General features: G+C 60.1%; 48 protein-coding genes, 4 pseudogenes and 2 riboswitches (1 of these 54 running past the window's edge). Of the genes and pseudogenes, 24 read left to right on the top strand and 28 right to left on the bottom strand.

Translation table 11 applies throughout. The annotated features are described in order from the left end of the window. Nucleotides 1-340, top strand: partial view of a DUF6282 family protein gene (locus V476_RS00255; protein ID WP_024959877.1) — the final stretch only. Its footprint begins 518 nt before the window's first position; 340 of the gene's 858 nt are visible here — the last part of the coding sequence; its start codon lies off the left edge, out of view; its stop codon occupies nt 338-340. A 50-nt stretch (nt 341-390) separates the two neighbouring features. Here the strand turns inward: V476_RS00255 and V476_RS00250 are convergent, their stop codons facing one another. The 3 genes from V476_RS00250 to V476_RS00240 form a co-directional block, all read right to left on the bottom strand. After that, entirely contained in the window at nt 391-1,569 is a 1,179-nt protein-coding gene (locus V476_RS00250) for an LLM class flavin-dependent oxidoreductase (protein ID WP_017279613.1), read from the bottom strand. A gap of 82 nt (nt 1,570-1,651) precedes the next feature. Then, entirely contained in the window at nt 1,652-2,629 is a 978-nt protein-coding gene (locus V476_RS00245; RefSeq protein WP_016568376.1) for an LLM class oxidoreductase, read from the bottom strand. Beyond that, complete coding sequence (locus V476_RS00240; RefSeq protein WP_024959878.1) at nt 2,626-4,191, bottom strand: MFS transporter; 1,566 nt, start codon at nt 4,189-4,191, stop codon at nt 2,626-2,628. Before V476_RS00240 ends, V476_RS00245 begins: the two co-directional genes overlap by 4 nt. A gap of 158 nt (nt 4,192-4,349) precedes the next feature. Between V476_RS00240 and V476_RS00235 the strand changes: the two genes are divergently transcribed. Further along, nucleotides 4,350-5,246, top strand: coding sequence for a LysR family transcriptional regulator (locus tag V476_RS00235; RefSeq protein WP_024959879.1), 897 nt, complete (start codon nt 4,350-4,352; stop codon nt 5,244-5,246). Between the two features lie 271 nt (nt 5,247-5,517). On the opposite strand, the gene V476_RS00230 is transcribed toward V476_RS00235, so the two are convergent. Then, a complete protein-coding gene (locus V476_RS00230; protein ID WP_024959880.1) occupies nt 5,518-6,846 on the bottom strand; it encodes a sensor histidine kinase in 1,329 nt (442 codons plus the stop codon). Nucleotides 6,847-7,310: 464 nt separating this feature from the next. Here V476_RS00230 and V476_RS00225 point away from each other — a divergent pair, with 464 nt between their 5' ends. From V476_RS00225 to V476_RS00190, 8 genes are all read left to right on the top strand, one after another. After that, the gene (locus tag V476_RS00225; RefSeq protein WP_024959881.1) at nt 7,311-8,918 is read left to right on the top strand and encodes a M10 family metallopeptidase; all 1,608 of its coding nucleotides are present in this window, start codon (nt 7,311-7,313) and stop codon (nt 8,916-8,918) included. Between the two features lie 311 nt (nt 8,919-9,229). Further along, nucleotides 9,230-10,633 carry an amidase gene (locus tag V476_RS00220; protein WP_024959882.1) on the top strand — a complete coding sequence of 468 codons (1,404 nt, stop codon included), beginning with the start codon at nt 9,230-9,232 and terminating at the stop codon, nt 10,631-10,633. Nucleotides 10,634-10,713: 80 nt separating this feature from the next. Further along, nucleotides 10,714-11,472, top strand: a complete 759-nt coding sequence (locus tag V476_RS00215; protein ID WP_003341982.1) for a DeoR/GlpR family DNA-binding transcription regulator — start codon at nt 10,714-10,716, stop codon at nt 11,470-11,472. After that, complete coding sequence (locus V476_RS00210; protein ID WP_024959883.1) at nt 11,450-12,730, top strand: M20 family metallo-hydrolase; 1,281 nt, start codon at nt 11,450-11,452, stop codon at nt 12,728-12,730. Before V476_RS00215 ends, V476_RS00210 begins: the two co-directional genes overlap by 23 nt. 10 nt (nt 12,731-12,740) lie before the next feature. After that, nucleotides 12,741-13,694: a phosphotransferase family protein gene (locus V476_RS00205; RefSeq protein WP_024959884.1), complete on the top strand. Its 954-nt coding sequence runs from the start codon at nt 12,741-12,743 to the stop codon at nt 13,692-13,694. Next, on the top strand, nt 13,691-14,626 hold the full coding sequence (locus V476_RS00200; RefSeq protein ID WP_003315393.1) for a choline/ethanolamine kinase--aminoglycoside phosphotransferase: 936 nt from the start codon (nt 13,691-13,693) through the stop codon (nt 14,624-14,626). Before V476_RS00205 ends, V476_RS00200 begins: the two co-directional genes overlap by 4 nt. Nucleotides 14,627-14,772: 146 nt before the next feature. After that, nucleotides 14,773-15,033, top strand: coding sequence for a hypothetical protein (locus V476_RS00195; RefSeq protein ID WP_003315392.1), 261 nt, complete (start codon nt 14,773-14,775; stop codon nt 15,031-15,033). Continuing rightward, a complete protein-coding gene (locus V476_RS00190) occupies nt 15,030-16,559 on the top strand; it encodes a sodium:solute symporter family protein (protein ID WP_024959885.1) in 1,530 nt (509 codons plus the stop codon). Before V476_RS00195 ends, V476_RS00190 begins: the two co-directional genes overlap by 4 nt. 13 nt (nt 16,560-16,572) lie before the next feature. Here the strand turns inward: V476_RS00190 and V476_RS00185 are convergent, their stop codons facing one another. Next, complete coding sequence (locus V476_RS00185; protein ID WP_024662342.1) at nt 16,573-17,469, bottom strand: LysR family transcriptional regulator; 897 nt, start codon at nt 17,467-17,469, stop codon at nt 16,573-16,575. A 125-nt stretch (nt 17,470-17,594) separates the two neighbouring features. Between V476_RS00185 and V476_RS00180 the strand changes: the two genes are divergently transcribed. Further along, nucleotides 17,595-18,458, top strand: coding sequence for an aldo/keto reductase family oxidoreductase (locus V476_RS00180; RefSeq protein ID WP_003422982.1), 864 nt, complete (start codon nt 17,595-17,597; stop codon nt 18,456-18,458). Between the two features lie 67 nt (nt 18,459-18,525). Here the strand turns inward: V476_RS00180 and V476_RS00175 are convergent, their stop codons facing one another. Further along, nucleotides 18,526-19,362 carry a pirin family protein gene (locus V476_RS00175; protein ID WP_024665008.1) on the bottom strand — a complete coding sequence of 279 codons (837 nt, stop codon included), beginning with the start codon at nt 19,360-19,362 and terminating at the stop codon, nt 18,526-18,528. A gap of 112 nt (nt 19,363-19,474) precedes the next feature. Between V476_RS00175 and V476_RS00170 the strand changes: the two genes are divergently transcribed. After that, nucleotides 19,475-20,386, top strand: a complete 912-nt coding sequence (locus V476_RS00170) for a LysR family transcriptional regulator (RefSeq protein WP_024959886.1) — start codon at nt 19,475-19,477, stop codon at nt 20,384-20,386. 30 nt (nt 20,387-20,416) lie between these two features. Here V476_RS00170 and V476_RS00165 read toward each other — a convergent pair whose 3' ends face one another. The 7 genes from V476_RS00165 to V476_RS00135 form a co-directional block, all read right to left on the bottom strand. Beyond that, a complete protein-coding gene (locus V476_RS00165) occupies nt 20,417-20,866 on the bottom strand; it encodes a helix-turn-helix domain-containing protein (RefSeq protein WP_003341996.1) in 450 nt (149 codons plus the stop codon). 283 nt (nt 20,867-21,149) lie between these two features. After that, nucleotides 21,150-21,773: a PqiC family protein gene (locus tag V476_RS00160; RefSeq protein ID WP_024959887.1), complete on the bottom strand. Its 624-nt coding sequence runs from the start codon at nt 21,771-21,773 to the stop codon at nt 21,150-21,152. Next, nucleotides 21,770-23,449, bottom strand: coding sequence for a PqiB family protein (locus V476_RS00155; RefSeq protein ID WP_003394706.1), 1,680 nt, complete (start codon nt 23,447-23,449; stop codon nt 21,770-21,772). The genes V476_RS00160 and V476_RS00155 overlap by 4 nt, the downstream gene beginning before the upstream one ends. Next, nucleotides 23,442-24,056 (bottom strand): paraquat-inducible protein A, encoded by a 615-nt coding sequence (locus tag V476_RS00150; RefSeq protein ID WP_024959888.1) that lies wholly within the window; start codon nt 24,054-24,056, stop codon nt 23,442-23,444. The genes V476_RS00155 and V476_RS00150 overlap by 8 nt, the downstream gene beginning before the upstream one ends. Further along, the gene (locus V476_RS00145; RefSeq protein WP_024959889.1) at nt 24,053-24,682 is read right to left on the bottom strand and encodes a paraquat-inducible protein A; all 630 of its coding nucleotides are present in this window, start codon (nt 24,680-24,682) and stop codon (nt 24,053-24,055) included. The genes V476_RS00150 and V476_RS00145 overlap by 4 nt, the downstream gene beginning before the upstream one ends. Nucleotides 24,683-24,950: 268 nt before the next feature. Beyond that, nucleotides 24,951-25,250 carry a protealysin inhibitor emfourin gene (locus tag V476_RS00140; RefSeq protein ID WP_003342005.1) on the bottom strand — a complete coding sequence of 100 codons (300 nt, stop codon included), beginning with the start codon at nt 25,248-25,250 and terminating at the stop codon, nt 24,951-24,953. A 30-nt stretch (nt 25,251-25,280) separates the two neighbouring features. Beyond that, nucleotides 25,281-26,351 carry a M4 family metallopeptidase gene (locus tag V476_RS00135; protein ID WP_003394709.1) on the bottom strand — a complete coding sequence of 357 codons (1,071 nt, stop codon included), beginning with the start codon at nt 26,349-26,351 and terminating at the stop codon, nt 25,281-25,283. A gap of 267 nt (nt 26,352-26,618) precedes the next feature. Between V476_RS00135 and V476_RS00130 the strand changes: the two genes are divergently transcribed. Further along, nucleotides 26,619-26,960, top strand: coding sequence for a hypothetical protein (locus tag V476_RS00130; protein WP_003319121.1), 342 nt, complete (start codon nt 26,619-26,621; stop codon nt 26,958-26,960). Between the two features lie 92 nt (nt 26,961-27,052). Here the strand turns inward: V476_RS00130 and V476_RS00125 are convergent, their stop codons facing one another. After that, nucleotides 27,053-27,370, bottom strand: coding sequence for an ElaB/YgaM/YqjD family protein (locus V476_RS00125; protein WP_003384070.1), 318 nt, complete (start codon nt 27,368-27,370; stop codon nt 27,053-27,055). 153 nt (nt 27,371-27,523) lie between these two features. Between V476_RS00125 and V476_RS00120 the strand changes: the two genes are divergently transcribed. The 3 genes from V476_RS00120 (at nt 27,524) to V476_RS00110 (ending at nt 29,917) form a co-directional block, all read left to right on the top strand. Continuing rightward, a complete protein-coding gene (locus tag V476_RS00120; protein ID WP_003315380.1) occupies nt 27,524-27,778 on the top strand; it encodes a hypothetical protein in 255 nt (84 codons plus the stop codon). A gap of 104 nt (nt 27,779-27,882) precedes the next feature. Then, nucleotides 27,883-29,244 carry an MATE family efflux transporter gene (locus tag V476_RS00115; protein ID WP_024959890.1) on the top strand — a complete coding sequence of 454 codons (1,362 nt, stop codon included), beginning with the start codon at nt 27,883-27,885 and terminating at the stop codon, nt 29,242-29,244. Nucleotides 29,245-29,266: 22 nt separating this feature from the next. Next, nucleotides 29,267-29,917 (top strand): TetR/AcrR family transcriptional regulator, encoded by a 651-nt coding sequence (locus tag V476_RS00110; RefSeq protein ID WP_003394712.1) that lies wholly within the window; start codon nt 29,267-29,269, stop codon nt 29,915-29,917. Between the two features lie 16 nt (nt 29,918-29,933). Here the strand turns inward: V476_RS00110 and V476_RS00105 are convergent, their stop codons facing one another. After that, nucleotides 29,934-32,675, bottom strand: coding sequence for a glycoside hydrolase family 3 protein (locus V476_RS00105; RefSeq protein WP_024959891.1), 2,742 nt, complete (start codon nt 32,673-32,675; stop codon nt 29,934-29,936). After that, nucleotides 32,672-32,914: a hypothetical protein gene (locus V476_RS00100; protein ID WP_010409284.1), complete on the bottom strand. Its 243-nt coding sequence runs from the start codon at nt 32,912-32,914 to the stop codon at nt 32,672-32,674. Before V476_RS00100 ends, V476_RS00105 begins: the two co-directional genes overlap by 4 nt. A 555-nt stretch (nt 32,915-33,469) precedes the next feature. On the opposite strand from V476_RS00100, the pseudogene V476_RS29130 reads away from it, so the two are divergent. Continuing rightward, nucleotides 33,470-33,793: pseudogene (locus V476_RS29130) on the top strand (hypothetical protein); the annotation flags it as partial. Between the two features lie 37 nt (nt 33,794-33,830). Here the strand turns inward: V476_RS29130 and V476_RS00095 are convergent. Together V476_RS00095 and V476_RS00090 are read right to left on the bottom strand one after the other, a co-directional pair. Then, complete coding sequence (locus tag V476_RS00095; protein ID WP_373365882.1) at nt 33,831-34,649, bottom strand: glycoside hydrolase family protein; 819 nt, start codon at nt 34,647-34,649, stop codon at nt 33,831-33,833. 189 nt (nt 34,650-34,838) lie between these two features. Next, nucleotides 34,839-35,318 carry an LEA/WHy family protein gene (locus tag V476_RS00090; protein WP_003411342.1) on the bottom strand — a complete coding sequence of 160 codons (480 nt, stop codon included), beginning with the start codon at nt 35,316-35,318 and terminating at the stop codon, nt 34,839-34,841. A 174-nt stretch (nt 35,319-35,492) separates the two neighbouring features. Between V476_RS00090 and V476_RS00085 the strand changes: the two genes are divergently transcribed. Together V476_RS00085 and V476_RS00080 are read left to right on the top strand one after the other, a co-directional pair. Continuing rightward, complete coding sequence (locus V476_RS00085) at nt 35,493-36,701, top strand: acetyl-CoA C-acyltransferase (RefSeq protein ID WP_024959893.1); 1,209 nt, start codon at nt 35,493-35,495, stop codon at nt 36,699-36,701. A gap of 91 nt (nt 36,702-36,792) precedes the next feature. Then, complete coding sequence (locus V476_RS00080; RefSeq protein ID WP_024959894.1) at nt 36,793-37,566, top strand: enoyl-CoA hydratase; 774 nt, start codon at nt 36,793-36,795, stop codon at nt 37,564-37,566. Here the strand turns inward: V476_RS00080 and V476_RS00075 are convergent. Next, the gene (locus V476_RS00075; protein WP_024959895.1) at nt 37,506-39,113 is read right to left on the bottom strand and encodes a type VI secretion system Vgr family protein; all 1,608 of its coding nucleotides are present in this window, start codon (nt 39,111-39,113) and stop codon (nt 37,506-37,508) included. The two genes, V476_RS00080 and V476_RS00075, sit on opposite strands and share 61 nt — an antisense overlap. A gap of 326 nt (nt 39,114-39,439) precedes the next feature. Here V476_RS00075 and V476_RS00070 point away from each other — a divergent pair, with 326 nt between their 5' ends. Next, on the top strand, nt 39,440-40,144 hold the full coding sequence (locus V476_RS00070; RefSeq protein WP_003364547.1) for a YebC/PmpR family DNA-binding transcriptional regulator: 705 nt from the start codon (nt 39,440-39,442) through the stop codon (nt 40,142-40,144). Nucleotides 40,145-40,164: 20 nt separating this feature from the next. Here the strand turns inward: V476_RS00070 and V476_RS00065 are convergent, their stop codons facing one another. Both V476_RS00065 and V476_RS00060 read right to left on the bottom strand, forming a co-directional pair. Further along, on the bottom strand, nt 40,165-41,469 hold the full coding sequence (locus V476_RS00065; protein ID WP_024959896.1) for a leucine-rich repeat-containing protein kinase family protein: 1,305 nt from the start codon (nt 41,467-41,469) through the stop codon (nt 40,165-40,167). Nucleotides 41,470-41,547: 78 nt separating this feature from the next. Continuing rightward, on the bottom strand, nt 41,548-42,093 hold the full coding sequence (locus tag V476_RS00060) for a TetR/AcrR family transcriptional regulator (RefSeq protein WP_024959897.1): 546 nt from the start codon (nt 42,091-42,093) through the stop codon (nt 41,548-41,550). Nucleotides 42,094-42,199: 106 nt separating this feature from the next. Between V476_RS00060 and V476_RS00055 the strand changes: the two genes are divergently transcribed. Continuing rightward, nucleotides 42,200-43,429, top strand: coding sequence for an MFS transporter (locus V476_RS00055; RefSeq protein ID WP_024959898.1), 1,230 nt, complete (start codon nt 42,200-42,202; stop codon nt 43,427-43,429). Between the two features lie 36 nt (nt 43,430-43,465). On the opposite strand, the gene V476_RS00050 is transcribed toward V476_RS00055, so the two are convergent. From V476_RS00050 to V476_RS00040, 3 genes are all read right to left on the bottom strand, one after another. Continuing rightward, nucleotides 43,466-44,602 carry a M14 family metallopeptidase gene (locus tag V476_RS00050; protein WP_024959899.1) on the bottom strand — a complete coding sequence of 379 codons (1,137 nt, stop codon included), beginning with the start codon at nt 44,600-44,602 and terminating at the stop codon, nt 43,466-43,468. Between the two features lie 100 nt (nt 44,603-44,702). Further along, on the bottom strand, nt 44,703-45,254 hold the full coding sequence (locus tag V476_RS00045; protein WP_024959900.1) for a sigma factor-like helix-turn-helix DNA-binding protein: 552 nt from the start codon (nt 45,252-45,254) through the stop codon (nt 44,703-44,705). Nucleotides 45,255-45,749: 495 nt separating this feature from the next. After that, on the bottom strand, nt 45,750-46,217 hold the full coding sequence (locus V476_RS00040; protein ID WP_002553253.1) for an Lrp/AsnC family transcriptional regulator: 468 nt from the start codon (nt 46,215-46,217) through the stop codon (nt 45,750-45,752). Between the two features lie 173 nt (nt 46,218-46,390). On the opposite strand from V476_RS00040, the pseudogene V476_RS00035 reads away from it, so the two are divergent. Then, a pseudogene (locus V476_RS00035) lies at nt 46,391-49,869 on the top strand (indolepyruvate ferredoxin oxidoreductase family protein). A 159-nt stretch (nt 49,870-50,028) separates the two neighbouring features. On the opposite strand, the pseudogene V476_RS00030 reads toward V476_RS00035, so the two are convergent. The 4 genes and pseudogenes from V476_RS00030 to V476_RS00015 form a co-directional block, all read right to left on the bottom strand. Then, nucleotides 50,029-50,718 (bottom strand): annotated as a pseudogene (locus V476_RS00030) (cobalt-precorrin-4/precorrin-4 C(11)-methyltransferase). Nucleotides 50,719-50,750: 32 nt separating this feature from the next. Continuing rightward, the gene (locus V476_RS00025) at nt 50,751-51,200 is read right to left on the bottom strand and encodes a cobalamin biosynthesis protein (protein ID WP_024959902.1); all 450 of its coding nucleotides are present in this window, start codon (nt 51,198-51,200) and stop codon (nt 50,751-50,753) included. Beyond that, nucleotides 51,178-51,900 carry a CbtA family protein gene (locus V476_RS00020; protein ID WP_024959903.1) on the bottom strand — a complete coding sequence of 241 codons (723 nt, stop codon included), beginning with the start codon at nt 51,898-51,900 and terminating at the stop codon, nt 51,178-51,180. The genes V476_RS00025 and V476_RS00020 overlap by 23 nt, the downstream gene beginning before the upstream one ends. A gap of 10 nt (nt 51,901-51,910) precedes the next feature. Then, nucleotides 51,911-52,093: a CbtB domain-containing protein gene (locus V476_RS00015; RefSeq protein ID WP_003342053.1), complete on the bottom strand. Its 183-nt coding sequence runs from the start codon at nt 52,091-52,093 to the stop codon at nt 51,911-51,913. A 99-nt stretch (nt 52,094-52,192) separates the two neighbouring features. Continuing rightward, a riboswitch (cobalamin riboswitch) is annotated at nt 52,193-52,407 on the bottom strand. Between the two features lie 215 nt (nt 52,408-52,622). Then, nucleotides 52,623-52,846, top strand: a riboswitch (cobalamin riboswitch). A 119-nt stretch (nt 52,847-52,965) separates the two neighbouring features. On the opposite strand from V476_RS00015, the gene cobW reads away from it, so the two are divergent. Together cobW and cobN are read left to right on the top strand one after the other, a co-directional pair. Then, entirely contained in the window at nt 52,966-54,030 is a 1,065-nt protein-coding gene (cobW, locus tag V476_RS00010; RefSeq protein WP_004417420.1) for a cobalamin biosynthesis protein CobW, read from the top strand. A 3-nt stretch (nt 54,031-54,033) separates the two neighbouring features. Beyond that, nucleotides 54,034-57,383, top strand: a pseudogene (gene cobN / locus V476_RS00005) (cobaltochelatase subunit CobN); the annotation flags it as partial.

Here is a 57,383-nt window from a genome sequence, read left to right as displayed (position 1 = left end):
GCTACGGATCGGTGTGCCAAGGTTGATGCTCAATCAGCCTGCCAATCCGTTGACCGGTCTAGACGCGGCCGAGCTTGCGCTGATCGGCACAGAGCCATCGGTCTACATCGAGCAGACCGCACTGACGTACTTGCTGGGCTATCAGGACCGGCAGGATTTCAGCGATGTGTTGAGCCATGTCGGCAATGTGGTCTACAGCTCGGACCTGGGGCAGACCAGCCAGATCGATGTCCACGAGTGGCTGTCGCTGAGCGGGCAGTGGTTCGACGCGTTCGGCTTGAGCGGCGAGCGCCGCATCGAGGTGACTCTGTTGAATCCGCAACGCATGTTGGCCCTTTAAGCTGTTCGGATAAGGCCGCCCTGGCCAGCACTGCCAGGGCGGCCTGGCCATCAGGCTACTTCTGCGGACACCTTCGAAGTAATCGCCTCCACCACTCTGGATTCACGCAGGCCCGCGTCTTCCATCAGTGGCAGTGTTTCTCTCACGAAGTCCTTTATACCCTCGTGGTAATCGAGCCACGTCAGGGCAATGCCGTCGATCCCCCAGTCAGAATACTTCCTGAACAGCTCCACGATCTTCTCGGGTGTGCCTACCAGTGGCACCCCGGCGAATCCGGCCTTGAAGTGGAAACGGAAACGCACGGCGTCTTCGGGGGTGAAAATGCCGGTCTGGATACCCAGCTCGCCGGTAATGATGTCGCAGCCCTCATCGTCACCCACCTGGTTGGCGTAATAGTCCAGGTAAGCGTCTGCTTCCTCTTGCGTGTCCTTCTGCACCACGTAGCCATAACACCATATCTTTATGTCACGGCCGAACTTCTGTTTCGCCAGGTCCTTGTAGGATGCAATCTGCTCACGCACCGCTTGTTCGCCGTCCAGATGTTTGACGATCAGGAACGCGGCGTCGCAATGTTCTGCACAGAATAGTTTGCCGCGCGGCGACCCTCCGGCATTGATCAGGTAGGGTTTATTCAAGGGTTGTGGCTGCGAGATTGCGCCGCAGATGTTGAAATACTCGCCTTTGAAGTCGAACGGGGTCTGCTGCTCCCAGGCATTTTTTGCAATGTGCAACCACTCTTCCGCGTAGTCGTAGCGTTTGTCGTGCTCCATCATGTGGCCGCTGAACATGCGCATTTCCGCGCCATACCAGCCGCAGAGGATATTCAGCCCGAAGCGCCCGCCGCTGATGTGGTCGATGGTTACCGCTTGTTTGGCCGCGAACAGCGGGTGCACGGTGGGCAGGTGCGAGGTGGTGAAGACCGCGATCTGACTGGTCAGCGCTGCAATCCCGGCAGCCCAGGTATAGGTTTCGAAACAGACACCGCCAGTATTGTTGGTACCGCCGAAACCTTTCCAGCGGCCTACCGGTATGAAGGCCTCAAACCCCGCATCGTCGGCAATCCGCGCGATTTCCAGGTTGCCAGCCCAATCGTCTCCGCGCAGGCGTTCAGGCGCATTGGTGACGGTGCAGCCACCCTCGGTATTGGTGGAGAAAACACCCAGCTGTATCTTGTTCGGGCTGCTGCGCATCGGGTTGGTTTTTATCGGATAGGATTTTTCAGCGCGCATCGTGACCTCCCAGGTCGGTAGTTGGATCGTTCGTCCTTGCTAAATCCTGAACCTGCGGTGGCCGAGCCGACCAAGTAGTCGGTCAGGCATGATCACCCCGGCGGGTCGGGAAGTACGGCAGCACATACTCTTCCAGCTCTTGTAACACTTCTGTGGCCGGGCGCCTCAGGGGCTTGAGGTTCAGCGCAACATGCGAAACACCCTGTTCGCGCTGACGCTGCCACAGGGCGATGAGGGCGTTGCGCCCGGTACTGATTCCGCGGCCGACTTTCATCGGCGCGTCCTTGTTCTCGTCCAGATCGAAGAACGTCGCATAGCCGTAGGGCTTGAAGTGCCTTTGCTCATTGGCACTGCGCCAATGATTGATCACTTCAGGCAAGGTGTCGAAGCCGCTCTGATGCCATATCCAGCCATCCATGTGATTGGCCAGCCATTTGATGTCCTGCTGACAGCGGCCGATGGCAAGCATCGGCAGCCGCCCGAAAACCGGTTTCGGCAGTAGATCCAGCGCGCCATTGAGTTGTCCGTAATGGCGCGATCTGAACACTGGAAAAGACTGCTCGGTCACCGCGTGCAGCAGTTCGACGCCGTCTCTGAAGCGTTCTGCACGGGTGTCGAACTGCTCGCCGAACGCGGGATATTCCCCGGGCCTGTCCCCCGTCGACAAACCCAGCAGGAAGCGCCCCTCAAGCAACACGTCCACGCTGCACGCCTGTTTGGCAACCATCAGCGGATTGCGCAACGTCAATATGATACCTGCCGTGCCGATGCAGATTTGCCGGGTGACGGCAGACAGCAGCGCGGCGTAGACAAAAGGGTCGAACACTTGACCGGCGTCGCCAAACCCCGGATCGAGAAGCGGTACGTCGCGCAGCCACAGCGCGGCGAAACCGGCCTTGTCGGCCTGAATGGCGAGTGCCAGATGGTCTTTCATGGTCGGCGCTGCGGAGTCGGGGTAGCCCTCCAGCGGCGCGATCAACCCGAACGTGAGATGACCCGGCGCGAACACTTTTGCAAAGGCTGGATGCCGCTTTGCGCCTGGTATTTCATAGGGACTCACTTGGTTTCGCCCGCCAGTTCAAGCGTATCGGAGGGCTCTATGGGCGGTTCTTCATGAGCGCGTACGCGACCAAGCAGCGCAAAGACCGCCACGGCCGTCAGCACGGTGGCGGCGCTTAGAATGAACAGCAGATTGCGGAAGGCACTGACGTACTGTTGGTGCAGAAACGCTGCCTGACCGGACAGAAGACTTGTCGCATTGTGCAGATCGCCCAGGGCAGCGCGGTTGGCCGCTTCGGTGACCACCTCAGGTGAGACACCCTTGAGTGCGTCGAAAAGCCCCCATTGAATGAACGTTGCAAGCAGGGCGCCGGCGATTGCGATAGCGATCCCGTCTGCCGAAACGCGCACCGCGTTGAAGATGCCGGTGGCCATGCCGGCGCGTTCTTTTTCAACGACACTGATCGCCATGCCGTCCATCAGCCCCCAGGGCAGGCCGATACCGATACCGATCAAGGCCATCGGCAGCAACGCTGTCCTGATCGCGCCACTGTCCAGTGCCAGCGCCAGCCATAACAGGCCGGCCGCCACCAGCAGCAGCCCGACGCCGGACAGCAGTCCTGACGTGAAACGACGTGCCAGCTGCGCGGCAAGCAGCGGCACGATCAGCAGGGGCGCCGCCAGGGCAGTCATCATCTGCCCGGTTTCAAGGGCGCTGAGGCCGTCGATACCAATGAAGCGTGCTGGCAGCATGATGATCAGCACGACGAAGAAAAATGCGGGAGTGGCTGCAAGAATCTGCACGCCGACAAAGCGCGCGCTCTTGAACAACGAGAGGTCCAGCATGGGGCGGGCGACGCGCCGCTCCACCGCAATGAATACCCAGAACAGCAGCAGTGAGCCGATGATGCCACCCATCACCAATGGATCGGTCCAACCCTCTTCAGGGGCGAGCAGAATGGCATAAGTGAACAGGGTCAATGCTGCGGTAAAACTGATTGCGCCCGGCCAGTCCATACCTGTTGCGTCGGGATCCTTTGACTCGGTGGCGCTGAACAGCACCAGCAGGAACCCCGCGACGCCGATGAGTGCAGTCGCATGGAATGACCATTTCCAGCCTGCCGAATCCACCAGCGAGCCGGCTGCGAGAGGGCCGAAGGCCAGACCTATACCGAAGGTGGTGCCCAGCAGGCTGAAGACTCGGGTGCGCTCGGCGCCATGAAAGGTCTGGGCAAGCGACGACATCGCCCCGGCGAACGCTGCCGCGCCACCCAAGCCTTGCACCAGTCTGAGCAGGTCGATCTGGACGACGGAGGAGGCTGCCGGAATGGCGAAAGTGGAGAGCACGAATATCGCCAGACCGATCAACCAGACGCGTTTTCTGCCGTAGATATCCGTCAGGCTCCCGGCGGCCATCATCGCGCTGCCGTAGGTCAGGATGTAGGCGTTGATGACCCATGTCAGCTCGACGGCTGATCCGCCCAGTGCCTGGTTTATCGACGGCAGAACCACGGCAGGGCCCGTGAAGCATAACGGGATCAGAATGCCGGTCAGGCAAGCGGCGAGCAGTTGCCCCCATCGTCCCGCAGTGGGCTGTGTTTGAACCCTGTGTGGTGTGGTCATGTGCAATGTCCCTGTGAAGCGTGCTCGGGTTTTGCCGTGGTGCACGCGTTTATCCAAGAGCGATCGCCCTGCCGCGAGATTAGGGGTTGCGCCCGCAAACAAAAACAGGCTTATGTTCCGAACGTATAGGACAGGGTTGTCCTGAATAGGAGTGGGTATTGGAATCGCTCGGAAGCATCGCCGTGTTCGTTCTGGTTACTGAAACGCGGAGTTTTACCCAGGCCGGAAAACGCCTGGGCATCTCTTCGTCGGGGATCGGCAAGAGTATTGGCCGTCTGGAGGAGAGCCTCGGCGTCCGCCTTTTTCATCGCAGTACGCGCAGTATCGCCCTGACGCTGGAAGGCTCGATATTTCTGGAGCGTTGCCGGCGGATTCTGTCGGAGCTGGAAGCGGCGGAAATGGAGTTGAGCAATGCCAGAGACTTGCCCAAGGGCAGGTTGCGGATCAGTTTGCCATTGGTCAGCGGACTGGTGATGCCGGTGATCATCGACTTCATGCGTACCTATCCCGATATCGAACTGGACATCGATTTCTCCGACCGCATGGTCGATATCATCGAGGAGGGCTTCGATATCGTGTTACGCACCGGCGATCCCGGTGACTCGGGGCTGATGTCGAAGCGGATGGGCAGTTTCCAATTGCGCGTTGTCGGCGCTCCGGACTATTTTGCCCGGCACGGTATACCCCGGCATCCTGGGGACCTGAGTCAGCACGCCTGCCTGTTGCACAAGTTTCCTTCCACTGGAAGGTTTGAACACTGGCCGCTGCGCCGTGAGGCAGGCGTCGACGATCTCGAGTTACCCCAGGCCATGGTGTGTAATACCACCGAGATTCTGGTGGACGTCGCGCGGGCCGGGTTGGGAATTGCCTGTCTGCCGGACTTCATGATTTTATCGGCCATTCGCAACGGCGAGCTGATACCTGTCCTGGATGACTACACGGTGCATACCGGAACGTTCAGATTGCTCTGGCCGTCCAGCAAGCATCTTTCGCTGCGCCTGCGAGTCTTCATTGATTTCATGCACGCCCATTTGTTCGCTCCTCCGTCAGTATGACTGCGCGGAGTGAGCCTGCAGCACCTGGCAAGGAGCACTGCTATGTATACGCTTTTATGCACGCAAGGTTCGGGTTCGGCTGCGATCGAGATAGCGCTACAGGTTGACGCGGAGCCAGTAGTCAACGCGGTCATACGACGCCATTGGCCTTGAAACCCCCGGCGACAGGATGAAGCGGGTTAGAAAATAAAAAAGCCGAACAGTGAATGTTCGGCCATTTTTATTTAACGGGTATCTGAAGTCACCACGCCTCGCTGGCGATGAGCCGTTGTTATTGTTCGGTTATATGAGCTGGTGCATTCGTTGCACTGATCGGGCCCAGTATTCTCAAGTAGAGATGCACGGTAGTGCCGCTTCCAAGTGCTGTTTCGACGCGTGCGCCTCCGCCGGCATTTACCGCAAACTCCTGCACCTGAACAAGGCCAAGCCCGGCACCCGGGTCCGAACTTCGGGTTGTGAAGAAGGGTTCGAACATCTGCTCCTTGAGCTCGGCGGTCATGCCAGGACCGTTATCTTTCACGCTGAGTACCAGATAATCGCCTTCCGGGAATTGCGGGTCGTCCTTGACGGACTCCAGCCGGGTCGAGATATGGACCTTGCCGGGGCCTGAAATTGCATCACGCGCATTACTCAGGAGATTCAATAAGGTGGTATGCAATTGCGCTTCGGCGCACAACACGCCCCAGCCTCGGGCGGATAGGTCGAATGACAGGTCCAGCGTGTCGCCCGCCGAACGCAACAGAAGATCACGCGCAGCATCGATCCGTTCGCTGACATCGATGCAGATCAGTTCGGGGCCGTCCTGGCGAACGCTGTTGAGCAGGCGAGTTACCAATTGGCGACCGTGATCCACTGCTCGTAGCCCGGTATCGCTGAGCGTCTCTACATCGGTCGGGCGGCGTGAGCGCATGCGGATCAGTTGCAAGCTGGCGCTCAGAGCCTGAAGCAGGTTGTTGAAGTCATGAGCGATGCTCGCTGTGAGCATGCCCAGTGAGGACACCCGTTGCGACTGACGCAAATTGCGCTCCAGCGCCAGGCTTTGGCTCTGGGAGCTTTCGAGCCCCAGCGCCAGCTCGGCGGCGTGCTGGTCACGTTGTTCCGAGACCAGGCGGTATTGCATCAGGGCTGCGGTTTGCCGCGCCAGTGCGAGCAGGGCACGACGTTGCTGTTCGCTCAGTACACGCGGCCAGATATCGATCACGCAGACGGTGCCCATTGCATGACCGGCCTCGGTACGAATCGGCGCACCTGCATAAAAGCGGATGTAAGGAGGCCCGAGCACCAGCGGGCTCTCTCTGAAGCGAGGATCGGTGGTCGCGTCTTCAACCACCAGCACATCGGAAGGCTGCAGGATGGCGTGGGCGCAGAATGCCAGGTCGCGGTGCGTCTCCTGCACGTCCAGGCCGATGCAGGCCTTGAACCACTGGCGCTCTCGGTCAACCAGCGAGACCAGCGCAATGGGCGCGTCGCACAGTGTTGTGGCGAGCAGCACAATGTCGTCGAAGTCTTGCTCGGGAGCACTGTCCAGTATCTTGAGATGCTCAAGGGACAGGACACGTTCTTCCTCGCTGGCGGGAAGTGGCGCAGGGTGGTGGGTCATGGGGCGCACCGCGATCGGATGAAATTGGGTCTTATGATGCCTATGATCCATAGAGCGCAGCAAGGTATACGCCGCATAAATCAGCTCGGCGTGCACAGGTTTGCACGATGTCCCCTTTATTCAGCCTGCTCGCTCGACTCACAGTGAAGAAATCCTGCGCAGTGGAAGGGCGTCACTGCCGTGTTTGAACACCCTCGGAACAGTCACTTCTTACTGCCGTCGCCGGTTCGAACAATCTATATAACGGCACGCCATTAAATGACGCCTGTAATAAACGTTAAAGTTCGCTCGACATAAGAAGTTGGCAGGTGCCGAGAGTAACGAACTGGCCCTTTTTAGTGCTGTATCTGTAACTTATTGTGTCCATATTATGCGTGCTGTGTAATAAACTGTCGTCCGGTTTTTGCCTTGGCAAAGATCGTGAGCCCATTAATAACGTCCCGTATTCTTCTGGAGCAACGCCAATGCCCGGCCCAAATGAATCAAGCCCTGCCGAACTTCTGCCCGACGGAGCTACTGACGACCGAGTCACCAGCCTGTTATGGGGGCCATTCTGGCTCGGGGACTCGTCCGGTACCCATCTGACTTACAGTTTTCATCGGGCCGACTCCGTCTACGCCACTGACTACAGTCGCTCGCAGGAGCCTGGTGATGCCTATTCGCTGACCGATGCCCAGGCGGCAGCCGCAAAAAGCGCACTGGATGCCTGGAGTGCGGTGGCTGATATCAAGTTCACCGAGGTTCAGGACACACCCGATAATGTCGGAGACATCCGTTTCGGCGGCTTCAAGGGCCTGCAAGGCACCGAGTTTGGCCAGGCTTATGCGCCGGGTACACTGGGCCGCTCCGGCGATGTCTGGATCGGGCCGAACGTCAACGCGGCCGATCCTGCCAAGGGCACGGATGATTACCTCACGTTCATGCATGAAACCGGTCATGCACTGGGCTTGAAGCATTCGTTCGAAGCCTCGCAGTACAACGACGTTCTGCTCGATGCCAAATTCGAAGATGCGCGTTACACCATCATGAGCTACACCAACAATTACAGCTTCAAGCCCACCACACCGATGTTGCTCGATGTCGCGGCCATGCAGTTTATATACGGTGCCAACACCCACTATCACACTGGCGACGACATCTACAAATGGGCACCTGGGCAGTCGGTATTCGAGACCATCTGGGACGCTGGCGGCAAAGACACCATTGATGCCAGCAATCAGGAAGCATCGGTGAAAATCAACCTCAACGAGGGTGAGTTCAGCACCATCGGCAAGGCGTTTCTCGATTACAACGCGAACCCTGATGCACCGACGTCGATGAATTCCGGTCTGGCGATCGCCTACGGGGCGCACATTGAAAACGCCATAGGTTCCGCTTTCAATGACACGCTGATCGGCAACGAACTGGATAACGTGCTCAATGGCCGCGGCGGTCTGGATACCATGATCGGCGGGCTGGGCAACGATACCTACGTCATCGATCAGGCAGGCGAACTGGACCTGGTTCAGGAAAAGGCCGATCAGGGCGTCGATACGCTGAAGATCACCTACGACAATACCTCCGCTATCGCACAGGTCATCAACCTCAATGCCGGGACGTTGGCGAACTTCGAGAATGTTCACCTCAAAGGCGAGGGCGCGTTCACCGTATTGGGCAATGATCGCGACAACACCCTGACCGGCAATGATGCGGACAACGTTCTGTTCGGCGGCGCGGGCAATGACAAACTGGTGGGCGGTCAGGGCGCCGATATCATGACTGGCGGTAGCGGCGCTGACCGTTTCGTGTTCAATAACCTGTCGGAAATGGGCAAAGGCCACAACAGCGACGTGATCACCGACTTCAATAGCCAGCAAGGTGACAAACTGAGCTTCCTGAAGATGGATGCCAACGTGGACACCAAAGCGCTTGATGCTTTCAGCTTCATCGGCAGCGGCGAGTTCACCGGCGCTGGCCAGCTGCGTTTTGCTGATCATGTGCTGTCCGGCAACGTCAACGCTGACCTGCATGCGGACTTTGAAATCCAGCTGGTTGGCGTCACCGAGTTCCATGCTCACGATCTGGCGGTCTGATCGCTGACCTGAAAGACCGATCGCAATGACAGGACTGCGCCGCTGACAGGCGCAGTCTTTTCTGGCCGACTTCCCCCTTTCTTTTCTGGTTTTAATCGCGCACCGCAATTGTGCGATGCGGCGTTTTGCGCGTTTTTTGGCACCGCGACGGTGCTGTTACAAAATTTAAAACCACAAATTCAATATATCCAACAAAACCCACTTGACTCCTCAGAGCCTGCTGAATGTAATGCGCCGACAGTCGTTGGTGCCGTGCGTTGCGCATAAGTGTCTGAGAGGTATCTGCTTTGATTGAGTCCAAGCCATCTTCCATGCCTACCGTGATCGAGGCTGCCACGCGTGTCCGCGAAGGGGGCCTGACGCCGATACACTTGACCGAGTTATGCCTTGCAGCGATTGAAACCCACAATTCCACACTGAATGCATTCGGTGATGTATATGCCGAGGCGGCGCTTGAACAGGCCGCAGGCATGACAGCCGAACTGCAGCGCGGTGAGATACGCGGGCCGCTGCACGGCATACCCTTTGGCATCAAGGATCTCTTTTCCACTGCCGGGTTGCGCACCACGCGGGGGTCGTTGACTGCGCTGGAGTCGGTGCCGGTTCAGGACGCACCCATCATCCGTCGCCTCAAAAACGCTGGCGCGATTATTCTCGGCAAGACCGCGACCACCGAGTTCGGCTGGACGGGCGCCAGTACGTCGCGGGTGTTCGGCAACGGACGCAACCCGTGGGCCCCGAGCCTCACCAGCGGCGGCTCCAGCTCCGGTTCGGCCATTGCCGTGTCGGCGCGCATGGTTCCTGCGGCCCTGGGCTCGGACGGCGGCGGCTCGGTACGCATACCGGGCTCGTTCTGTGGCGCATTTGCCCTCAAGGGCACATTGGGGCGTATTCCCACCTGGCCCTGGTCGGCCACCGAAATGCTCAGTCATGCCGGGCCGATCACCCGAAGCGTGCGCGACAGCGCGTTGTTGTTCGACATTCTGTCGGGCCCCGATCCACTCGATCATCAGGCGCTGCCAGCCCCCGACGAGTCCTTTCTGGCCCGTTGCGACCAGCCGCTGCAACCCTTACGCATCGGCTTCTGCCCGACGCTGTTCGACACCCAGGTCGATGCGCAAGTCGCCGCAGCGGTTGACGCCGCCGTGGGTAATATCGCCAGGTCGCTACCCGTTATGGTCAGCACGCTCAAGCCGGATTGGCAGGACCCGCTGGCGACCTTCGAAACCTTGTGGGTCGCCGGGCGCGGTATCGCCTATGGCAAGGCGCTTGCGCAGAAGCTGGACCAGCTCGATCCGGGCTTTGCCGATCTGATCAGGCGATCTGCCCAGTACAGCCTGAGTGATTATCTGCAGGCCCTGCAACAGCGTGCGGCGTTCGCCAATCAGGTGCATGCATTGTTTGACGATTACGATCTGCTGCTCATGCCCACCCTGCCGATTCTGCCGTTTGCCGCAGACGATGTAGCCCCTGTGGGCTATGCCGGGCAGGACGGCGCTGTGCCGTGGGCGCGCTGGACGCCGTTCACTTACCCTTTCAACATCACTGGCAACCCGGCCGCCAATTTGCCTTGTGGGCGGAGCGACGCAGGACTGCCGATCGGTTTGCAGGTCGTCGGCCCACGCTTTGCCGATGCCCAGGTGCTGCAGTTCTGTGCCGCGGTAGAGGCCATTGCGCCCTGGGATCAGCACCTGCCACCGGTTTCGGGGCAATAGACATGTCGCTCTCACACACGGATCAGCGGCCCAAGGGGCCGAACACTGGAGTCATCACTTTGCAACGGAATGTCACCCCCATGCTCAATCAGCCGCGTCTGGACGAAATCATGCGCCTGCTCGTTCAACAGCAGCGGGTCAAGGCGTCGGACCTTGCACAATTGCTGTTCGTCTCCGAAGAGACCATCCGCCGCGACTTCAAGCATCTGGAGGAAGAGGGCAGGTTAAGGCGCATCCACGGCGGCGCCATTCTGCCCAGGTCCAGCGAAGAATTGCCGTTGCAGGAGCGCAGCAGACTCAAGCCTCGCGCCAAGGCAGGCATCGCCGTGTGTGCTGCGCAGCTGGTCAGCGAAGGCATGGCCATCTTCCTCGACACCGGTACCTCGACGCTGGCGCTGGCCCAGCAGCTGACCCGGTTCAGTCAGTTGAAGATCATCACCAACTCGCTGGACATCGCTCAGCTGATATCGCACCAGAGCGACAATCAGGTTCTGGTTGCGCCCGGCGATGTGCGGCGCACCGACAACGCCTTGATCGGCCCCCATACACTGGAGTTCGCCCGGCAGTTTCACTACGACATTGCCTTCATGGGCATCGGCGGCATTGATCTGGACTTCGGCCTGATGGATTACCAGGAGCCGGAAGCCATGTTGCGCAGGACGCTGGTCAGGCATTGCACGCGCAGTGTGGTGCTGGCCGACGATGGCAAGTTCGGTCATCGCACCTTTATCAATACCCTGCCATTTGCCGCGATCACGACGTTGGTCACCAATCGCGCGCTTTCCGACGAGTTTGCGACACGCCTGGAGAAAGATCATGTCGACACCCTCTATTCCTGAGCTGATCGAGCCGAGCGCAACTGATCTGGCAGCGTTCGAAGCAGTGTTTCGGCAAAGCTCGGCCATCGGTGCGACTCCAGCCGGAGGCCTGCATCGGCTGGCGGCCTCGGCTGAAGACGGTCAGGTACGTGACCTGTTTCGGGACTGGCTCGAAGCGCACGGCTTCGAAGTACGCATCGACGCGGTGGGCAACCTGTTCGGCCTCATGATCTTTGATCCCGACGCGCCTTATCTGCTCTGCGGTTCACACCTGGACAGCCAGCCGAGTGCCGGGCGTTTCGATGGCGTGTACGGCGTGCTTGCCGGTGCCGTGGCGGTGTCCAGCCTGGTGCGACAATTGCTTGAGCGTGGCGAAGTCCCGCGCTGCAATCTGGCAGTGGTCAATTGGACCAACGAAGAGGGCGCGCGCTTTCAGCCGAGCCTGATCGGCAGTAGTGTGTTCACCGGTGCCTTGACGCTGGACGACGCCTGGGAAAGCCGCGATGGCGACGGCATCCGTCTCAAGGACGCCCTGCAGGCCATCGGTTATCTTGGCAACGACCGGGTTGATTTGAACATTGCCGGGTATGTCGAAATTCATGTCGAGCAGGGCGCAGGCCTGGAAAGCAGCCAGACCGCCATCGGCGTGGTGCGCGAGACCTGGGCCGCCCTGAAGCGGCGAGTGCGTTTCGACGGCGAGCAGAATCACACGGGCCCTACACCCATGCCTGCCCGTCGGGATGCGTTGCTGGCCGCCGCACACACCATCACTGCGGTGCATGACGAGGCCTTGCAGCACGGCGTGCAGATGCACAGCTCGGTAGGGCGGATCGAGGTCTACCCCAATTCGCCCAACGTGGTGCCTTCGCGCGTTTCGCTGCTGATCGAGTACCGCTCCCGCGATGTCGATCTGCTGAGTGCTGCCTCGGAACGCCTGGATGCAACGCTGCGTGCGATCGCCGACAAGACCATGACATCGTATGAAGTGGAAAGCAGCGTGCTGCGCTCACCTGCCAGGCTGCATGACGGGTTCGCTGCATTGGCGTACGGCGTAGGCGCCGAGCTGGGTTTGTCGACCACCGACAGCATGACCGTGGCCGGTCACGACGCGATCAGTCTGAACAGGCGCTATCCCGTGTGCCTGCTGTTCATCCCCAGCAGCAATGGCGTTTCCCATAACGAGGCCGAATACACCAGCGATCAGGACATGCACAACGGTTTACGCATGCTGACCGGTCTGCTGCATCGGGCTTGCACCTCATCCGCGTCATTTGGTTGAGGGGCTGACCATGTCATATGCCGACGACTTGACCACACGCCTGCGCAGCGCATTGGCATCTTGCGGGTTCGCGGCAGACGCCGAGATCGAGAACGTGACGCAGGGCGTGGCCTCGCCTTCGAGATTGTCGACCGAGTGGGCCGGCTTTCGGGTCAGCAGCGCGCAGGGCGGTTGCTACGCCAAGGTTCTGCATGCCGACATGGCGCCACTGATCGATTTCGATAACGTAGCCCAGGCCAGCGAATCTGCCGGCCGTAGCGCGGCGGCACCGCGCCTGCTTGGCGCAGACCAGGCCAATGGCGTGCTGATCTTCGAGGACCTGGGTGTCGACTGGCGAGCTGCGCGGCTCGACGATCTGCTCGCACCCGGCCGGCTTCAAGCGCTGTGGGCACTCAAACGGCAGGTGCATGCCGGACCTGTGCCTGATGTGGTGCGCTCGCCGATGGCGGATATCCAGCGCCTGCGCACACTGTGCGAGCACGATAACGTTGCGCTACCTGCCGAGCATCAATGGATCGACCGTTGCGTCGACATGGCCTGGCAGGCGCTGCAGAGCCGATCCGTGCAAGCGGCTCCGCTGCACGGCGACGGTGTGTCCAGCAACGTCATGGTGTCCAGCGAAGGCCAGTTGCGTCTGGTGGATTTTGACTACGGTGGCTGCATGGATCCGTGGTACGACGTGGCGATTACCCTCAATGAGCTTTATTCGTTCGAGCGTCAGTGGCGCGAGGGGATCAGCACGTGGGCCGGGCAATGCCTGGAAATCGACTACGCGGTGTGCCGTCTGTATGCGCTGATCAACGACTGGTACTGGACCCTGTGGGGGCTTTGGGCCGGTACCACGTCCTCGCGGCCACTGGAGTTTTCCAAGGTCGGGCAATGGACGCTGTTGCGTTGCCGACAATGCGTTCAGGACCCGCGGCTGGAAGGCTGGATGCGTCAGGTTCAGGAGGGTAGAGCATGAAAACGTTAGGGCAGTCGGTCAGTACCCAGGAGCGACAACTGGAAGCCGCCGTGCGCAGCATCGACAGCTGGCAGGGCCGCCGCGTTGGCTACGAGCCTGTCAGTGGCGGCATCTCCAACACTAATTGGCGGGTCGAGGTCGAGGGCGCCGACACGGCGTACTTCTTCAAGGTGCCAGGCGTCGGCACAGAGATGTTCATCGACCGTCACACCGCCCACGAGGCCAGTGTGAAGGCTGCGCAAACCGGTTATGGCGCACCGGTTTTCGCCTTCCTCGAAGCCTTTGGTGTCGAGGTGTTCGAGTTCATGGAGGGCTGGCGGGCGTCGTCCAACCATGACTTTCTGCAGCGCGACATACGCCACAGTGCCCTGCACGGGCTCAAGGCATTCAACGATCAACCGTTGCTGCAACAGACCAAGACCGTATTCGACATGATCGCCGAGCATCAGAGCCAGGTGGCTGAACTGAAGGGCATCAAGCCTCAGGATGACGATTGGTTGTGCCTGCAATACCAGCGCGCGAAAGCGGCGCTGCAAGCTTCCGGGATCGATCTTGCGCCGTGCATGAACGACACGCTGGCAGGCAACTTCATGCTCAACGCGGATCGCCAGATTCGTCTGGTGGATTTCGAGTATGCCTCCAACAACGACCGCCATTACGAATTGGCGCTGTGGTTTGGCGAGATGTTTTTCAGCGACGACATGGAGCTGGCGCTGATCGAGGATTACTTCGGCCAGGTCAGCGCGCAAACCGTAGCGCGGATCAAGCTCAACAAAGCCTTGGCCGACATCAAATGGTCGACCTGGGCGATGGTGCAGCACGCGGTGTCGCAACTGGACTTCGACTTCTACAAGTACGGCACCTGGAAGCACATGCGCGCGCGCAGCATCATCAATGATTCGCAATGGGAAACCTGGCTGCGGCAGGTCTGAGTCGATCTCGTCCGGCGCGCCTTCGAACACGTAAGACACGTATTTCAATAATAAAAAAGTAGCGGGTAACCGCGTGTTTCTTTCACTGCTTGAGTTTTATCCGATCACTTATCCATAGCCAGATCCTGAAATTCAAGGAGCACTCCATGAGTAACGTTCCGTCCCTTTCTACCCCCGGCCGCCTGAAGAATCTGGTGTTTGGCCTGTACTTCTTCGCGCTGTTGATGATGGCGCTGTTTCCGCCGTTTTACCTCAAGGTCAGCGGCAGCGCCGTGCTGGTGTTGGGCATTCCGCTGCCGATCTTCTACTGGATTCTGATCGCGGTGCTCATGGGGCTGGGCCTGTGGATGCTCTACGTGGTCGAGTCGCTGCTGGGTGAAATTCCACAAGAGGGGGACGGGCAATGATCAGTACCACTATGGTTTCGGATCTTTACATCACCTTCGGCCTGATCGGCGTATTTCTGGCGGGCATGATTGCAGTGCTTTACGCGACGAACCGCAAGAGCGAGAGCTTTTCCGATTACGCGGTGGGCGGTCGCTCTTACGGGCCGTGGTTCATCGCCATGTGCTACACCAACTCCTGGTGGCCGGGCGCAACGTTCACGGCGTTCTTCGCCTTGTCGGTCGGTGGCGCGCTGGGCTTTTACGGCATGGTTTACGCCACGCTGGGCGTGACCGCGATGTACCTGATGGCCAATCGCGCCTGGACCTGGGGCAAGCGCTTCAACCTGACCACCCAACCGGATTTGCTGGGCATGCGCTTCAACAGTCCCGTGGTCAAACGCATTGCTTCGATCATCGGCATCATCTCGGTATTCCCGTGGGTGGTGATGGGGATTCAGGCCCTCGCGACGCTTTTCCAGTTCGCCAGCTTCGGTCGTTGGGGGGTGATCACCTGCCTGTTGGTCGGCGTGGCGGTGATCCTGATTCGTCAGTACTGGACGGTGAGCATGGGCATGCGCGGCCTGATCATGACTGACATGTATCAGGGACTGATTGCCTACGTGCTTTGCGCTGCGCTGTGCATCTTCCTGCTGTTCGGCGCGCAGGCCTCGTTCAGCAACCTGTCGCAGCTGCCCGCCAGCATGCTGGTAATCCCCGGCGGAGCAGGCAGTACCTATGGCCCGATGTACATGTTCAGCCTGATCTTTACCGGCGTGATCGGCTCGATGTGCTGGCCGATGAGCTTTCAGCGCATCTATACCGCCAGCGGCGTGCGCTCGGTAAAGAAGGGCACGCTGCTGACCATTCTGCTGGTCGGCGGCTTCTACGGCATTCTGATGCTCTTCGCCGCAGCAATCAGCCAGGACCCCAATGTCGCGGCTCATCCGCAACACGGCTGGTTCCTGTCGTTGTTCGATATCGGCGGGCCATGGCTGCTTGGCGTAGCAATCATGATCGTACTGGCGGCCAGTATCGGCCATGTCGACGGCTGCGTGCAGGTGTGCGGTACGCAGTTTGCCAATGACCTGGCGACCTGGAGCAAGCCACGCAGTGATCGCGAGAAGACCATTCTCGCCAAGGTCGGCATGGTGGTGTTCATTGCGGCGGCCTCATTGCTGGCCTACCTGACCTTCGACTACGCCCGCCTGCAATTGCTGGCGCAGATTTCCTATCAGGGCATCATCCAGTTGGCCGTGCCGCTGTTTTTCGGCGTCTTCAGTCGTCATGGCAACAAGCAGGGCGCGATTGCCGGCATGCTGGTGGGGATCGTGATCGCCATCGTGCTGACCACGATCTACCCGGATGACATTCCGGCGTTGGGCTCGTTGACCAGTGGCATCGTCGGTCTGATTTTCAATGCGGGCATCTTCGTTGCCTGTGCCGTTGCCATCAAACCGAGTGCGGATGAAGTCAGACGCGTCGATGAGCTGTTCGCCATGGCCGCGCCAGCGCGTCGTGGCGTGGGTCCGGTTGTGGCGATTAGCTGATGCCGCCTGCTGCTCAGGGCGTATTGATAAAGTCGATGAAAGCCCTCAGCGGCGAGGGCAGGTAGCGGCGCCCCGGGTAGTACAGATACGGCCCGGTGAAGCGCTGCCACCAGGGTTCGAGTATCGGTTCCAGTGCGCCGCTGTCCAGGTGAGGGCGTAGCCAGTCCTCGAACAGATGGACAACGCCCAACCCGTCGATGGCGGCCTGTACAGTCAGATCGAACGCTCCGCCTATCCTGACGGTGAGAGGGCCTGCGGGGTCAACCTTGACGATATCGCCGTCCCGCTCGTATTCCCACAGCGGTATGACCCCGCTGGGGAATTTTCCTCGCAGACAGGCATGCGCGAGCAGATCTCGCGGGTGCTCGGGGCGTCCTCTGGCCTGCAGATAGGCCGGTGACGCAGCCGTTGCAAAACGCTGGAACCTCGGGCCTATGGGCACCGCGATCATGTCCTGCTCCAGGCGTTCGTCGTAGCGAATGCCGGCATCGCATCCGGCTGCAAGCATGTCGACGAAGCTTTCTTCGGTGACCACCTCCAGGCGGATGTCGGGGTAGGTCTGCAGGAACGGTGTGATGATCGAAGGCAGCACCAGCCTGGCGGCGCTGACCGGAACGTTCAGCCTCAGAGTGCCTGACGGGCGATCGCGAAAGTCATTGACCACATCCAGGGCCGACTCCACTTCGCCCAGTGCGGGCACAATACGCTCCATAAGCCTGGCGCCAGCCTCTGTCGGAGCCACGCTGCGAGTGGTGCGATTCAGCAGCCGCACCCCAAGCCGCGCTTCCATGCGGCGAATGGCGTCGCTGAGGCCGGAGGCGGATTTGCCGCTGAGCCGCGCTGCCTCGCGAAAGCCTCTGGCATTGACCACGGCGACGAAGGCCAGCAGGTCCTGAATATCGGTAGTCATTGTCGTGGCCCCGTTGCTCTGTTCAGTGTTCGCTCAGGCGTACAGGTTGTGCCGATTACGCATGATTATCAATACAGTGCTCAGTGCCTATAGTGAGGAACACATATCGAATCAAGGGGCACGAAATGAATCATGCAAACAAGGCAGGTACGTTCCTGTTGGGCAGCCATCGCGTCAACCGCATGGGCTATGGCGCGATGCAACTGGCCGGGCCTGGCGTGTTCGGTCCTGCAAAAGATCCGCAGGGCGCCATCGCGGTATTGCGTGAAGCCCTCGCCCTGGGGGTCAACCATATCGATACCGCAGACTTTTACGGCCCGCATGTCACCAATACGCTGATTCGCGAAGCGCTGCATCCTTACGCGGATGACTTGCTGATCGTCACCAAAGTCGGCGCAGTGCGTGGCGCGGATGCTTCATGGAATCCTGCATCCAGCCCGGCGCAATTGACCGCGGCGGTTCACGACAACCTGAAGAACCTCGGGCTGGAGGTGCTCGATGTGGTCAACTTCCGGGCATGGGGCGAGCAGCATTCACCCGCAGAAGCCTCGATCGAGGAACCGTTGACGGTGCTGGCCGAGTTGCAGCGCCAGGGTCTGATCCGTCATCTCGGGGTCAGTAACGTCACTGCCCGGCAAGTCAGGCAGGCGCAGGGGATTGCCGAGATTGTCTGCGTGCAGAATCACTACAACCTTTCGCATCGCCATGACGAGCCGCTGATTGCAGAACTGGGCGAGCAGGGCATTGCGTATGTCCCGTTCTTCCCGATGGGCGGATTTTCACCACTGCAATCGGAAACCCTGAGCCGAGTAGCCGCTGGGCTGAATGCCTCGCCGTTGTGTGTTGCTCTGGCCTGGTTGCTGCGACGTGCGCCCAATATTCTGCTGATTCCGGGCACCTCATCCATCGCTCATTTGCGCGAAAACCTTGCCGCCAGCGAGCTGGTGATTGCGCCGGAATTGCTCGCCGAACTCGATAGTGTTGCTTAGAGGAATAGCTATTGAGCAACCCACCTGAATGCTTTCGGGTGGGGCTGTTTTAAAGGCTGCTGCTCAGTCAGAGCCTGCCTTCCTCGCGCAACAGTGCGCCGATGCGTTCTATCTCCAGCTCGCCCTGAATCAGCGCGGCTTTGCTGGTGTGTACCGAGTAGTAGCCTGTGACCAGGTCGTGCGGGTGCTTGACTGCCGATCCCAGTACGAAGTGGGTATCACCCTTGGCGACGATGTCGATGGGGCGATCCGATTCCTCGAAAATCACCAGTTCACCCGCGCCGACCGGACCGCCTGCGTCGAGCTGTCCGGTGTTGACTGCCAGCCAGCCCACGCTATGGCCTGCGGGTGGTGTGTAGCGCCAGTGCTCGCCATCCTTGAGCTGTACTGCCAGATAATTCATGCCTTCCGGTGCTGGCAGGCTGCTTTTCGCGCTGCCATAGCGTCCCAGCAGCACGTTTGCCGGGCCTTGTTGCGCAACCTGCGCTGCCGACAGGTACACACTTTGTGCCGGGCCATTTTCCTGCGCGGCGGGCAGTGCGACCCATAGCTGAAAGCCCCTCACAGCCGAACCGTTTACTGGCTGGGCGTCATGCCAGACGCCATTGCCGGCGCTCATCCATTCCACACCGCCGCTGAGCAGTACTCCGGATTTTCCGGTGGTGTCTTCATAGGCGAGTTCGCCTTCGATCATGTAGGTCAGCGTAGCGATACCCGAATGCGGGTGCATGCCGAATCCCGTTTTCCCCGGCTCGGACGTGAAGCAGATTCGATCGAGAAACACGAAAGGCTTCAACAATTGACCCAGATCGCCCGGGCTCACCAGTCGGGTGATCGGCCCGCGAGTTCTGCCGGTAGTGCGATGGACGATGGCGCGTGGCTGAATACTGACGATGCTGTTCATGGCGTTCTCCTCTGGGCTTTGATGCCTGAGCGCAAATAATAAGCTTCAATGGATTGCTTGATTAGTCGGTATAGTTGGCTTGGACTGATCCATAAATACGAGGAATCCTGGCGTGGCGTTCGATCTCAACGATGTTGCGCTGTTCGTGCAGGTGGTGCGCAGCGGCAGTTTTGCCCAGGCAGCAAGGCAGTTGGGCATGCCGTCCAACACGATCAGCCGCAGGGTTCAGCAACTGGAAATGCAACTGGACACGCGACTGTTGCAGCGATCGACGCGCAAGCTGGTGCTCACTCAGGCTGGAGAGGAGTTCTACGACCGATGCGTGGGCGCGGTCGACGGGGTGATGGAAGCCGCAGAGCAGCTTGCATCTGGGCGCGATGAGCCAAGTGGCCTGGTGCGTATCGCAGCGATGGCTGATTTCTTCGACTTTTTCTCGATGGACTGGGTGGCCGGTTTTCTTGCCCGTTACCCGCGTGTTCAACTGGAGTTCGTGCTCAGTGATGATCACGCCGACCTGATCGCTGACCGGCTGGACATCGCCTTTCGGGGTGGCCCTTTGCAGGACTCTGGGTACGTCGGGCGGCAACTGATTGATGAAGGCCATGACACGATGGTCGCCAGTCCTGCTTATATTGCCGTTCATGGCATGCCTGATTCCCTGCAGAGCCTGCACAGTCATTACTGTGTCAGTGCAGCGCATCGCGGCGGCGTCACGGCATGGCGGTTGCTCGGTCCGGACACGAAGATGCATGAGGTACACATTGCCAGCCGGTTTAATGCCAACACCGCGCAGGCGCTGCGCAAGGCAACCCTCGCCGGGCTTGGTATCGCGTTGTTGCCTGCGACGCTGATCCGCTCGGATCTGCGGGATGGCCGGCTGGTGCCGGTACTGCCCCGGTACCAGCGCACCAGCCATGGTTTGCATGTGCTTTATCCCAGCCGACAGCATCTGCCGCCAGCGGTGTCGGCATTCATTGCGTTGGTGCTGGACAAACTCAGGGACAAGGCGTTTGCGGCGCAATGAGCAACCTTTGCGGCACGCGATACTTGCGCGTTACTTGATTCGTGACGTCATGTAGATCAGCCGAACGGTGGCGACGGTGATCGCTTCGGCGTCGTTCTTGATGTTTTCCAGCTGATTGCTGTCCACATTGCCAACGCCTGCGTTCGATTCGATCAGGCGGGTGAAGTGGTACAGGTTCTGGGTCACGTCGTGCAGGTTGCCGTGCAAGCGTTCGACGACGCGGTTGAGCGGGCCACAGCTGTGGCTGTCTGACGTTATGACAGCGGGGACATTACGCGTAGCACTGAGGCCGGTGACCACATAGGCAACATCAACGCCGGCATTCGAAATGCTGGACAGATAATCCGCACGGGGAGAGCGGACGCCATTTTCGTAGTTACCCTGGGCATTGGTTTCCACGCCACCTATCGCGCCCAGTGCACTTTGCGAAAGCTTGAGGCGCAAACGTTCCTTTTTAAGCCGCGGTCCGATCCCTGTCATCCGTTTGTCCTCGATAAACTGTGCACCGCTACAGTCAGGGTTAACAAGCGTTTCTGGCGTCGACTGATCAGACATCCCTGCAAGGGCGAGAAGTTGAGTGTTCGGTCTAATCAGGTACTAACGTACCAGACAGGTGGCAGAGTGTACGTAGGAATCCGCCAGGGTGATACATTTTTGTACCGAATTGAACGCTTTGAGCCGCGATGCCCAGGCGTCTGGCCGGAGGGTTCCAGGCTGAGTTCGGCGAAAACAGGAGGTCTTTTGCGCAGACCTCCCGATAGAGTTACAGGCAGCGCGAGGCGCGCTGTGCGGTCCAGCTCGCAGCCGTGGCGGCGATCTTGTCTGCCAGCTGCGCAACCGCTTTCTGGTGGGCAATGATGAGATTTTCCATGCCTTCACCGGCCTCCTCGCGGATCACGCTGCTGCAGGTCAGGCTTTGCCGTTTGCTGCCCGCCGTGGCGCCAGCCTCGCGAAGCCCGAGTGTCCACACCACATCAATCAGGGCGTAGTTGCCGGGCATCGACTCGAAACGCCGCACGTCGGTACGGATCGACAATGTCGGCTGGCCACTGTTTTTCGGCAAGCCGGCCATGTCGCGGCTGCCGAAGCGACGCTCCAGTTGCGGGGTCAGCGCATCGTGAAACTCGTCGCCCAGGGGTGATCCCCAGCGTTCGGTGTCCAGAATGGCCAGGCTGCCGTTACCCTGACGAACCACCAGCGGCGGCTGGTCTACCTGCACCGGCATGATCACCGGCAGCATCTCGAACTGGAACGGCATGGGTTTGCTGGCGGCCGTGCTGGTCGCGCTCATCGGCGCGATCAGCGTGTAGTAGTGGGTCTGTGTCGATGTACAGGCACCCAGGCCTACTGCTGCGGCAAGTACCATCAGTTTCAGGCGCAAGGTCATTGTTTTGGCTCCGGATCAATGGCTCGGGACGAGGACGGGGCGTTGAACGAACGTGGCGCTGCGTCGCCCGTACGGCCGCGAATCAGCGATTCCGGGTGGCGGCTGAGGAAGTCGGTCAGGACCCGCACCGAACGTGCAGTACGTTGCACTTCATCCATGGCCTGGCCCAGTTGCTGACGCGCAGGTGAATCTTCGGCGAACGAGTCGTTGGCAGTCCCCAGGGTTTTCTCGGCCTGCTGCAAGGTGCCACGCATCTGCGGCAATACGCTGCTGTTGACCTGTTTGAGGGTTTTCTGCAATTCGCTGAGGGTGCCGTTGAGGTTGCCCGCCAGCTGGTCGATCGGCAAGTTGCTGAGCTTTTCGACGAATGCCTGCAACTGCTCCTGCAGCTTGTCGAAGCTGCCCGGCACAGTCGGAATCTCCAGCGGTCGGGCCTTTGCGTTGAACGCCACCTTCGGCGCCTTTGGATCGAACTCCATGGCAATGTACAGCTGGCCAGTCAGCAGGTTGCCGTTACGCACCTGCGCGCGCAGACCATTGGCCACAAAGGCACCCAGTACGCGGGCAGATTGTTCTTCTTCATCGCCCGAGCCGCCGAGTTCCTTGAGCTTGGACTCGGCTGCGCCCAGGCGCTTGGGATAGATCACTGCGCCAACGATGCCGGGGAAGGTCTTGGTGGCCGGATCGTAGTCCAGATCCACCGAAACCACCTTGCCGATGTTGACCCCGAGGAAGTCAACCGCCGCGTTGACCGTCAGGCCGCGAAGCGATTGATTGAAGCGCATGCGGATGTAGCGTGGCTCGCCGTCGGGAGGTGCCATCGCCGTGGCCTGGTCATCGAATATCTTGAATTCTGCGTTCTCGTCCGCCGGTTTCGAGTCCGGGCTCCAGTTCGGCTCGCGAAAGGCGATACCGCCGGAAATGATCGAGGTCAGCGACTGCGTATTGACCTTGACGCCTGAGGCTCCGACGGTGATATCGACACCGCTGGCGTTCCAGAAGCGTGTGTCGGTGGTGATGTACTGATCGTTCGGAGCGTTGATGAAAATCTGGATATCGACGCCGCGGCCGTCCTTGGACAGATCGTAAGCCACCACCTGACCGACCTGAATACGCCTGAAGTAGATCGGTGAGCCGATGTCCAGCGAGCCCAGATCGTCGGTGTGCAGGGTGAAGCGCTTGCCTTTTTCACCGAAGGTCACCGGCGGCGGCGTTTCCAGGCCGGTGAAGCTGGCCTTGGTTTCCTCGGCGCTGCCTGCGTCGGCACCGATGAAAGCACCCGAAAGCAGCGTGTCCACGCCCGAAACCCCATGTGCGCCGATGCGCGGGCGCACCACCCAGAACTGGCTGTCGACCCGCGTGAACGGAGTAGCGCTGGTGTTCAGCTCGATGGTGGCCAGCACATGCGTGCGGTCGTCACTGAGGCTGATATCCGTGACCATGCCGATCACCACGTTCTTGTATTTGACCTGGGTCTTGTTGGCTTCCAGACCTTCGGCTGTCAGGAAGCTGACAGTGATTCTGGGACCGATGTTCATCCAGTCATGCAAGGCCATGGATATGCCAATGATCGCGGCAACGATTGGCACCAGCCAGATCAGCGAGACACGCAGGCGACGACGTTTGACTTCAGGGCGTGGCACTGAAGCAGGTGGGGGGAGGGTACTGTCAGACATCTTCAACCTCTGCGTCCCAGATAAGCCGGGGATCGAAACTCATGGCGGCGAACATCGTCATCACCACTACCAAGCCAAAAAACAGAATACCGATTCGCGGCTCGATAGTACTGAGCTCGCGAAACTGAACAAGAGACGCCACAAGGGCTACAACCAGCACATCGAGCATCGACCAGTAGCCGATCAGTTCGATGAAGCGATACAGGCGCGCGCGCTCGCGCATCGCCCAGGTGCTGCGACGCTGGCAGGTGATCAGCAGCATGCCCAGCACCAGAAACTTGATGCATGGCACCAGAACACTGGCGACGAAAATCAGGATGGCGATGTCCCAGGAACCGCTTTCGAAAAACTCGATGACGCCGCTCATGATCGTGCTTTCGCTGCGGTTGCCCAGCAGGTTGGTGTACATCACCGGCAGTACGTTGGCCGGGATATAGAAAATCAGCGCGGCAATCAGATAGGCCCAGGTGCGGCTGATGCTGTTGGGTTTGCGTTTGTGCACAGGTGAATCACAACGCGGACAGCGTGTAGCGTCCTCCTGGCAGGGATAACCGCAGGTGTGGCACAGGCACAGCTTGTGTTCATGGGCGAAAGGGATGCCGTTCATTGCGGCTGCACTCCCAGTTCGTCCCACAACCGGCGGATATCCTTGTTGGCAATCAGCAGGATCAGCACCATCAACATTGCCATGGCCCAGAGCCCGACGCCGGGGTGTACGTCGAGCATCCCGGACAGTTTGATGATCGCCACCAGAATGCCAAGCATGCACACTTCGAGCATGCTCCATGGGCGCAAGTGCTCCAGGGCGCGCATGCAGGTTCTGAAGCCGGGCGCCACGATGCCCTTGTGCGCGTGTACCAGCACCCAGAACAGCAGGACGATCTGCAATAGCGGCGCAAAAATGATCGAAAGACCGGCCACCAAGGCAATGATCGTGATACGTCCTTGAGCAAGGGCTTCAACCGATTGCCACAGCGTCACCTCGTTGGAGAGGCCCTTCATATTGATGCTGATGACCGGGAACAGATTGGCGAATACGAACAGTATCGCTGCAGCGATGGTCAACGCCAGCAACTGTTCTATGGTCACCCGATGGCCGCGACCGAGCAGTGCTTCGCAGCGAAGGCAGAATGCTGCCTCGCCGGGCTGCAGAGGATGGGCTTTGTAGAGCGAGTCGCAGTGCTCGCAGATAATCAGGCCGGAAGAGTGTTCGATAGGATGCACAGTGCTCATCGACGCCATTGGTGCAGAGGTAAGGAGGTAAGAACGCGCAGCACGAAAAGATACCTCGTTAATGGCAGTGTGAAGCGTTTTTTTTTGTACGGTCAACGCTAGCAGATCGGTACAAATCATTGACCGCCAGGGTGTCGGGTGGTTCACATGTCACTGCGCCATTATTCCATGCGCGGAGTCATGGTGGCGAATCCGGTAGCAGCGATGTCCCCCATCTGTCGACGAAAGGGCATCGCTGCGGCCAGAGTCCTTTGGCAAAGGGCCTGTCTCAGAGCTTACCGGGTTTGACGCGTTGCTTGAGAAAGCCGAGCAACTGGCGGGCAGATGCAGGCACGTTGTGTTCGTCGAACGTCAGGCAGATTGCCTTGGCGTCATCCTCGATGGTGATTTCGTACTGATTCAGGTCCCGCGCTTCGTCATTGAAAGCACTGCTGGACTGATTCAGGCCGCTATCGCTCACCAGCCTCTGCAACTGCTCGGCTTCGGGCTGCTCAAGGGTGGCTGTATCGACTTCACAGCGTTTGACTGCACCTGCAAAACCGCCGGATTGCACTAGACAGACCTTCATTTCAAGCACCTTTAGGTGGTTACGCTTTGGCTATACCTTGAGACCGACCTCTTTCCAGGCCGCCTGCACGGCTTTTTTGGCTTTGGGGCCGAAGCGCGGGTCCGAGGCTATTTTTACGCTGGCCTTGGCACAGTCGATGAATTGACTGTCCGAGGCCAGCTCCAGCATCGTTTCATACCAGATTCTGCCCGCCACTTCCCAGGCATTTCCGCCCAGCGCCTTGGCCACCAGCACGAATGCCCGGTTGGGAATGCCCGAGTTGATGTGCACGCCGCCGCGATCCTTGGCACCGGTATACAGGTCGGCCATCGTCGCCGGTTGCGGATCATCACCCAGATCCGGATCGTTGGAATACGCAGTGCCGGGTTTTTCCATATCGCGAATGCCTCGTCGCGTCGGGGCCGGCACCAGCAACTCCTTGCCCACCACCCAGTCCGACTCGGCGGCGCTGGTGCCTTGTTTCCACTGGCGCACCAGCATGCCGAATACATCGGCAAAGTGCTCGTTCAAGGCCCCGGATTGCCCGCGGTAGTCAAGGTTCGAGGTGAAACTCTGCACGCCGTGGGTCAGTTCATGACCGATCACTTCAAGGCTGCCGGTAAAGCGCTTGAAGACCAGGTCATCCCCATCGCCGTAAGCCATCTGGCTGCCATTCCAGTAAGCGTTGCTCAGCGGTACATGCTCGCCGTTGAAATCCACTTCGGCGACGTGCACGGTCGAGACCAGCGACATGCCACTGTCGTCCAGCGAGTTGCGTTCGAACAGCTGCGCATAGAAATCATAGACGTCGCCTGAGCCATCGTAGGCTTCATCGGTCGCCTTGTCGCCCGTCGCTGCCTGGCCTTCCTTGCGCACCACCGCGCCGGGGAGGTCGTCAGTGCCTTTGGCATCATGAATCACACGGTGCTTTCGTCCGTCAGGCGATTTGATCGCGTGCATGGATGGCATGGTTCGCGCAGAGAGGCGGGAAGCGAGGAATGCCGAGCTGCTCGTCAGGTTGGCAATGGCCCGGGCGCTGACCAGGTTCTTGGGGGACTGCGCCATACGCTCGAGCATGTAAGGCGGAATGAAACAATGCAGGGGATTTCGGTCGTCGCACATGATGAACTCCTGTTCTAATGCATCGATGGCGGCAAGCCACCGATCAACATGGTCGCAGTCGTGTGACACTTCCTGTGGCGTTTATATGCAAAGAAATATCTGATTACATGATCGGCGGTTGCCGCCAAACCGGCCCGATGTGGTGATAGCCCCGTATTGCAGGTACTTCACGTCATTCCAGAAGCAGTGCGACACCTCGACACAGGTGATCAACGGGCCGCGCCGCGATGTTAGACTCGCGCCACTTCAGACGAGGAGCAAACCTACGTGCGCAAGACGGTAATGATGATAGCGGTACTGGCTCTGGCCGGATGCGATGGAGGCGGGCCCGCCAGGGATAAAGTCCAGGGGACGGCAGCGACTGCTCCGGTCTCTACGCCGCAGTGGTTCATTCAGATGAACTCGCGGGAGGCGGTCAGCGATTCCAGCGCCTGGTTGCTCGAGCGCAGTTATGCCCCGATCATCGTGGACGTGGACGGGAAACAGCAGGTATTGATAGGGCCTTACGAAAGCCAGGCCAAGGCCGAGGAAGAGCGCGTCGCGTTACAGGCGAAGGTGACCAAATCGCACCGTTTTGCCGAGCCGTCGGTGGTACAGCACACCCGCTAAGGCATTCGCCAGGTTTACATCTGCTTCATCACGCGTTACTGCATCAGCATCGCGGGCCAGCAACCTGGCCCGCGATGCCGTTCATCAGTCGATCAACGACGACCCAGCAGCAGGCCTACTACCAGGCCAAAGCCCGCAGAAATAGCCACGGTCTGCCATGGGTGACCACCGATGTAAGTTTCGGTCGCTTCGACAACCGGCTTGGTGCGGTCGCGAACGCTGGCCATCGAGTCCAGTGCCTGCTTGAGTTTGGCGCTCAACTGTGCGCGCAGTGTCTCTGCTTCTTCGCCCACCAGAGCAGCACTTTCCTTGAGCAGTTTGTCGGATTCTTCGATCAGTGCCTGCAGGTCACTGAATGCCTGATCCTTGATTTGATCGGCAGCTTGTTGAGCAGGGGTCTTACGAGCCATGGGTGTATTCCTTTCAAGTGGTGGCAACAGTGTTCAATGGAGTCTCGCGCATCCTGAAAAGTTGCAATTGCTTGAATGACCCGACGCAAGACTCTGCAAACAATGCCCCTTACGGGTGTAAGATGCAGCCGTTTTTAGCCGTAGGTGACTGTGATGAGTTTCAATCTGGCCAATCGGCCGCTCCCTGAGCGTACCGCTCTCGAAGACGAGAAATCCCGGCTGTTCGAACTGTGGCAGAGCAATCTGGGCAAGGCAAAAGGCGAGGCGGCACGCCTGATGGGCGAGCGCGCCAAGCGCAAGGGCAAATGGTCTGAGTGGGTTCGTTCCGAGCTGGATACCATGAGTCCGCCGGAATACGCCAACATGGTCCGCAGTGAAGTGAATCGTCTGATGGCGGCGAGCAGGTAGCAGCACATCCGACAGCGACCCGACAATCCGGCGCTGATCGTTCTTCACGGTACGGCGTGAGGGTGTCTTGCCTTCCTGATCCGTAAGGCCTTTTGAGAACGTTGATGGCCCAAGCCAGTGCAAGATTTACCCAAGGCAGCGTAGCGCGTCATATCGTCGTCACCGCCAGTGCCAGCGCCTTGAGCCTGTTCGCCGTCTTTCTGGTCGACATTCTCACGCTGGTCTACGTATCGATGCTGCATGACCCCGTGCTTCTGGCAGCGGTCGGCATTGCCAAAGTCCTGATGTTTTTCAATGGCGCGCTGGCAACCGGCCTCATCATCGCCGGGGCGTCGGTGCTTTCCGCGCGTATCGGCCATCGTGCGGCCAGATCGATACCCAGGCTCACTGGCAGCCTGATGCTCATGGTGATCACGGTCAGCGGTCTGGCAGCCGCCGCCCAGTTGACGTTTATCGTGCCGATCATGCGATGGCTGGGTGCCGAGGCGGCCACTTACGAAGCAGCGCGCAGCTTTATCTGGCTGACCCTGCCTTTTACCGCGTTGCAGGCGGTGATGCAGATGTCGGCGCAGATGCTCAGAACCATTGGTGACAACCGCCGGGCGATGGGCGTTGTGCTGTCCGCTGCCGCCACGCTGGCAGTGGCAGACCCGTTTTTCATCTTCGGGCTCGGCCTGGGGCTCGACGGTGCAGGGATCGCGTTTGCCGTATCCGCAGCAGTTTCAGCATCCATCGGGCTGTATTGGGTGCGCAGCCGAATAGGCATGGTGTTTACCCGCCATCTGAAACTGTTGCGTCTGCATGCGCGGCATACTTTCAGGCTGGCGCTCCCGGCGATGGCGGCAAATCTGGCGACGCCGGTCGGTTTGGCTTATCTTGTCGCCTCGCTATCGGCATTTGGCACTTCCGCTCTGGCCGCGATGACGGTGCTGGATCGGGTCATACAGTTTTCGTACTGCGCTTTTTTTGCCCTGCCTGGCGCGCTGGCTCCGGTGCTGGGTCAGAACATTGGTGCGAGCCGCGATGATCGCGTGCGTTCTGCGGTCATTTTTACCCGGCGGCTGGTGGTCTGCTACGGGCTGGCCGTGTGGCTGGTGCTTCTGCTCTGTGGTGGCATGATTGCCGACCTGTACCAATTGGGGGACGAAGCCCGCGCCGTGTTCATGGCCTTTTGTTTGTGGGGCGGCGGTCTCTGGGTTCTGATCGGTCTGGATTTTGTCGCCATCGCGGTATTCCTGACCATGAACAGGTCGTGGTGGGTCGCGGTGTTTGCCTGGCTGAGGGCAACGGCGGGTACAGTGCCGTTCGTCTTCGCCGGGACTCACTGGTTCGGCAGTAGCGGCGCCTTGCCCGGCATGTTTACCGGCAATGCGCTCATCGCGCTGGTCTCCATCACCACGGCGTCGCTGACGGCGAAACGGTTTTTTACCAGCAGGGCCCCGGTCATGAGCGTCGGGGTACATTGAATCAAGGCGTTATCAGGTTTTTATGGTCATCGAAGAATCAGGGAATGAATCCGCAGAAACGGCCCCACCCAAGCGTCGCCGCGCGCCCAAGGGAGACATGCGCAGAAAGGCCTTGCTGGACGCCGCTACCGTTGTTTTTGCCAGAGACGGCTATTCGAGCGCGTCGATGCGCGAGGTTGCACTGCTTGCCGGTATCACCACGGTAGGGTTGCTGCACCATTTCCCCAACAAGGAAGCACTGCTCGCCGCCCTGCTGGAACGCAGGGACCAGCGGGTCACCTCGCGTTTTCAGGATCTGGTCACCGAGCCGACGCTTGAAGGGTTTCTGAAGTTTCTCAAGCTGAGCATGAGTTTCAGTATCGAGAGCGCCGAGGAGTGTCAGGCCGCGTTGCTGATGAATACCGAGAGCCTGTCGAAGGCGCACCCGGCATGGGCCTGGCACCTTGAACGATTCCATCTGACCCACGAACACGCACGCGGGCATTTGCAGGCGTTGATAGAAGCGGGGGAAGTGCGCGGCGATATCAATGTCAAAGCCCTGGCCCAGGAGATCTTCTCGGTCATGGACGGCTTGCAGATTCAGTGGCTGCGAAGCCCCCAGGACGTGGATGTCATGGCGGTTTTCGATATCTACGTGCAGCGATTGGGAAGGGATATCAAGGCTCATCCATGAGCCTTGACGGGGTGCATCAGTAGGTCTGTGCAGCGCTGACCTGGACTGCCTTGCGCAGTGGCAATGGCAGCGGGTTGCTGTCACGCGTGGTCAGTTTTTCCGGGTACAGGGTGATCAGCGTCCTGTTGAGCGTGAGGTTCTCAGAATCCGCGCCGACGAGGATCTTGAATTTCCCGGCATCGACGTCCCAGCTTGCCGTCTTGTCGACGTAGTAAGCCAGGGAGCGCGAGTCTATCGGTACGCTGACGGTCTTGCTCTCGCCAGGCTGCAGGTACACCTTGGTGAAGCCCTTGAGCTCTTTCTCCGGGCGGTCAACAGCAGGTTTGACCGGCTGCACGTACAGCTGCGCCACTTCAAAGCCTGCCTTGTCGCCGGTGTTGGTCACCGTGAATTTCACGTCAACCGTCGAGCCTGGGGTCAGCACGTTGGTCGACAGTTTCAGGTCGCTGTAGCTGAACGTGGTGTAGGACAGGCCATAACCGAATGGATAGAGCGGCTTGGCGTGTTTCTTGTCATACCCGCGATAACCCATGTACAGGCCTTCGCTGTAGGTCATCTCGGTCAGCGGGTTGCTGCCGCGGTAGGCCGCCGGGTCCGGATAAGAGGCATAGCTCGGGTTGTCCTCGATGTTCTTGTCGATCGTGACCGGCAACTTGCCCGACGGGTTGATCTTGCCATAGAGAATCTCGGCCAGTGCCTGACCGCCTTGCTGGCCCGGGAACCAGGCTTGCAGTGCAGCGCCGACCTTGTTCGCCCATGGCTGCATGTTGGCCACGCCGCCGCCGTGCATGACCACGATGGTATTGGGATTGGCCTTGGCGACGAAGCTGATCAGTTCCGCCTGTTGGTCTGGCAGATCGAAGCCGTGGTCGGAACCTTCGCCTTCGTTTTCAGACGTGGTGCCGGTCGCAATCACCACCGCATCGTATTTCGACAGGTCCTTTGGCGGACGCAACGCAGCCCAGCTCATCTGTACGCCGGTCAGGCCGCCCAGTGCCGGAATGAAATTGCCCTGTACGCGCTGGTATTCCAGTTTCACGGTATAGGTCTTGCCGGCCGACAATGCCGCAGTTTTACCCGACGTTGTCAGCGCATTCACCACATCGCCCGAGTAAGGCACGCCGTCGCTCTGCACGATGAGTTCATCGTTGACCCAGAGTTTGTAGGGGCCGTCCGCACGCACCTTGAACGCCTGAGCACCCGAGATGGTGGGCTTGATGGTGGTGGTGAAACGTGCAGAGAAAGCGCCGGCTGTCGGGCTGAAGCCAGACACCGCAGTGCTGCCTGCGTTGGTCACGTTGCTGCCGGTTGTCCAGTTCAGGTTCACGCCGGGCTCGACACGCGTCAGCACCGGGTCACCGGAAAAGCTGGTGTTGGAGAAGTATTCGGCTTTTACCCCGGCGTTGCTGATCCCGTTGTCGCCGGTTGCTGGCTGATACCACACCGAGCTCGCCGGATTCAGGCTCATCTCTGACAGATACGTGACATCGCTACTGCTGGATGCGAGTTGCTGCAAACCGCTCAGCTCGGTCACGTAGCTGTTTGGCGGTGAGTTAGCGGTGCCGAAAGGCGATGCCGGTACGTCGTGCGCCCAGTTGCCGATCACGGCGATTTTTGCCGAACGGTCCAGCGGCAGCAGCGGTTTGCCGGCAGCGGTGTTCTCGTTGCGCAGCAACACGATGGATTCGCGCGCGGTATTCAGCGCGGCACGCATGCCGTATTCCGGATGCTCCAGGGTCTTGGCGGTGTTGAGGTTGTTCTGCAGGTCATAGCTGACGATGCCGCGCAGGTTGCGTTTGACCTTGTCGTCGATCACGTTCTGAGTCAGTTGCCCGCTCCACAGGTAGGGCAGGAGATTGGCTTCGGTAAACTGCAGGCCGGAGGGCATGTCGATGTCCGTACCGGCCCACGCGCCCTTGAAGGCATCATGAATGGCATTGAAGTCACTGATGACCATGCCCTGATAGCCCCATTCGCCCTTGAGCACTTCGGTGATCAGGTGATGGTTTTCGCAGGCGTAGTCGCCGTTGACTTTGTTGAAGCCGCACATGATCGATGCGACATTGGCGTTCTTCACCATCGATTCGAAGCCTGGCAGGTACAGCTCGCGCAGGGTGCGCTCATCGACCTTGACGTCGATCGCCTGACGATTGGCTTCCTGCTCGTTGGCCAGGTAGTGCTTGCCGCTCGCCTGGATACCTTGGGCCTGGATGCCGTTGACGATAGCGGGTGCCAGCACGGCGCCGAGGAACGGGTCTTCACCGCTGACGTATTCTGCCGAGCGGCCGTTGTAGGGCGTCCGGTACAGGTTCGCGCCCGGAGAGAGCATCTGCTGACCGCCGGAAATGCGCGTTTCATAAGCGATGGCCAGGCCGAATTCCTTGGCCCGGTTGATACTCCAGGTCGCTGCCAGTGCAGACTGCGACGGGTATTGAGCGCCGAATGTGGCGTTGTTGACGTGTACGCCCATGGACGAGTCATACGCCACGGTGCCCTTGATGCCCCACTTGAGCAGGGACGGGATCATGTGGCCGTCGTTGACGCGGGTGAAGTTGATCTTTTCCGACTGGCTCATGTTGTCGAGAATCGAGCTGACACGCGCCTCGACTTCGTTGCCGGTCGCCGGGGTCACGGCGGCGAGTGCCAGGTTGGCCTGCATGACGCTGAACGTCAGCAGGCTCAGGCCCAGCGTCTGTTTGAAGGCTGACAAGGCAAGTGTCCTTCCGGTCGATGTGATCGGTTGATTGAGGTTGTTCATGGTCGTTGTGCCTGGGCAGGGGCGTCGTCGGTGTCCACCGGCGCGTCAAGCAGGGACGACGAACTCTGTTGTTGGGCCGGATTGATCTTGTCGGCGCCTGACAACTGGTCGCGCTTGGCTTCCACCTGGGTCCGGATCTGTTGATCGGACCCAGTGGCAGGTGTGCTGGAAGTTGAGTCCGCGGCGAAAGTTAAGGCACTTTGCGCGCACAGAAGTACTGCACTGAAAACAGACAGCATTGGTCTATTCATCGATTGAATCTCGATTGATGGTTTGCAGGATAAAAACGGACGGCTGTTGCAATGGCGCAGGGCTCGGCTGAACACTCAGTCCAGCGCGACAGTAAACAGTTCACAGGCCACTAAAGTATGAGCAATGGAGATTTTAATAAATGATGCCACATGGCTATCACGTGGTTTTTTCAGATGAAGCCAGATGATTTAGACAGAATTTTAAGAATAAAATCGTTAAATTTACAATTTTCGGGCAATTAATAGCCAAGATATGCCATATCTATGGGGTTTTGTTGTTTTTTAATAAACCTAATTGTCGTTAGGTTTAGCGAGCTGGTAAGCTTCGCATCCTCGTGGTTCGTGCGCGTTTTAAAAGCTGGCTCTTTAAGAGAAAGTATCGAGATGTCCACATGAATTAATGAACGCTTAAAGGGGGGGTTCACCGCGTGGAGTGAACATTAATCAACGACGCCCTTACTATTTATTCCATTAAAACTGGACGTGAAATTGTGCAGTATCGATCAAACTTTGCCCTGTACAGATGGCACAAGGGCGATAGGAATAATCAGCCGGTGGTGCGTCATTTTTATTTCGTTAAAGGCAATAGTGGTGAGTGACGGAAAACAGCGGGTGGACCTCGCGGTGTTGAGCATCGTCGGTCGCCTGTGCTTCAGCAAACCGCAAAAACTGACCTTCGGTCAGATCTACAGGGAGCTGGTGCGCGCGTATTCAAGCGCCCCGGCGATCCATGTCTGTGTGGCGACGGTCGACACGCTGGTCAGGGAAGGGCTGTTGATCTCGACAAGAGTCCTGGAACCCGATCAGTCATTTCCCTACACCCAGCACATCATCAGCGGCCTGACCGAGATCGGCGCAGCCTCGCTGAGAGGCTGCGAAGATGCGTTGACCGAGCCGCGCGGTGTTACTCGCTGTGTGGCAGCGACAGGTAATACTGGCCCAGTTCGGTCAGCTTGCCTTCAGCGTCCAGCAAGCTTGAAAAGTGCGGGTCAGGGTTCATCCGGCCCGTGAACCAGGCGTATCTGAACACGTCCTGGCGCTGCTCAAGGGTAGCGACCATCTCCGCCATCTGCCGTTTCTGCTTGTCGACTGAATCAATCTGCGCTCCGTCATCCGGGGCGTGCCAATTGGCGAGCTCGGTGACCCAGAAGGGTTTTCCGTACTTTGCCAGTCGGTCGAGCATCCCCGGCAAGCCATAGTCGTACCAGTGAAAAGCCAGGTAATCGATGCGCGGGTCCCGATTCTGATTCATCGACCGATAGGCCGTATAGAAGGCATCGAGCCACACAACCGGGTCGCCGTAGCCTGGCATGGTTCCCCAGTTCATCGCTGGCCCCACCAGCTTTACACCGGTCTGGGCGGCGATCTGTTCCAGCCTCGGCCAGAAGCTGGCCGCCGCTTCGGGTGTCATGTTGGCCTGGTCGAGCAGATTCGGCTCATTGATCACCAGCAGATAGCGGATGGCTGAGTGAGCCAGCAGGTATTGCTTCAACTGCCCGTCGTCAACGTTGCCGTTCCACACCATCGGGATGAAATCCACACCGTACATCGAGGCGTAATCGTAAGACGCCAGACGGTCATGGGGCCTGGGGCTCCAGTTGTACCACCAGCTCAAGCCCGAAGATAACGCACTCAGGTCGGCGGGCAAGGCGATGTCGTAGGCGATGCCGCGCTTGGCGCTTTTTTCTGCAGCCCATGCCGGTGCCATGCACAGGCTGAGCATCAGCGTCACAAGGGCCAGAAAAGTCGGGAAAAAACGTGCTGACGGGTTCTGTGAGGTCATTGGCAAATCTTCCTTGAGGGTGGGGAGGTGCAGAGCATGCGCTGCAGTCAGCCAGCAGAAAGCATGCCACCTGTATCGTCCCGTTTACCCTGCCAAACCCCGACAGGCATTACCACCTGTAATGACTTGTTACCAAGGATCTCCCTCTGCCTGGCGCAAATCCAGCGTGCCGCTGTCACTGAAGCGCATCGTACCGAACAGGCCGCCAGCCAGCTTGCCGCGAAGCGTATAGGGCAGATTGTCCAGACGCTGGCTCTGACTGAGCCCCAGTGCCTGGCGTAGGGCCGCGAATGCCGACACGCTGACCGGCACCACCAGCACTGCCTCGGAAAAGCGTCCTACAGTGCCTTTCTGGTTGCTGACCCCGGAGGCCAGCAGCCTGTCGTTCACGTCGAGGTCCAGCGCCACGCCGTTGTAGTTGATCTCGGTTTCGTTTGGATTCTGCACCCGCAACGTTACCGCCATGCGCAGTTCCAGACCCTGACCGGGGATGGGTTCGATACCCACGACGCTGATTGTCAGCGGGTCTCGATGGGGAATCAGCGCACAGGCGCTCAAGCCGAGGATGAGCAGCCCGGAGAGCAGGGCGCGGATCAGGCGTAGCGACATTAGTGTGCTCCAGCGTCAGGTTCAGTGATCTTCAGACCTCGCCAGTGATGAGAGATTCGGCGCGCCGGGCACGATGCCGGGATAGCGGCTAATCTGCCTGCCTCAACCATTGCGTCTGCAAGGCAGCAGGTTGATGATTCCACGGTACCTATAAAAACAAGACTGGAGATAGCCATGTCCATCGAAAGGACACCCCCTCATCAAGATCCTGTGGTCATTGTCAGTGCCGTGCGCACGCCCATGGGCGGTTTTCAGGGCGACCTGCAGAGCCTCAGTGCCACAGCGCTGGGATCGATCGCCATCCGTGCCGCTGTCGAGCGCGCAGGCATCGAGCCTGAAGACGTGGAGCATGTACTGTTTGGCTGTGTACTGCCGGCAGGCCTCGGTCAGGCACCCGCTCGGCAGGCGGCACTGGGTGCCGGGCTGAGCCATGCGACGCTGTGCAGCACGGTCAACAAGATGTGCGGTACCGGCATGCAGACCGCAATCCTGGCCCATGACCTGTTGCTGGCAGACAGTACTGCGGTGGTGGTGGCTGGCGGTATGGAGAGCATGTCCAATGCGCCCTATCTGCTGGACCGCGCGCGCAGCGGTTATCGCATGGGGCACGGCAAGGTGCTTGATCACATGTTTCTCGACGGCCTTGAGGATGCCTATGAGCCAGGCCGGCTGATGGGCACCTTCGCCGAGGACTGCGCCGGGCTCAACGGTTTCAGTCGCGAGGCACAGGATGCGTTTGCCCTGGCCTCACTGGCTCGCGCGCAACAGGCCATTGCCGGAGGCCATTTCGACGCCGAGATCGTGCCAGTGCAAGTCACCGTGGGCAAAGAGTCGAGGCAAATCACTCACGATGAGCAGCCACCCAAGGCGCGTCCGGACAAGATTCCCACGCTCAAACCCGCTTTTCGCGAGGGCGGCACGGTCACCGCGGCCAACTCCAGTTCTATCTCCGATGGCGCAGCAGCGCTGCTGTTGATGCGTCAGTCCGAGGCTCAGCGGCGTGGCCTGAAGCCTCTGGCGGTGTTACATGCGCATGCGGCGTTCGCCGATCGGCCAAGTCTGTTTCCAACGGCGCCGATAGGCGCCATTCAGCGCCTTTTGGGCAAGACAGGCTGGACTCTGGACGACGTCGATCTGTTCGAGATCAATGAGGCATTTGCCGTCGTGCCGCTGGTGGCGATGCACGAGCTGGGGCTTGAACACGAGAAGGTCAACGTCAATGGCGGGGCATGCGCGCTCGGCCATCCGATCGGTGCCTCGGGTGCGCGAATCATCGTCACGCTGCTGGCGGCCTTGCAGCATCGACAGCTCAAGCGTGGCATTGCGGCGATCTGCATCGGAGGCGGTGAAGCTACCGCAATAGCTGTCGAGATTTTGAATTAACCATTATTAATCAATGGCTTGATCTAATAATTGAATGTTGATTATATAAAAAGCTGCTTATTGCATAATTAAACAAAAAGGATATTTATCAATGCTTTACGAGACAATTCTCATAGAGGTTATAGATGGTGTAGGTCTGATCAAGCTGAACCGGCCCAAGGCGTTGAACGCCTTGAATGCGCGCCTGATCAACGAACTGAACCATGCTCTCGACCAGTTTGAGGCGGACGGTGCGATCGGCTGCATCGTACTGACCGGTTCGGAAAAAGCCTTTGCCGCCGGTGCGGACATCAAGGAAATGGTCGACCTGTCCTACCCACAGATCTACCTCGATGACCTGTTTCGTGAAAGCGACCGGGTCGCCGCCCGACGCAAACCCCTGGTGGCTGCGGTAGCCGGTTTTGCCTTGGGTGGCGGCTGTGAACTGGCATTGATGTGCGATTTCATTCTGGCCGCTGAAAACGCCAGGTTTGGACAGCCCGAGATCAATCTCGGCGTGTTGCCGGGCATGGGCGGTACGCAGCGTCTGACCCGCGCGGTGGGCAAGGCCAAGGCCATGGAAATGTGCCTGACCGGCCGGTTGATCGATGCTCACGAGGCCGAGCGCGCCGGTCTGGTGGCCCGCGTGCTGCCGCTCGATCAGTTGCTGCCGGAAGCGCTGGCAGTGGCAGCGGTGATCGCCAGTAAATCCCTGCCAGTGGCGATGATGGTCAAGGAGAGCGTCAACCGCGCATTCGAGGTCAGCCTGGCCGAAGGCATCCGCTTCGAACGCCGGGTGTTTCACGCCGCGTTCGCCAGCCAGGATCAGAAGGAGGGCATGCGCGCCTTTATCGACAAGCGCCAGCCCGATTTCAAGGACTGCTGATCTTTATGGCCCACGATCAGGATACGTTGCGCGTCAACGTGCAGCGCCGCGGCTTGCCCGCGCACCAGCAATCCGTCGTGGGCATTGACGTGCAAGTGCTCACCGCTCGCCACTCGAATACAGCCAGCCGGTTGTGCGGTTATCCCGTCCAGCTCATGGCCCGGTGACAGTACTGCACAAATCACAGGCCGTTCGGGATGATTGTCGAGAAAGCGGACCCGCACTCGTGTGCCCGGCGCTAGCCGATCAACCTCCGGGCAGGCGACCTCGGCCATCGGCCAGCGTTGTACGGGTTCGTCTTGCGGGCTTTGCACGTGCCAGTCGAAGCGGATTGAACGATATCCGGGTTGAACCGGCTGGGTGTCGTTGCGCTGCAATGTGGCGAAATGCTCACCGGTGGCCGCGGGTCTCGGGTGGTTGATCGACGGTCGAAACGGCGTCGCCCACGGAATGACCCTGAAGCTGTTGCAGTAACCGTTGCCTTGCAGCTGTTCAGCCTCGGGTGACGAACGTTGCGCTTCGACGAGGATGCGCAGGATTGCCAGTGCATCATGGGCGGCGGCACCCTTCAGCACCTGTAATTGCCTGCCCGCATGAGCGGTTTCGGTCACTAGCCATTGGTCGTTGAGCATGGGCTCCGGATGATCAAGCACCTGGATGACTTCACCACATTGCAAGGCGGTGTCTGTGCTTCGCCCTCTGACATCGCGCCGTTCGCAGCGCAGGCGCTCCAGCCTGCGACTGCCACGCTGCCGACTCAGGGCCTCCTGGGGGCTGATTGCTCCACGAAAGCCTGGCGGTTGAAAGGCATGATTGGCCGCTATGGTCAGAGGGTGCTCGGGTGCGCGCGCAGGTTGCGGGTGGTCGGTGGGTTGCCTTGAAACGGGCGGAAAACCCAGTCGTTCGGCAAGGTGCTCCAGCGTCTCTCGCGGCGCGCCTGACGTTTGCGGGTGCTTGAAGCGCACCGGCAATGGCTGCGCCGGAAAGCTCGCAGGGTCGTCCGAGAACACCAGCCGATGGCCGCTCCGGCGATGCTCAAAACGAAAATGCATGCCTTCTTCCTCGCACAGGCGCTGCAACAGGTGCAGATCGCTTTCGTCGTACTGGATATGCAACGGCCTGGCAGGATAAAGACCATTCACGTGTTCGAATCGGTATGCGTTCGCGCCGATACTGTGCGCTTCAAGCAACTGCACGATCAGTTGAGGAATCGCAAGGTCCTGATAGGTGCGGCGTTGTCGATGTTGCACCAGCCGGTGCAGATCAGGCACCAGAATCAGGTGGTAGAGACTCACGCGAGCCCCGCGGTGGAGCCGCGCCGCATGGTCTATACGGCCATGCCTGCCGCTGCCGGATTCGCCGAAGCTTAGAAACGCTTCACGATGCAATAGGCTGCGCACATCCAGCTGCGGGTCGCTGCCGATCATCCAGATGTCGAAGCGATACGTTTCATTGAGGGCTTCATGGCCGGCGAAGCTGATGATATGCAGATCCGGCTGGCAGTCGGTGATCGCCAACATGAAGGGCACTTGCAGGTCCTTGCGCATCGGCGGGGCTCTCTAGCTTCAAAAACGGGGCCGCGCAGGTTACGGAATACGGGCTTACAAAAGCATTGCTGCGAGGTTTTTCGGAAAAAGCCTACAAGCGTTGATGGAAAGACGATGATTGCGGTTGGACGAGTTGGCAGCCATCCTGGCGAGTTCATAAGGGCAATCTGCCTGTCGGGGGTTTCATCTGCCGTGATCGCGTATAAAATGCGCCGCGCCGGACAGGGTATTTGCCGGTGACCCTTTTTCAGCGCCTTGCCAGCGTCGCGTTCTGTCAGTTATGCAGGCGCAGACGGCGAGGTGCCTAGCGAATCAAGAGAGCAGACATGGGCGCACAGTGGAAGGTCAAGCATAAAGAAGCGGCAGCCAATGCCAAGGGACGTACGTTTGGCAAACTGTCCAAGGAGATCATGATCGCGGCTCGTGCTGGCGCAGACCCGGACATGAACTCGCGTCTGCGGCTGGTGGTCGAGCAGGCCAAGAAGGCTTCGATGCCGCGCGAGACCCTGGAGCGTGCCATCAAGAAAGGCGCAGGCCTGCTGGGTGAGAGCGTCAACTTCGAGCGTCTGACCTACGAAGGTTTTGCGCCACACCGCGTGCCGGTGATCGTCGAGTGCCTGACCGACAACATCAATCGGACGGTCTCGGAAATTCGCGTGCTGTTCCGCAAGGGCCAGTTGGGCGCTGCGGGTTCGGTTTCGTGGGACTTTTTGTATCAGGGCATGATCGAGGCTGTTCCTGCAGCAGCGGATGCCGACCCGGAGCTGGCGGCAATCGAGGCCGGCGCTCAGGATTTCGAGCCAGGTGAAGAGGGCGCGACGCTGTTCCTGACCGAATCCACTGACATGGACGCGGTCTGCAAGGCGCTTCCGGAATTCGGTTTCACCGTTCAGTCCGCGCAACTGGGCTACCGCCCGAAAAGCACCGTGGACGGCCTGACCGATGAGCAGATGGCCGAAGTCGAAGCGTTTCTCGAAGCCATCGACAACCATGATGACGTGCAGAACGTTTACGTGGGCCTGGCAGGCTGATCACTGCGCAATGGAGCGCTTTACGCGCTCCATGTTTTGATCTGTAGAAGAACCTCTGCCAGCGACGGTCGTTGCTGGCAATCAGGCTGCACGCAACTCGCCTGCAGCGCCTGTAGACCCGCCACGATGTTCTGATCCTGCGGTTCTGCCTCGCAACGCTCCAGCAATTCCCCCAGCAAGATACCGAATGCCCGCGTTTCGATGCGCTCCAGCGCCTCACCCAGCCCGGCTGAGGGGTGAAAGGACGCCGCGCCGAAGTCGCTCAGCAGGCAATTGCCATCCTCCTGCACAAGAATGTTGTGACCATAAAGGTCGCCATGCGTGATCCCGCGGGCGTGCAGGTGCGCGGTGACCGAAGCAATGCCTTCAGCGAGGCGCAGCAGCACCGGCAGGGAAAAGCGCGTGTCGTTGGCGTAGACATCGCGGCTACAGGATTCCAGGCTCGGCGGTCCGGCAAGATTGCCGAAATCGGGGGCTATCAGCGCCATGACCAGGCCGCGTTGCCGCTCGGGATGCCCGCTGATCTGTCCAAGCACCTCGATCAGCTGTGCGTGGCGGCCTGCGGCGATGCAGGCGGCCATTTCATTGAGCGGTGAGCCATCGCTGGTGACCGCGCCCTTGTACAGCTTGACCGCTGCCATGCGCTCAGCGCCGGCGTCGTGCCAGAGCGCCTGCTGGATGATTCCCGACGCACCTTCGCCCAGGCGTTGATGAAGGCTCAGGTGTTGCCAGGGGATTTCCCGGATCGGCGTGGTGGGACGTTCCGCGCACAGCGGGTTGTCGGCGAAGGCGAGCCATGCCAGCGCAGGCAGGCTCAGCAGCCAGTCCGGCAACTCGGTCAGACGATTGGCCGCAATGCGGATCAGCTCCAGCTTGTGACACTGCGCGAGGGTCGCGGGCAGGGTGCGCAAGCGGTTGCCGGCGAGCATCAGCTTTTGCAGGTCCGGGCGGCGGCCCAGTTCGTCGGGCAGCGACTCGATGCGGTTGTCGGTGAGGATCAGCCAGCGCAGGCGCGGCGGCAGTGCCGCGGCGCTGACCTGCTCTATGCGACTGGCCTTGAGGCCGACAATCTGCAACTGCTGGCATTGGCCAATGCTTTCCGGTAGGTGCGTAAAGGCGTTGTCTGATACGAACAGGACGCGCAGGCGGGTCAGGCGACACAGGTCGTCGGGCAGCGAGGTCAGCCTGTTGCCGCTGAGATTCAAGACTTCCAGCGTGTCGGCCAGGTCGAAGATTTCGACCGGGAATTCGCTCAGGCCACAGGAGAGGTCAAGACGTTTGATGCCTGCCAGCTTGCCGGCGCGTAGATCTGCGAGGGTGTGCATGAATAGGTTCGGTCATTGGTGTCGGACGAGGCGCGCATGATAACGGGAGTTGCCGCCTCTGACTCCCTGCAAAGCGGCTCAGCTCAGGCAGCGGTCGACCCATTGACGCACGCGTTCTGGCGTCGGCGCCGATTCGGCATACAGAATCCGGTAAATCATGGGCGCAATGACGGCATCGATCATGTCGTCGGCACTGGGGGAAGCCTCGCCGCGAGCCATGGCGCGATCGATCATGACCTGCAGCTGCTCGCGAACCATCGCTGTACACTTGCCCACACAGCCAGACGTGCTGGCGGCCACATCGCGCATCAATGCCCGGCCAGGTGCCGAGGACATTTCGTCCAGATACATTTCACTCCAGGTCAGCAGGTCCTGATGCAGACTGCCTTGATCGATCGGCACGTCAGGGCGCAGGCGCTCCAGGGCAGCGTCCGCCAGCAACGTGGTCAGATCACCCCAGCGGCGATAAATGGTCGACGGCGTAACGCCTGCACGGGTCGCGATCATCGGCACGCTGAGTGCTGAGCGATCGTACTCCTGCAACAAGTCGCGGACCGCGCGGTGGATGGATTCCTGCACCCGGGCACTGCGGCCTCCGGTGCGAATTGCTTCTTTAATAGCCATACGGCGGACCTTAACACAAAGTATTTGCTTTAAGCGCTACCACGTCGCACACTCCGCAAAAGCTAATTTATGGCTTTAACAGGTTGCATTGGCGGAGAGCGTATCCATGTCCCTTTCTTCAAACGATTCGACGTCGCCAGACGTGAAGTCTGACGGTCGGGCACCAAACCATCTCGGGTTTCTGGCGTTTACCACGTTATGCTTTTTTGCCGCGTCCAGCACGCCCACGCCGCTCTATCACCTGTACCAGGAGGCATGGGGATTCTCGGCGGGCGTGCTTACCCTGATTTTTGCAGTGTATGCATTCAGCCTGCTGGCCGCCTTGCTGATGGGTGGGTCGCTGTCGGACTATCTGGGGCGGCGCCCGGTGATTTTCGGCGCGTTGCTGCTGCAAAGCGTCTCGATGCTGCTGTTCATTCTGGCCAGTGATGTCAGCTGGCTGGTGGCCGCGCGTCTGCTGCAGGGTTTTGCGACGGGGCTGGCTGCCAGCGCACTGGGCGCAGCCTTGCTGGACAATGATTCGGTCAAAGGGCCGTTGATCAACAGTATTTCGCCGATGCTCGGCATGGCCGTTGGCGCTCTGGGCACGGCACTGCTGGCGCAGTTCGCGCCGATGCCGTTTATGCTGGGTTACTGCTTGTTGCTGGCCGCATTCCTGAGTCAGGCCCTGTACCTGGGACGCGTCGAGGAAACCGTCAGTCGCCAGCCCGGTGTCTGGCAATCCCTCAAGCCCTCATTGCATGTACCGCAGCAGGCACGGCGCATGCTGTGGCTGGTTCTGCCGGTGGACATCGCCGCATGGGCACTGGGTGGTTTCTTTTTGTCGTTGAGCCCGTCCTTGCTGGTGGCGGCGACCGGTTCCACCTCACCGCTCAATGGCGGCCTGGCGGTTGCGGCGCTGACCCTCAGCGGCGCGGCGGCGATTCTGACGCTGCGTCAGCGCGAGCCGGTGCTCGGCTTGTGGGTAGGTGCGAGCTTTTTGCCACTGGGTGTCGCGGTGATACTGCTTTCGATCAACCTCGGTTTGCTGTGGCTGTTTTTCGTCGGCGCAGTGGTCGCAGGTATTGGTTTCGGATCGAGCTTTCTGGGCGCACTGCGCATGCTCATGCCCCTGGCGCATGCCCACGAGCGGGGCGGGCTGATGTCGGCTTTTCTGGTGCTCAGCTACCTGGCCTTCTGCATACCGGCACTGGTCGCCGGATTCTTCGCCCACTCGGCGGGCCTGGTGATGACCAGTAATGTCTACGGGGCAGTGGTGATCACGCTGGCGCTGATCGCGCTAGCCAGTCTGATCGTACGACGGGTCGCCAGCGCAAACAAAAATGCCCACGCGTAGGTGGGCATTTCGGTTTGCCTGAAGGTAGCAGCGCTCTTAGCGAAGCTCTTTTACCATCTCGGACAGCACGGTCAGTATTTCCCCGGCCAGTTGCGCAGAGCGCTTGCCTGACCAGCCGGTGACCGGGTCTGGCGCGTTGTCGTGATCCTTGAATGGCATTTCCAGGGTCAGTGACAGGCACTTGTAGCGTTCGCCCACGGCATTGGCGGCCAGGTTCATGTTGGCCTGACCGGGTGCGCCGCGTGGGTAGCCATGAACCGTCTGAAAGTTGTCGCTGACCTCGCACAGGCGGCTGCGAAAGCGCTCTTCAAGCTGGCGTTGTTGCGCGGTATACCCCGGATTACCTTCGCAGGCGGCGGTGAATACGTAAGGGATTTTCTCGTCACCGTGCACGTCGAGGAACATGTCCACGCCGTATTTTTCCATCTGCTGCCTGATGAAGGACACTTCCGGGCTTAGCGCTTCGGTACTGTCCTGCCAAGCGCGGTTAAGGTCCTTGCCGCTGGCGTTGGTGCGCAAGTGGCCATGAAAGGCTCCGTCCGGGTTGACGTTGGGCACCAGATACACATCCGCTTGCGCCAGCAATTGCTGCAGTGGGGCGTCATCCTTTTGCTGGAGGCGTTCGATCACGCCCTCCATGAACCATTCGGCCATGTGTTCGCCAGGGTGCTGCTGGGCAATCATCCAGATCTTGCGTTTGCCTTCGGCACCGTCACCTTTGCGCAGCAACTGAATATCCCGACCCTCGACGCTTTTGCCGACAGCCAGCAACTGTGCACCGGCTTTTTCCTGAGCCTGTTCGATCAGCCAGTCATGGCGTTCACGGCTGTAGGGTTCGAAGTACGCAAACCAGACCTGCGGCTGCTCTGCGGCCAGGCTGAAATTCAGCGCCTTGCCGTCGAAATCCGACGCTACCCGAAACCAGTTCTGATGGTCGTAAGACGCTACAGCGTTGTAGCCGGTCCAGGCATTGTTGAAGGTGGATTCGCTGGCATTGGTGAGGCTGAAGCCATAGGTCTGGCCGACGTTCAGGCCGTCTGCCTGGAAATGAAACCACTGGAAATGCGCACTTTGCGTGTCGGGCCGAATCGCCAGCCTGATATGCGCCGGGTCGCTTGCGTCGAGAACCAGAATGTTGCCGCTGTCGAAATCTGAACCGATAGTGAGAGTCAAGATAGATGCCTGCTGCGTAGATGCCTTTTCAAGCGGCTACTGTACACCGATCAACATCGCGCCCTGCGACGTAAACTTCACTGCAACGGTCATCTGCGCGTCAGGACATAGCCTCGGCGGTGACCATCAGGCTGCAGATGAAGGCGGTCAGCAGGCACCAGACCAGATACACGCGGCGCTTGCGTCGATGCCAGCCGGATGCGCCGAGCAACGAGGCGGGTGCCTGCAACTGACGCCACAAACGCTCGCTGTTCTGGAAGGCCGAAAGGTGCGCGGCATCGGCGTCCAGCCAGTGGCGAAATTCGATGCGTTCGCTGGCGGTTGCCGCAGGGCTCTGCAAGTGCACATACCAGCGGCTGGCGCGATCCTGAAGGGTGGCCTGAATGGCAGCGCTGGTGGTGTCTGCCGCGCCTGGCACATAGGCCTTGCCCAGCGCGCGAAGCATCGCGCGCTCTACCCGCGCGATGTCGACGTTCATGAAGGCTGCAATGTCGGCATAGGCCATGCCGTCGAGTCGGCTGAGCAGGAATATCTGCCGGGTCCGGCGCGAGAGCTTGCCCAGTCGGTGGCCGAGTTCGATCGCCTGCAGCGTGGGTTGCGGCTCGGGCAGGCGGGCGGGGAGGTGCAGTAGAGACGAGAGCTGATTACTCATGATGTATCGCTCGCTGATCGTCCATGGGAGTCTTCCTTGCGGTGTCGGGTAGCGTCCGTGACAAGCGTAGACTAGTGAATACGAGAATCATTCTCAAGTGAAAAGTCCCAGCATTTACGTTTTATCTGCCGCATCCAGGCGTTTTTGCCCTAAAAGCATGGCCTTGATCGAGGCGCTTTTGCTATGATCCGCGTCATTGCAACACACCGCGCAACACCCAGACTTCATTAGCCTGAAGCAGCGAAACCATAAAGAAAGAACCAAAAAAAAGACCCGGCAAAAAGCCGGGTCAAAAACCGTGATTAGCCTGATGAGGAGATAATCAGGAAGCCGACCTAAGACTTCCGGGTTATCCAGCGAGTCTCGCGACCCGCTGATGCAATAATAATCATTATCATTTGCAAGTCAAATGTTTTTATTGCCCTCATTGATACCGATAATCCGCCAGCGCCCGCTCGGCGGATTTTCTTTTCTCGATTTTCCCCGATTCTATTCCTAGTCCAGCGGCAGCTCCGTGGTGCGCTTCACCGTGCTCATGGCGATGTTCGAATGGGCCTCGTGGACGTGGGGCAATTGCAGCAAATGATCGCGCAGAAAGCGTTCGTAGCTGGCGATGTCCTGAGCCACCACCTTGAGCATGAAATCCATCCCGCCGGCCATGGTGTAGCACTCCAGCACCTCCGGGTGGCCGATGATTGCCTCCTCGAACTCGGCCAGATAGCGGCGGCCATGGCCTGACAGCTTGACCTCGACGAACACGGTCATACTCAGTCCCAGCTTCTGGGTACTGAGCAGGGCGACCGTGCGCTCGATCACCCCGTCTTCCTGAAGCCGGTGAATGCGCCTCCAGCACGGCGATTGCGACAGCTCGACCCGTTCGGCGATTTCCGCGGCCGACAGGCTGGCGTCATGTTGCAGCAGACGAAGAATCTTGCGATCGATGGGGCTCAATTTTGGCTGCATGAATTGACCTTGTTTTTTGTTCTGGCCGAAAAAAGCATGCTGAATATCAGCAGATTTGCGCGCATTTAGAAAGAAAAAGCCTCTTTGCTGCTGGCAGTCTAGTTGCAAGGCTGCCGGGCAGGACCGTCCCGGCTTACAAGACCTGACCCTATAAGAACAAGAGAGGTATTCGCATGTCCCTGGCTGATATTCGTCTGGATGATAAATACCGGCTTGCCACCGGCAATCTGTACCTGACCGGCACACAGGCCCTGACCCGCCTGCCGATGCTGCAAAAGCAGCGCGATGAGGCACAGGGCCTGAACACTGCCGGGTTTATCTCTGGCTACCGCGGTTCGCCGCTGGGTAATCTGGACAAAAGCCTTTGGGACGCCAAGGACTACCTGCAACAAAACGCCATCCATTTTCAGCCGGGCATCAACGAAGAACTGGCCGCCACGGCGGTCTGGGGCAGTCAACAGGTCAACCTGTTCCCGCATGGCAAGTACGATGGGGTGTTCGCCCTCTGGTACGGCAAGGGGCCGGGTGTGGACCGCTGCGGTGATGTCTTCAAGCACGGCAACTCGGCCGGTGTTGCGGCCAACGGCGGTGTGCTGATCCTGGCGGGCGACGACCACGGCTGCAAATCATCGACCATCGCTCACCAGAGTGAGCATGCGTTCATCGCATCGATGATCCCCGTGCTCAACCCCAGTAATGTTCAGGAGATTCTCGACTACGGCATCATTGGCTGGGAGCTGTCGCGCTACAGCGGTTGCTGGGTGGCGATGAAGACCATTGCCGAGAACGTCGACTCTTCTGCGGTGGTCGAGGTCGATCCTTTGCGGATCAAAACCCGTATCCCTGACGACTTCGATATACCCGAAGGCGGTTTGCATATCCGCTGGCCGGACCCGCCGTTGGCCCAGGAGGCGCGACTCAACACCTACAAGATCTACGCGGCCAGGCCTTCGCCCGTGCCAACCAGCTCAACAAGGTGGTGATCGATTCTGCGCAACCGCGGCTGGGCATCATCACCACCGGCAAGTCCTACCTGGACGTGCGTCAGGCCCTCGAAGAGCTGGGTATTGATCAGGAGCTGTGCGAGAAGGTCGGGATTCGCGTGCTCAAGGTCGGCATGAGTTGGCCGCTGGAGCCGGTGTCGGTGCACGACTTTGCCGAAGGGCTGGACGAGATTCTGGTGGTCGAGGAAAAACGCAGTGTCATTGAAGACCAGTTGACCGGTCAGCTTTACAACTGGCCTGTTGAGCGCCGGCAGTGGTGGTCGGCGAGTTCGATGAGCAGGGCCGCTCACTGCTGCCGAACCTCAGCGAGCTGACCCCGGCAATGATTGCCAGGGTGATCGCCAAACGCCTTGCGCCGTTCTACAGCAGCCCGCAGATCGAAGCGCGCCTGCAGTTTCTCAGCGACAAGGAGCAAGCGCTGCAGGCGCCGCTGTTCACCACCCAGCGCACCCCGCATTTCTGCTCCGGCTGCCCGCATAACACTTCGACAAAGGTGCCGGAGGGCAGTCGCGCCTGGCCGGGATCGGCTGCCATTACATGACCATCTGGATGGACCGCGAAACCGATACCTTCACCCAGATGGGCGGCGAGGGCGTGACCTGGATCGGTCAGGCACCGTTCACCGAAACCCGCACGTTTTCCAGAACCTGGGCGACGGCACCTATTTTCACTCGGGGCACCTGGCGCTGCGTGCGGCAGTGGCGTCCAAGGTCAACATTACTTACAAGATTCTCTACAACGATGCGGTGGCCATGACGGGTGGCCAGCCGATCGACGGCGTGCTGCGCGTCGATCAACTGAGTCGTCAGGTATTCAACGAAGGCGTGCACCGCATCGCGCTGGTTTCCGACGAGCCGGACAAGTACCCGAATCGTGAAGACTTCGCACCGATTACCACCTTTCATCATCGGCGCGATCTGGACAGCGTGCAGCGCGAGTTACGCGAGTTCAAAGGCGTGTCGGTCATCATCTACGACCAGACCTGCGCCACTGAAAAGCGCCGCCGTCGCAAGCGCGGCACCATGCCTGACCTGGAAAAGCGCGCGTTGATCAACCCGGCGGTGTGCGAGGGTTGCGGCGATTGCGGGGTCAAATCCGGGTGCCTGTCTGTACTGCCCAAGGAAACGGCGCAGGGGCGCAAGCGCGAAATCGATCAAAGCGCGTGCAACAAGGATTTCAGCTGCGTCGAGGGTTTCTGCCCGAGCTTCGTCACCGTGCATGGCGGCAAACTGCGCAAGCCTGCGTTGCCCAAGCAGGTCGAAGCATTCGCGCGTCTGCCGGAACCGGCACTGCCGTCGCTCGACAGGCCGTTCAATATTCTCCTGCCGGGTGTCGGCGGCACTGGGGTGACCACCGTCGGCGCGATGCTGGGCTATGCCGCGAATCTGGAGGGCAAGGGCTGCAGCGTGCTCGATCAGGCCGGTCTGGCACAGAAATTCGGTCCGGTGGTCAGCCATATCCGCATTGCCGCGCGCCAGGAGGATCTGTTTGCCGTGCGTATCGCCGCCGGTGAAGCGCACCTGCTGCTCGGCTGTGACTTGCTGGTGGCTGCCGGCCCGGACGCGATCGCCAAGCTCGATAGCAAGATTTCCCATGCGGTGGTCAACAGCCAGCAAACACCGACCGCCGAGTTCACGCGCAATCCGGATGCCGTGTTTCCGGCCGAAGCCATGAAGCAGACCATCATTGAGGCGGTCGGCGCGGCGAAGACCCACTTTGTCGAAGCCACATCACTGGCTACTCGACTGATGGGCGACAGCATCGCCAGCAACCTGTTCATGCTCGGCTATGCGTTTCAGCTGGGCCTGATTCCATTGACCTCGGCGGCCATCGAGAAGGCCATCGAACTCAACGGCGTAGCGGTCAATCTGAATCAGCAGGCGTTTCTCTGGGGGCGTCGTACTGCGCATGATCCTGCCGCTGTGGAGGCCTTCGTCAACCCGCAAAACAAGGTCAGCGAGCCGCAGCCAATGATCTTGATCAACGCATCCAGAGCAATGTCGATACCTTCGAAGCAGTATCAGAGCGCCGCCTACGCCAAGCGCTATCTGGCATTGGTGCAACGCGTACGCGACAGCGAATCGCGCGCGTTCCCTGGCCAGCAGCCGACGCTGACCGAGGCCGTGGCATTCAATTACTTCAAATTGCTGGCCTATAAAGACGAATACGAAGTGGCCGCGGCTGTACAGCAACGGCGAGTTTACCCGCCAGTTGCAAGCGCAGTTCGAGGGTGACTATCGACTGGAGTTTCACTTGGCACCGTCGTGGCTGGCCAAGCGCGATCCGCACAATGGCCTGCCGCGCAAACGTAGTTTTGGCCCGTGGATGCTGCGCGCGTTCGACGTGCTGGCGACGTTCAAATTCCTCCGTGGCACGGCGCTCGATCCGTTCGGTCGCAGTCTCGAACGTCAGCAGGAGAGGGCGCTGATTGACGCTATGTCAGCGATATCGAACTGATCCTGCAACACCTTCAGGCGCAGAATCGCCACACCGCCTTGAGTCTGGCACGCCTGCCGGAACGCATTCGCGGCTATGGCTACATCAAGGAAAGCGCCATGAAAGCGGCTGCCGTGCAGGCCGATATTCTGCGCAAGAGCCTGGAAAGCGGCGAAGTGGCCGCGCCGAAGCTGTATGAGGCGGCTGCCTGAGGAGGGCAATACCGATCAGCGTGCCAGCCCAGCGTTGGCACGCTTTTCATCACGCCATGCGTCGCCGCTCATTACTGCGATCACCATGGCGGTACTGACTACACCGGCCTGAACAGGTGGCTATGCCCGGCGCGGTAAAGCGAGGACTCGCTGAAGGTGTCATCGGCAAGTACACGTCCGACCAGAATCAGCGCCGTACGGCGAAAGCCCTTGGCCTGTACCTTTTCCTGAATATCTGCCAGCGTGCCAAACGGCCCAGTCCTGATCCGGCCAGCTGGCGCGATGCACCACGGCAATCGGGCAGTCGGCACCGTAATGTGGCATGAGCTCCTCGACGATCCGCTGCAGGTTGTTCACCCCCAGTGAATCGCCATGGTTGCCCGATGGCTGGCCAGACTGGCCAGTTCCCTCGGCCGCTGGCATTGAGGTCTTGTCGGCATAGCGGGTCAGAATCACGCTCTGCGAAACGTCCGGCAGGGTCAGCTCGACGCCCAGCAACGCGGCGCAGGCAGCGGTCGCGGTCACCCCCGGAATGATTTCGAACGGAATGCCCAATTCGCGCAGATGGCGGATCTGCTCGCCGATAGCGCCATACAGGCTCGGGTCTCCGGAATGCACAGCGCGCCACATCCTGGCCCTGTGCGTGCGCGCGCGTGATCAGCTCGATGATCTGCTCCAGATGCAGTTCGGCGCTGTTGGTCACCTGCACGGCCTGATGACCTTCCAGCACGGCGAGGGCACCAGCGAGCCTGCGTAGATAATGACCGGGCAGCTGCGAATCAGGCGTTGGCCCTTGACGGTGATCAGCTCCGGATCGCCAGGGCCTGCGCCGATAAAATAGACAGTCAATGAATTCTCCGGGGTGAGTGAGCGCGGGGAGATTATCCGCTGTGCGCAGGGCTGATTGCCAAGGCAAATGTGGCCTGCGCGCTTTTCTGCCGTTCGATCAGCAGGGTGGCCGTACCGTCGCCCAGTTGCGCCGCCAGTGCCAGGGCCGAGCCCTCGGCGACGCCATGACAGCCCGTGTTCTGGAACACCTGCGCAGAACGGTGCGTGAGGTGCTGTTCCCACGCCACCAGTTGCGCGGCGTTGAAGCACACCAGTGGCACAGCCAGTTGCCCGGCCAGCTCAAGCAGGCCGGGCTCGGTTTCTTTCAGGTCGATGGACGCCAGCGCGGTCACCCGGCCAATGTCCAGCTCAAGTGCCTGCAGGCTCTGCTCGAGCAGATCGCGCAACAGCGCAGCCGAGCAGCCGCGCCGACAGCCCAGCCCGGCAACCAGAGGTGCGCCGGGTTGAAGGGTCGCTGGATCAGGCCTGATGCAGGTCGACATTGGCGGTGTGCACGTCGTTTCTGCGGAACAGCCAGGCACTGATCAACCCCAGCGCGACCCAGAACAGCGCGTTGGTCAGCAGCGAGGCAATCATGAACTGCGATTCCAGAGCTTCGGGAGCCAGGCTTTCATGGACCAGCGGCTGTGGCGCGCCAAGCACATGCGGGACCAGCAGAATCGCCACACCCAGCGCTTTGAGCAGCCAGTTCTGACCGAACACCAGCAAGGCCAGCCCGGCGGCAGTCGACGCGGCAGCGCCGAGCCACCACAGTTGCCGCTGACTCAGCTCGGCGGCGGCTGTGCCTGGCAGTTCGGGTGGCAGCCCAAGGGTCGGGGCCAGCACGAACACGGCAAAACCGGCCAGCCCCCACCATGCGCCTTGCACGGTGCGCCCCGGCGCCCGCAGGGTGTAAAGCCCGGCAAGCATCAGGGCGAAGCCCACCGCGACCACCAGGTTACCGCCAGTGGTGGACAGCACACGCTGCCAGCCGTTTTCGGGCTCCCAGGCCGCTTCGTCATGGGCATGGCTGTGTTCGGCCATCGCGCCCTCCGCGTGCTGATGCAGTTGCTCGGCAGGTGCGTTTTCGTAGGTCTCGGCCTGCTGGATCAGCGGCACCACCCACAGGCTTTGCAGCAGCGTCAGCAACAGGGCGGCGAGCAGGCCGGTGAAACCTGCGGTGTAGGCGATTCGCTTGAACATTGTGAGGCCCTCAATGGCAAGGAAAGGCAGCGCTGTGACGGGTATCGTGTGCCGCGTTGTGCACGGCCGCGATGTGCGAGAAACCGGCGAAATACACCAGGCAGGCGCCGAGAAGCGCAGCGCTGATGGCGGCTGTCAGGCGTTGAGTGCGTGTGGAGCTGGGCGCGGCGGCGTGGCTGCTGATGGTCGACATGGCGTTCCCTCTTGTTGGTAATCGGCAAGTGGGCCACGCGCAAAAGAACCTGCCGGCAGACGCCGGAGGTTTCAACTGCGCCCGCCCACCGCGGGTTTGTCATTGCAAGCATATCGGGCCGGTCTCCGGGCTCGCGAGGGACCAGGACGTCAGTGCGTCAAAGCCTGCAAGGTCACCTTCCCATGCCAGCGGCACAGTGGATCAGACCTACTCTCGCTTACCGTTGCGGGGGCAGCACCGGACTTGCTCGACAACGCGAGCGCACCGGTTTCCCGTTTCACCCCGTGAGGGGCACCCGAAACAAGGCGCACAGGAGACCATGGGCGGCGGGGCAGCGTCAATCTGAACGATTGACCTGTCTGCAGTCACTGCGTAGCCTTGCCGGTTCCAAGCTGTGTAAAAACTACTGCGCTTGGCAATACTGCGTTAAAAACAGGCGAAAAATGCTCATTTAGAACACCTAGAGTCGGTCGCGACCCCGGCCGTTTTCGCCTGTTTTTGCCTTGTCTTGCCTTCGCTCGTGACGTTTTTACACACCCTGGTTCGAGGTTCTCCCCGGGTAAAACATCACCCAGTGGAGCTAAGACGGGAATGCGGTACATGCCGCAGCTGCCCCCGCAACTGTAAACGGTCATGTTCATTGCACAGCCACTGCTGCGGCGGGAAGGCGCGATGAATGCGTGTCGGCACATTATTCATTGTCTGCCGCACGCCGCCGTGAGCCAGGAGACCTGCCTCGAACGGGCCACACGTGCTGCGGTCCTGGAGAATTCTCACTACAACCGGGCGGGGTGATCCGGTGGCGATCCGATCTGCGTGTCCTGCATGCGGCTCTCGTCCTGTTTGCCCGCCGCATTGCCAAAGGGCACCTGATGAAAACACTGGCCAAGCTTCCCGTCACCATCGTCACCGGCTTCCTCGGCTCGGGCAAGACCACCCTGTTGCGGCACATGCTCGACAACGCCGAAGGGCGGCGCATTGCGGTCATCGTCAATGAGTTCGGCGAGCTAGGCATCGACGGAGAAATCCTCAAGCAGTGCACGATCGGCTGCACCGAAGAAGAAGCCAACGGCCGAGTGTACGAACTGGCCAATGGCTGCCTGTGCTGCACCGTGCAGGAAGAGTTCTTCCCGGTCATGCGCGAACTGGTCGCGCGCCGTGGTGACCTCGACCATATCCTGATCGAAACCTCGGGTCTGGCGCTGCCCAAGCCGCTGGTCCAGGCTTTTCAATGGCCGGAAATCCGCAACGCCTGCACGGTCGATGCGGTGATCACGGTGGTCGACAGCCCGGCGGTACTGGCCGGTACTTTCGCTGCCTTCCCGGATCAAGTCGATGCGCAGCGCAAACTCGATCCCAACCTGGATCATGAGTCGCCCCTGCACGAACTGTTTGCCGATCAGCTGGCCAGCGCCGATCTGGTGATCCTCAACAAGGCCGACATGATCGACGCCGAAGGTCTGGCGACAGTGCGTGCCGAAGTTGCCGAGGAGCTGCCGCCTGCGGTCAAGGTGATCGAAGCCAGCAGTGGTCGCCTGCCGATCAGCGTGCTGCTGGGTGTCGGTGCCGAGTCCGAACTGCATATCGATGCTCGCAAGACCCACCATGATCACCACGACGATGACGATCATGATGACCACGATCACGACGCGTTCGATTCGATTTCCCTGAAGCTGCCGCAAGCCGATGAGAAAGTCCTGCTCGATGCACTGAATCAACTGGTGGTGCAGCACGGCATTCTGCGTGTGAAGGGCTTCGCGGCCATTCCCGGCAAGCCGATGCGCCTGCTGATTCAAGGTGTCGGGACTCGTTTCGACAAGCACTTCGACCGCGCCTGGCGTGCCGATGAAGAGCGTGCCACGCACCTGGTGCTGATTGGTCAGGAGCTGGATGCCGCAGCCCTGCAAGCGCAACTCAATGCTGCGATTGTCGGCTGACCCATGCATTTACTGAGAACCCAGCCCGGCGGTTTCGTACCTGACGACAATATTGCCGATCTGGGCCAGACCCCGGCCGAGCTGGTGATTCTCTGCAGCGGCGACTCCAGCCTGGCGCTGCTGGCCGAAGCCGCCCGGCAGCTCCCCGACGACTACCCCAGCCTGCGTCTGGCCAACCCGATGCAGGTCCAGAATCACGCCTCTGTCGACCTGTACGTCGATGAAGTGCTGCGTCACGCAAAGGTCATTCTGATTTCTCTGCACGGCGGTATTGGCTACTGGCGCTACGGCGTCGAGCGGCTGATGGAGCTCGCGGCACGCGGCGTTCAGGTCATTCTGGTGCCCGGTGATGACCGTCCTGATCCGGAACTGAGTGATCTGAGCACCGTGCCTGCCGTGGAACGCGACCGACTCTGGCAGTTTCTGCGTCAGGGTGGCCTGCAGAACGCGCTGCAGTTGTACAACTGCATGGCCAGTCGCTGGCTGGACCGCGATTATTCCTGGGTCGAGCCCGCGCCGTTGCCGCGCACAGCCATCTACCATCCTCGCCTGGCAAGCGCGCAGCTTGCCGATTGGCAGGCAGACTGGCTTGCCGAGCAGCCAGTGGTGGCGCTGCTGTTCTATCGCTCGCACCTGCAGGCCGCCAATACCGGTTTCATCGACGAGTTCTGTGTGCGCTTGCAGGCGCAAGGCATCAACCCGCTGCCCATTGCTGTGGCCAGCCTCAAGGAACCCGGCTGTTTCACTCAGGTGGAGGACTGGCTGGATGAGGCTGAAACCGAGCTGATCCTCAATACCACCGGTTTTGCTCAGTCGAGTCCGGAAGCGCCGCATCTGCGTCCGTTCCGGCGCAACGTACCGGTCATTCAGGCCATCTGCGCGCAGGACAACGAGCCTGCCTGGCAGGCCAGCGAACAGGGCCTTGGCGCTCGTGATCTGGCGATGCACATTGCCTTGCCGGAGCTGGATGGACGCATTATCAGCCGGCCGATCAGCTTCAAGGACCTGGCCTGGCGCAGTGAGCGCAGCCAGTCGGACGTGGTCTGCTACCGTGCCCAGCCGGACCGGATGGATTTCGTCGCGGAACTGGCGCGGCGCTGGATCGAACTTGCGCGCCTGCCCAATGGCGAAAAGCGCGTGGCGCTGATTCTCGCCAACTACCCGACTCGCGACGGAAGGATCGGCAATGGTGTGGGGCTCGATACCCCTGCTGCGGCGCTGAATATTCTGCGCGCCATGCAGGCCGAGGGCTATCCGCTGGCACCGTTGCCGGACACTGGCACCGAACTGATCCAGCAACTGCTGGGCGGCGTGACCAATGATCTGGACAGTATCGACCAGCGCCCGTGTCACCAGAGCATGGCGCTGGAGGAATACCTGGCGGCGTTCAACGAACTGCCGCAGGAAAATCGCGATGCGGTGAATGCCCGTTGGGGCACGCCGGACACCGACCCGATGTTTCGCAGCGGCCGGATGATGATCGCCGGACTGCGCTTTGGCCTCACGTTCATCGGCATTCAACCGGCACGGGGTTATCAGGTCGACCCGAGCGCGGTGTATCACGACCCGGATCTGGTTCCACCCCATGGCTACCTGGCGTTCTACTTCTGGCTGCGCAAGGCCTACGGCGCGCATGCGGTGGTGCATGTCGGCAAGCACGGCAACCTCGAGTGGCTGCCGGGCAAGGGCGTGGGGTTGTCGCGAACCTGCTGGCCGGACGCGGTGCTGGGCGCTATGCCGAACATCTATCCGTTCATCGTCAACGACCCGGGCGAGGGCGCACAGGCCAAACGGCGCACTCAGGCGGTCATCATCGATCACTTGATGCCGCCGCTGACCCGCGCGGAGACCTACGGCCCGTTGCGTAATCTGGAACTGCTCGCCGACGAATTCTATGAAGCGCAAATGCTCGATCCGCGCCGCGCGCGCGAGCTGCAGCGTGACATTCTCGAACTGGTCCGTGAAACCCATATCGACCGCGAACTGGCGCTGGGCGAGAACCTCGACAGCGATGCCGACGCGGCGCTCTGGCTGCCACGTCTGGACACTTACCTGTGTGATCTGAAGGAATCGCAGATTCGCGATGGCCTGCATATTTTCGGTCAGTCGCCACAAGGCCGTCTGCGCATCGACACTTTGCTGGCGCTGCTGCGTATTCCGCGTGGTGACGGGCGTGGCGCGCAGTCCAGCCTGTTGCGCGCGTTGAGCAAGGCGTTCGAGCTGGACTTCGACCCGCTGAACTGCGAGCTGGCCGAACCCTGGATCGGCCCGCGCCCCGCTGCGTTGCAGGCCTTGAGCAGCGACCCTTGGCGCAGTGCGGGCGACGCGCGCGAGCGGCTGGAGCTTTACGCCGCCATCCTTATCGAACGCGTCACGCAGGGCGAAGCGTTGACCGACTTGCCGGCGCACGATGATCTGGCCCAGATTCTCGACAGCCTGCGTGACGTCGTCGCGCCGCGTCTGGATGCCTGCGGCCCCGGCGAAATGCAGGGCATGCTTGACGCGCTGAGTGGTCATTTCGTGCCGGCAGGCCCCAGCGGCGCGCCGAGCCGGGGACGCCTGGATGTGCTGCCCACTGGCCGCAACTTTTTTACCGTGGATGTGCGCAACCTGCCGACCACCACGGCCTGGCGAATCGGCTTCCAGTCCGCCAACCTGTTGCTGGAACGACACCTGCAGGACCATGGCGATCACCTGCGCCAGTTGGGCCTGTCGGTGTGGGGCACGGCGACCATGCGTACCGGCGGTGACGACATCGCCCAGGCCATGGCGCTGATGGGCGTGCGTCCGGTATGGGCGACGGGCAGTCAGCGGGTCGATGACTTCGAGATTCTGCCGATCAGCCTGCTCGACCGCCCACGAGTGGACGTGACACTGCGGGTCTCCGGTTTCTTCCGCGACGCTTTCGCCAACCTTATCAAGCTGTTCGACGCTGCGGTGCAGGCCGTCGCGGCGCTTGACGAGCCCGACGACATGAACCCGCTGGCGGCCAGGGTCCGTGAAGAACGGCAAGGCTTCATCGCAGAAGGCCTGAATGAAGAGGAGGCGGCGCGTCAGGCTGGTTGGCGGATATTTGGTGCCAAACCCGGTGCCTACGGCGCTGGCGTGCAGGGCGCTATCGATGGCCGTCTGTGGCAGAGCCGCGACGACCTTGCCGAGGTTTACCTCAATTGGGGTGGTTACGCCTATGGCGCTGCCGATGAAGGTACGCCCCGCGCGCCAGCGCTTTGCCCAGCGGCTTTCTCAGGTGCAGGCGGTGCTGCAGAATCAGGACAATCGCGAGCACGACCTGCTCGACTCAAATGACTACTACCAGTTTCAGGGCGGCATGCTCGCCGCTTCTGAAACCCTCA

This window comes from Pseudomonas syringae KCTC 12500 (assembly GCF_000507185.2).
Taxonomy (GTDB): domain Bacteria; phylum Pseudomonadota; class Gammaproteobacteria; order Pseudomonadales; family Pseudomonadaceae; genus Aquipseudomonas; species Aquipseudomonas syringae.
The sequence above is the reverse complement of the archived record's forward strand: the minus strand, read 5'-3'. Positions and strand labels throughout refer to the sequence as shown.

Excerpts from the sequence above, each read along its gene's own strand:
- V476_RS00250 (WP_017279613.1), bottom strand. The coding sequence starts at position 1,569 with ATGCGCGCTGAAAAATCCTATCCGATAAAAACCAACCCGATGCGCAGC.
- V476_RS00240 (WP_024959878.1), bottom strand. The coding sequence starts at position 4,191 with ATGACCACACCACACAGGGTTCAAACACAGCCCACTGCGGGACGATGG.
- V476_RS00230 (WP_024959880.1), bottom strand. The coding sequence starts at position 6,846 with ATGACCCACCACCCTGCGCCACTTCCCGCCAGCGAGGAAGAACGTGTC.
- V476_RS00225 (WP_024959881.1), top strand. The coding sequence starts at position 7,311 with ATGCCCGGCCCAAATGAATCAAGCCCTGCCGAACTTCTGCCCGACGGA.
- V476_RS00220 (WP_024959882.1), top strand. The coding sequence starts at position 9,230 with ATGCCTACCGTGATCGAGGCTGCCACGCGTGTCCGCGAAGGGGGCCTG.
- V476_RS00215 (WP_003341982.1), top strand. The coding sequence starts at position 10,714 with ATGCTCAATCAGCCGCGTCTGGACGAAATCATGCGCCTGCTCGTTCAA.
- V476_RS00210 (WP_024959883.1), top strand. The coding sequence starts at position 11,450 with ATGTCGACACCCTCTATTCCTGAGCTGATCGAGCCGAGCGCAACTGAT.
- V476_RS00205 (WP_024959884.1), top strand. The coding sequence starts at position 12,741 with ATGTCATATGCCGACGACTTGACCACACGCCTGCGCAGCGCATTGGCA.
- V476_RS00200 (WP_003315393.1), top strand. The coding sequence starts at position 13,691 with ATGAAAACGTTAGGGCAGTCGGTCAGTACCCAGGAGCGACAACTGGAA.
- V476_RS00195 (WP_003315392.1), top strand. The coding sequence starts at position 14,773 with ATGAGTAACGTTCCGTCCCTTTCTACCCCCGGCCGCCTGAAGAATCTG.
- V476_RS00190 (WP_024959885.1), top strand. The coding sequence starts at position 15,030 with ATGATCAGTACCACTATGGTTTCGGATCTTTACATCACCTTCGGCCTG.
- V476_RS00185 (WP_024662342.1), bottom strand. The coding sequence starts at position 17,469 with ATGACTACCGATATTCAGGACCTGCTGGCCTTCGTCGCCGTGGTCAAT.
- V476_RS00180 (WP_003422982.1), top strand. The coding sequence starts at position 17,595 with ATGAATCATGCAAACAAGGCAGGTACGTTCCTGTTGGGCAGCCATCGC.
- V476_RS00175 (WP_024665008.1), bottom strand. The coding sequence starts at position 19,362 with ATGAACAGCATCGTCAGTATTCAGCCACGCGCCATCGTCCATCGCACT.
- V476_RS00165 (WP_003341996.1), bottom strand. The coding sequence starts at position 20,866 with ATGACAGGGATCGGACCGCGGCTTAAAAAGGAACGTTTGCGCCTCAAG.
- V476_RS00160 (WP_024959887.1), bottom strand. The coding sequence starts at position 21,773 with ATGACCTTGCGCCTGAAACTGATGGTACTTGCCGCAGCAGTAGGCCTG.
- V476_RS00155 (WP_003394706.1), bottom strand. The coding sequence starts at position 23,449 with ATGTCTGACAGTACCCTCCCCCCACCTGCTTCAGTGCCACGCCCTGAA.
- V476_RS00150 (WP_024959888.1), bottom strand. The coding sequence starts at position 24,056 with ATGAACGGCATCCCTTTCGCCCATGAACACAAGCTGTGCCTGTGCCAC.
- V476_RS00145 (WP_024959889.1), bottom strand. The coding sequence starts at position 24,682 with ATGAGCACTGTGCATCCTATCGAACACTCTTCCGGCCTGATTATCTGC.
- V476_RS00140 (WP_003342005.1), bottom strand. The coding sequence starts at position 25,250 with ATGAAGGTCTGTCTAGTGCAATCCGGCGGTTTTGCAGGTGCAGTCAAA.
- V476_RS00135 (WP_003394709.1), bottom strand. The coding sequence starts at position 26,351 with ATGTGCGACGACCGAAATCCCCTGCATTGTTTCATTCCGCCTTACATG.
- V476_RS00125 (WP_003384070.1), bottom strand. The coding sequence starts at position 27,370 with ATGGCTCGTAAGACCCCTGCTCAACAAGCTGCCGATCAAATCAAGGAT.
- V476_RS00120 (WP_003315380.1), top strand. The coding sequence starts at position 27,524 with ATGAGTTTCAATCTGGCCAATCGGCCGCTCCCTGAGCGTACCGCTCTC.
- V476_RS00115 (WP_024959890.1), top strand. The coding sequence starts at position 27,883 with ATGGCCCAAGCCAGTGCAAGATTTACCCAAGGCAGCGTAGCGCGTCAT.
- V476_RS00110 (WP_003394712.1), top strand. The coding sequence starts at position 29,267 with ATGGTCATCGAAGAATCAGGGAATGAATCCGCAGAAACGGCCCCACCC.
- V476_RS00105 (WP_024959891.1), bottom strand. The coding sequence starts at position 32,675 with ATGAACAACCTCAATCAACCGATCACATCGACCGGAAGGACACTTGCC.
- V476_RS00100 (WP_010409284.1), bottom strand. The coding sequence starts at position 32,914 with ATGCTGTCTGTTTTCAGTGCAGTACTTCTGTGCGCGCAAAGTGCCTTA.
- V476_RS00095 (WP_373365882.1), bottom strand. The coding sequence starts at position 34,649 with ATGCTCAGCCTGTGCATGGCACCGGCATGGGCTGCAGAAAAAAGCGCC.
- V476_RS00090 (WP_003411342.1), bottom strand. The coding sequence starts at position 35,318 with ATGTCGCTACGCCTGATCCGCGCCCTGCTCTCCGGGCTGCTCATCCTC.
- V476_RS00085 (WP_024959893.1), top strand. The coding sequence starts at position 35,493 with ATGTCCATCGAAAGGACACCCCCTCATCAAGATCCTGTGGTCATTGTC.
- V476_RS00080 (WP_024959894.1), top strand. The coding sequence starts at position 36,793 with ATGCTTTACGAGACAATTCTCATAGAGGTTATAGATGGTGTAGGTCTG.
- V476_RS00075 (WP_024959895.1), bottom strand. The coding sequence starts at position 39,113 with ATGCGCAAGGACCTGCAAGTGCCCTTCATGTTGGCGATCACCGACTGC.
- V476_RS00070 (WP_003364547.1), top strand. The coding sequence starts at position 39,440 with ATGGGCGCACAGTGGAAGGTCAAGCATAAAGAAGCGGCAGCCAATGCC.
- V476_RS00065 (WP_024959896.1), bottom strand. The coding sequence starts at position 41,469 with ATGCACACCCTCGCAGATCTACGCGCCGGCAAGCTGGCAGGCATCAAA.
- V476_RS00060 (WP_024959897.1), bottom strand. The coding sequence starts at position 42,093 with ATGGCTATTAAAGAAGCAATTCGCACCGGAGGCCGCAGTGCCCGGGTG.
- V476_RS00055 (WP_024959898.1), top strand. The coding sequence starts at position 42,200 with ATGTCCCTTTCTTCAAACGATTCGACGTCGCCAGACGTGAAGTCTGAC.
- V476_RS00045 (WP_024959900.1), bottom strand. The coding sequence starts at position 45,254 with ATGAGTAATCAGCTCTCGTCTCTACTGCACCTCCCCGCCCGCCTGCCC.
- V476_RS00040 (WP_002553253.1), bottom strand. The coding sequence starts at position 46,217 with ATGCAGCCAAAATTGAGCCCCATCGATCGCAAGATTCTTCGTCTGCTG.
- V476_RS00025 (WP_024959902.1), bottom strand. The coding sequence starts at position 51,200 with ATGTCGACCTGCATCAGGCCTGATCCAGCGACCCTTCAACCCGGCGCA.
- V476_RS00020 (WP_024959903.1), bottom strand. The coding sequence starts at position 51,900 with ATGTTCAAGCGAATCGCCTACACCGCAGGTTTCACCGGCCTGCTCGCC.
- V476_RS00015 (WP_003342053.1), bottom strand. The coding sequence starts at position 52,093 with ATGTCGACCATCAGCAGCCACGCCGCCGCGCCCAGCTCCACACGCACT.
- cobW (WP_004417420.1), top strand. The coding sequence starts at position 52,966 with ATGAAAACACTGGCCAAGCTTCCCGTCACCATCGTCACCGGCTTCCTC.